Here is a 57,671-nt window from a genome sequence, read left to right as displayed (position 1 = left end):
TACACGCCGTGCCCTACTACGGCATGGTCACCAAGGATATCGGCTACATCAAGCTCGCCACCTTTAGCGACAAGACCACGAGCGATGTCGAAAACGCCCTCAAGATTCTACAGAAGAGGGGCATGAAGAAGATTATTCTCGACATGCGCTACAACCCGGGCGGGCTCTTGAACCAGGCTATCGAAATCAGCGAATTGTTCCTGAAACAGGGCAACCTGATCGTGAGCACCCGTGGCCGCACCCAAAAGACCGAAAGCCACGCCCGCAAAAACGGCATCGTGAAGCCTGAAGTGCCGATGGTTGTTCTTTTGAACCAGGGTTCCGCAAGTGCTGCCGAAATTGTCTCTGGTGCTCTGCAGGACTGGGACCGAGCTCTGATTATCGGCAAGACATCCTTCGGCAAGGGATCTGTGCAGACGATTTTCCCGCTCGACAACCAGGGTAACGCACTGAAGCTTACGACCGCCTTCTACTACCTGCCCTTCGGACGATGCATCAACAAGCCCGAAAATGGCATCAAGGGCTTGAAGATCCTTGAAGAAGAATACGCCGACGAAGGTGAAGGCATGGCTGATTCGACCAAGAAAGACACCGCTAAAGTCGACACCTTCTACACGCACAACGGCCGCATGATGTTCGGCAGCGGTGGCATCACCCCCGACGTAGAAGTGGAACTTTCCCCCATGCCCTGGGTGGTGCAGGTACAGGAACGCATGGCTATGTACTTCAAGTTTGCCGTCAAGATCCGTCCGGACTTGGAAAAGAACAACGTGAAAATTGACGCCAACTGGGAAGTTCCCGACAGCCTGTTTACGCAGTTCCGCGACTTCTGCATGAAGGATACAAACTTCACGAAGATCAAGAGCAACGCACTGGTAGGCGTGGACCAGCTCGAAAAGAGCATTATCCGCGAACAGAACTACATGGGCGATAGTGCCAAGGTCGTGAGCGACACCGCTCTTGCCAAGCGCATAGCCGACATGCGCAAGGCTCTTGAAAACAACCGCAACGCCCAGTTTGACGAAAACAAGCAGTACATCAAGGACGGCATCAAGCGTGAACTCCTGACAGCGTTCATCAACGACTCTGTCAGCACCGCCTTCTCCCTGAAGCAGGACAAGCAGTTGAACGAAGCGATCAAGTACCTGAGCGACATGAACCTTTACAAAAAGGCAATCAGCGCTCCGTCCAAGAAAGCATCCAAGAAGAAGTAGGAATCCTTGATTACCGTCATGAACAGAATTGCAGAAAGTCTGGGTAAGTTTATCCGGAAGTTTCTGCATACGGTATTAAGCTACCTGCACTTTGTGTGGCAGCTTTTCAAGAACATTCCTGGTGCATTCAGCAACCTCCACACGACCGTGGAACAAATGCAACACGTGGGCATCACCAGCATTCCCGTGGTGGTGGCCGCCTCCCTTGCCACAGGTGCCATTATGGCCTGGCAGCTCGCCTACCAGTTTGCAGACATCATACCCCTGATGTTTGTGGGAATGGCCGTGGGTAAGTCCGTGATGGTAGAGCTCTGTCCGATTCTTACTGCAATGGTACTTGCAGGCCGAATTGGAGCATCCATGTGTTCGGAACTGGGCACCATGGCTGTCACCGAGCAGCTCGATGCATACAAAGTATTAGGACTTAGTCCCTACAAGTTTTTGCTTGCACCGCGCCTGATCGCAACCATCATCATGCTTCCGACCCTTACGATTATCAGCATCTTTATCGGTATCGTAGGCGGTTACGAAGTGGCGCACCTTTACAAGGACGTGTCATTCGCCGTATTCTTCTACGGTGTACGCATGTTCTACCAGAACTGGGACTTGGTCGTGGGCCTGATCAAGGCAACCCTTTACGGCTACTTTATTGCAAGCTACGCCTGCTTCTTTGGCTTTACCACCCATAGCGGCGCCGAAGGCGTAGGCAAGAGCACCAAGGCCACTGTGGTTGCCGGCATGACGAGTATTTTGATTGGCGGTTTTGTCCTTTCGAAACTGCTGTTGCTCTAATGGACAATTCCTATCGCATTAAGCGCAAAAAACCGGTCTGCGGGAAAGATCCCGAAGACATTAGCGTGCTGCTGCAAATGGTTCTAGACAAGGCCCACATCACCGATGAAATGGCACTTGAAAAGCTGTCCGAAGGCCTTGAAACTATCGTGGGTCCACTCATAAAACCGCACGTTCAAATCGTCAAATTCGAACGCAATATTTTGACGCTAAAGTGCGGTAGTTCCGCATGGAAACAAGAACTTTTTTTGCAAAAAAAAGCTATTATTGACAAGTGTAATTTATTGCTTGGAAAGCCCTCTGTTAAGAACATTCTTTTCGTTTAAAAGCATGTTAAAAAGGCCCACGAGCATCAAGAATTTAGAAGAAGAAAACAAGGTAAAAAATGGCAGAAGAATCTGAAGAAATGAAAAAGGCCGAAGAAGATTACAGCGGCTCTAGCATTACCGTTTTGGAAGGCCTCGAAGCCGTGCGTGTACGCCCGGCTATGTACATTGGCTCGACAGACATCCGTGGTCTCCACCACCTGGTTTGGGAAGTGGTCGATAACTCCGTGGACGAAGCTTTAGCCGGATTCTGCACTCACATTGAAATTGCCATTTTGCCGGGTAACGGCATCCGCGTGACCGATAACGGTCGTGGCATTCCGACCGACATTCACCCCAAGGAAAAGGTGGGCACCATCCAGGTCGTGATGACTAAACTCCACGCCGGTGGCAAGTTCAACAATAGCTCTTACAAGGTCTCTGCCGGTTTGCACGGCGTGGGCGTGAGCTGCGTGAACGCTCTTTCTAACAAGCTCGTTGTTACCGTGCGCCGCAACGGCCGCGTGGTTCAGCAGGAATTTTCTAGAGGCGTTCCGTGCGGTCCGCAGGTGGACCTCGGCGAAAGCGACGGCACGACCGGTACTTCCGTTGAATTCTACCCAGACGATACGATTTTCAGCGAAACCGTTTACGTGTATGACACGCTCGCTACGCGTTTCCGCGAACTCGCCTTCCTCATGAGCGGTCTTCGCCTGACGCTTACCGACGAACGCGATCCCGAAAACAAGAAGACTGATACATTCTGCTATCCGGGTGGCGTGTCTGAATTCGTGCGTTACGTGGACGAACACCGCACCAAGCTGTTCCAGGACCCGATTCATCTGGTGCTCCCCGAAGGCCAGTATCCTTTGGAAGTCGCCATGTGGTACAACGACGGCTACCAGGAAAACTTCTTTAGCTTTGTGAACAACGTGAACACCTACGATGGCGGTACGCACGTGACAGGCTTCAAGACCGCCCTCACCCGCGTCATCAGCAAGTTCGCACAAGAAATGCCCAAGGGCAAGAAAGACATTCAGATTACCGCAGACGACATTCGCGAAGGCTTGACTGCCGTGATCGCCATCAAGGTCTCGCAGCCGCAGTTCGAAGGTCAGACCAAGCGCAAACTCGGCAACTCCGAAATCGCAGGCTACGTTGCCTCCGCTTTCGGTGCAAAACTTGAAGAATACTTCCAGGAAAATCCGGCGGCAGTCAAGATTATTTTGGACAAGGTTTACAACGCCGCCGTGGCCCGCGAAGCGGCCCACAAGGCACGCACGCTCGCCCGCCGCAAGAACGTTCTCGAAAGCGGCGGCCTGCCGGGCAAGCTCGCCGACTGTTCCAGCCGCGACCCCAAGGAATGCGAACTGTTCATCGTGGAAGGTGACTCTGCAGGTGGTTCTGCAAAGATGGGCCGTAACCGCGAGTTCCAGGCCATTCTCCCGTTGCGCGGTAAGATTTTGAACGTGGAAAAGGCAAGCCTCCACCGCGTGCTCGACACCGAAGAAATCCAGAACCTGGTGAACGCCATCGGTTGCGGTCTCGGTACAGAATGCAAACTCGAAAAGCTCCGCTACAACAAGATCATCATCATGACCGATGCTGATGTGGACGGTTCTCATATTCAGACTCTGCTCCTCACGTTCTTCTTCCGCTACATGCGCCCGCTCATTGACGAAGGTCACGTGTTCCTCGCCATGCCGCCTCTGTTCAAGCTCAAGGTCGGCACCAAGGAAACGTACTTGTTTGACGAAAACGACAAGGACGAAGCCATGGCCAAGCTCGAAGACAAGAAGAACGTGACGGTTAGCCGATTCAAAGGTCTTGGTGAAATGTCGCCGGAACAGCTTTCCGAAACGACCATGGATCCGACCAAGCGATTCCTCAAACAATGCTACGTGGAAGACGCTGTGGCGGCCGACCAGATTTTCAGCATGCTTATGGGCGAAGATGTGGAACCGCGTCGCAAGTTTATCGAAACGAACGCCTACAAGGTCTTGAACGACTTGGATGTGTAAGGTAATGGCTCCGACTAAGGCAGATTTTCAGACCGTGCTGACTCAAGCACGCACACTTGTCCAAGAACAATTGAAACTTACCGAAAATGTCATTTTCGGTGTTGCTAAGAATGCTCCTGCTGGAATAAGCGAGCGATTAGAATCCTTGTTCCAACGTAAAGGCAAGCGAATTCGATCAACACTTCTCTGCCTGCTTGCACAAAGTGGTTCTCAAAAGCCCGATCCTCTGCGCGTGGCACATGCTTGCGCTGGCATTGAACTGCTGCACTTGGCAAGCCTTGTGCACGACGACATTATCGATGGCACCGATATTCGCCGTGGACAGAAAACAGCACACAAGGAATGGGGCACGCAGGTGGCGGTGCTCATTGGCGACTATGTTCTTTCGCAGGCCATGCAGTGCGTGATTGATGAAGAATCGCACGACATTCCGACCGTACTTTCCAAGGCCGCAGACAAATTAATCGCCGGCGAAATCTTGGAGCTGGATCAGTCCGGTAACATGCGTCTTTCGTTCGAAGAATACGACCGCATCATTGACGGGAAGACAGCCTCCCTGATTGCGGCGGCAGCACGCATCGGAGCAATCCTTGCCGGATTCGACAAAGAAAACACCGACAAGTGCGCCCAAATGGGTAGCCATTTCGGAATTGCATTCCAGATTGTCGACGACCTTTTGGACTACGGTTTTGGCAGCAAGAATCTGGACAAGGCCAAGTTCACCGATTTAGGCAATGGACTGATTACTCTTCCGCTGCTGTACTATTTTGAAAGTTGCAACGCACAGGAACGCTCCGACATGGAATCGCTCATCGCAAAGGCGGACCAGCCCGACATTCCCGAAAAGATCATCGAGAAATTGAACGAAAAGGACGCATTCAAAAAGGCAAAAGCTTGCGCCCAAGATCATCTTGAAAAGGCTCTTGTAATTGCACAAGGTCTGCCGAACTCGACGTTCACAGATGAAATCATCCAGATGTTTTCGTCAATGGACAACCGTGGCAATTAGCTCTTGACAACGTCGGCGGCTAATTCTATATTTCCGCCCAAACCTGGGGATATAGCTCAGTTGGTAGAGCGACAGGTTCGCAATCTGTAGGTCATGGGTTCGACTCCCACTATCTCCATAAAAAAGCAGGATTTAGTCCTGCTTTTTTTTCGTTTTTAAAATTCCCACTTGAAGCCAACTTTCAGTTCTGAAAGAATACTGTTTTCCGGATAGACTCCCTTATAATATTTGGGCAAGCTGTAATGCTTGTAGAATTGTTCTACGCCCAAATAGAGAGTCAACGCATTCGGCTTCCAGTAAAGCATGGTTCCCCAGACACCGCTGAATTTACACATTTTTTTGTAATCGCTATCAGGACCATCCAGGACAATACCATAAAACAGATTGAGCCTAGCCTCAAGCGTTATATTGCGTTTGAATTTGTAAGACACTTGCGAACGGAGGGTTGGTCCAAACCATTTGGCGAAATACTTGGGAATAGCCACACTAACAGATGACGTCGTATCCTTAAAATCATTCATCTGCGCCCAATACATGGAATCCAGCTTTCCGATATTCCAGTTATAACATTCCGGTCCGTAGGTTTCCAGACAAACCTGCATCGGGTTTTGCCATTCCCCGTACATAGGATAATATTCCCACTGATTCGGATACTCCCGATTCCATTCATCTTCTTGTTCCTTTTCATCAATCGCATTCTTATACGACTCGATATAGCTCACAAGATCAACTGCGGAATCCGCTTCGAACCGGGCACCAGCATAAACGGACCAATTCAATCCATAGGGAACGGTCCTGTGCCAGGAACCATACAACGCAAACGAAAGCGGCCCATCGGGATCATAGTAGCCCCAGACCGCCGCCCCAACACGCTGCTTTTCAAACCGATAAAAATCGCGTTCCACCCATGCATAAAAATTTGGCGAAACGTAAGCCCCCTCGACAACCTTTATATCCGCCCCCACATCGACCATCAAGGATTTTCCGACCAAGGAATATTCAAGCCCCACCGAAATATTCCAGTCATTCGTATCAAGCACGGGCATGTCATCGTTCGCCACAAACCAGTCGCCCGAAAAACCTACCCCAAAGGAATGTATCCAATCGCCAGCCGAATAATCAACAAAAGGAGTCAGAGAAAAGAAGATATCTCCACCGGTTTCACTGACTTTCTCTACACCGCCATATTCGTTATAATGCAAACCGTAAAAACCGATATCACCCAAAAAACGTAGCGACCACGGATTCTTTTTTTTCTCAGTCGTGTCAAGGGCTTTATAGTATTCATCGATAATTTCACGAATTTCTTCTGTATAGGGGCCAGGAATCTGAACCGCTTCTTCGAAGGCTGCTAGGGCGGCCGACACATCACCGGCTTCTTCAGCCTTCATTGCACGGAAGTACACAGATTCTTGCGTCTCGGCAAAAAGCAGAGACGTAAGCAACAGGAGCACTACTGCAACGAAGCGCATCTAGGGATGTGGATGATACATCGGCTTCATTGGATACATGGGATTCATTGGAGCCGGCCCCGGACCATGGGGCATTTCTCGCATCGGGTTCATTTGATGAGACTCTGGGTGCTCATAAAAAGGACGACGTTCGCGAGATTGATTTTTCGGGATTTCCCCCTCAAAGCGAGGCTTTTCGTCCCGTTTTTTCGAGACTTCCTGGCGGATATTTTTCTTTTCGGCGGAGGAACTGTTGCGCAAGTCCCTAAGAATTTGCTCTCGGGCAGCACGACGTTCTGCGCGCAATTTTTGCCAATCTGCGCTTTCCTTTGCACCGAGATTGGGCATTTCTCGCGAAATTTCCATTTTCTCGGCGGGGGTCGGGACAGAAGACTCCGGACGCGCAGAAGACGGAACAGCGTAGCTAAGCGCTGCAGCCATCATAATTGTCGTTATGAGAGTAGTCTTTTTCATACTCAATCTCTTGCAAATTCCGTGCCAACCATCTTTTAGGCTATAATAAATATATAAAACTATTTCTTATAGTCTTCCTTTTTCATACCCAATCTTTCCATAATTTCGCGCAGAACCTTGCGGTCGATGCCCAAAATCGTCGCTGCGAGCGTCAGATTCGCATTACTGTCGGAAAGAGCCCTGCCAATTACTTCGCGTTCCACGATTTCGCGGGCTTCTTTAAGCGTACGCGGCGACTCCTTGGCCTGCGCCTGGACATCGCCCAGGCCCAAATCGGCAGGCTGGACTACTCCATGCACCGCCTGAACCAAAGCCTTCTGGACCTTGTTTTCGAGTTCGCGCACGTTACCCGGCCAGTGGTAGCTGAGCATCGCCTTTTCGGCGTTGCGGCTCAAGTGGAATTTTCCACGACCGTATTCCGCCCCATAGCGGGTCAAGAATTCTTCGGCCAGGAGCACAACGTCTTGTCCGCGGTCTCTCAAGGGCGGCATTTCTACCGGCATCACCTGAATGCGGAAATACAGGTCTTCCCTGAAACGCTTCGCCTTGACCGCTTCTTCCAAGTCTACATGCGTTGCACTAATGATGCGCACGTTCACCGGAATTTCGCGGTTGTCGCCCACGCGGGTAATGTGCTTTTCTTGCAACACGCGCAAGAGCTTCACCTGCATGTTCATGGGCAGTTCCCCGATTTCGTCAAGAAAAATCGTTCCGCCATCGGCTTCCTCAAAGAATCCCTTGCGGGTTTCAATAGCGCCCGTAAACGAACCCTTGGCATGTCCGAACAAAAGAGATTCCATCAAGTGTTCCGGAATGGCGCCACAGTTGACAGCGACAAAGGGTTTGTCTGCACGGGGGCTATGCCTGTGGATATAGCGGGCAATGACTTCTTTACCGGTTCCCGTTTCGCCACGGATAATTACCGGCATCGGAAGTTCCGCTAATTTATCTGCAAGCGCAATCAAGGAGGCCATCGCCTTGCTCGAATACACAATGCCGTCTTTGCGAATGACATTACGCAAGACATTCAAGGATTCCTTGTCGCGCAAGCGATCGAAGGCGGCAAAGGCAAACTTCTCGCACACCATCACGAACGAATCGAACAAGGCACTGTCGTCTTCAGTAAACGGTTCTTCGCGGGCGGCTCGCTGCAAGTACAGGTAACCGGCTTCGCTTTCGGGCGTGCGGAACGGCGACACCATAATGCTTGTCAGCTGGTTCTGCACAATAGACTTCGAAAGGTCGGCGGTATCGTCATCGAGTTGATTCCACACCACAGCCTTCTTTTCGAGCTTGGCCTGCTTTACTGCAGAAATAGAAATCGCAACTTGTTCGGGATTGCTCAAGTGGATTGCATTTTCGCCACCGGTATCGAGAACGGCGGCGTCGGCATGCAACACATCCTTGGCCACTTCAAGAATTTTCACAAAAAGCGATTCCGGCTGGACTTCGTCCAACAGGATTCTTACGACATCGAGCATTTTTTCTGTAGCTAGCATCGATTCTGACTTCATGCGAAACCTCTTTCTTAACTATTCCGATACAGGTGTCGGCAAATCCCTCAGTACCGCAGGCGGAAGCGTATCAGGGGCAGATTTTTCGCGATTTTCCAAGCCCGACTCAACCGATTCCAAACTTCTGGATTTCTGAAGCAACAAATTTCCCGTTTCGTCGATATCGGGACCTTTTGTCCCAATCAAGACGAAAAACACCACTGCAATTAATATAAGTCCAAAAAGGGCTAAAACCGCAATTTTTAAGGTGTTTTTTTTGTTTCCGTTATCGTTTTGGCTGTACGGGAAAGCGCTTTTTCGCTCCGTCGGGAATTTTTTTCCCATTTTTTCGGGCAAGGCTTCGACGGCATATTTTTGCAAAGCAGTCTGGACGGTTACCTCCCCCACGCCGATTGAATCGAGAGCGATTTCCAGAAGTTCATCAAGTTCGTCAAAATCCTCGGCGCGGTTTTCCAGGGATTCGCGCAGCAAGGCCTTCCACAACGGCTCCAGCGCCGAAAGTTCCTGCGGCTTGCAGCACTCCAAGTCATAAAGCCGCGAAGAAATATCCACGCCTTCGATAGCCTGGGCCTGGGCCGCAAGTTCATTGTAAACATTCGATTCAAGCAAGGGGGCACCTGCAATCCAGCGGAACAAAAGCATCCCCAGGCTGTAAAGATCACTCTGCATACTGGCAGGCCTGCCCTGAAAGCGTTCCGGCGCCGCATAGGCCAAGGCGCCCGGGCCCACAATGCCACAGTCAATCATATATGTCTGCAAGCTATTGCCGGACTTGCAAAGCAAAACATTCGAGGGATTGATATCGCCGTGATGGATATTTTCTTTATTCAGGGCATCCAACGTCTGCACGACTCCACGCAACAGCTTCAACGCCACCGCTACCGGCATCGCCGGAACGTCTGCCGAACTCACGCCGTCAATAAAATCATAAATCAAGTACGGCGTATTGTCGCGAACGCCCGATTCACGGACTCGGTAAAGCCCGGGAATGTTCAAGTGTTTAAGGCGGTCAGCAACAGAATCCTCAAAACGGCAACCGGAATGGTACCACTTTAAGGCATAAAAGTCTTCGCCACAGGCAAGTTCGTAAACATCGGCTTCGCCACCTTGGTGCAACAAGGCGCAGTCACACGCCTTGTCCAGAATGCTCGCCGTAGACTTTTCGCTTTTTACGCTCATAGTCTACCCGAAAGTACCATCGACTTCAAGGAATCTTCGGCAACCTGCGTCCAGTAAATCAGGGAGCTGTTCGTGGGCGCCTTCTGCAAGCCCGCAGACCAAGTATCCCAGGCCGATTCCACATCGCCTTCTTCCCAGTAGATATTTCCGAGGTTAATGTATGCCGAAATGAATCCGGGTTCACGGGTCACGATATGGATGAATATGTTCTTTGCGCTATTCAGATTACCAGGAGCACTGCTCCGGGCAAGAATCAAGCCCTTCAAGTTATAGCTAAAATAGTTCAAACTATCCAGTTGTATAGATTTATCCAATAAGGGCAACACATTTGCAGACGCATCTTGATTCAACGTAGCGCGGGCCAAGTAGAACAAGCAAGTCGAATAATTGGCATCGATGCTTCCGCTGCTATCAAGGCCGTAAAGGATCTTGAATTCGCGGGCGGCGCGACTCCAACGAACAAACGAGGAATCGTTGAAACGGTCCGCTTGTTCCGCTTCGGCATAGAACGAAAGCGCAAGCCCGTAACGGGCATCGCGGTTGGCCGGTTCAACATCCAAGGCTTTCGAGAAATTCGTAATAGCGCGTTCATAGTCGCCAATACGCAAGGCGTCGTTTCCACGTTTGATGTCGTCATTGACGCAAGACATCAAAGACAAGGTGAACAACAGCACCCCTATGTAGCACACACGCCTAAGCATAGCCTAAATATATAATAAAATCAATAAAAAAAGAACCTTGGCATAAACCAAGGTCCTTGAAAATCAATCAAGTAAGAAATTACTTGTCGAGTTCACGCTGAGCGACAACGTTACCTTCGGCGTCGATGGCGCGGATAACGTTTTCATCGCGCTGGAGGGTCAGGACGGCCTTTTCGCCAGCAGCGGTGGTGATTTCAGCAGTCATAGAACCGTCAGCGTTCTTGACAGCAGCAATGGTGTTGCCCTGAGCGTCCTTTTCATAGTAGGAGTCGCCAGCAGCGAGCGGGTTGGAGCCAGTCCAGAATTCGACAGTGTTCAGGACGAGGAAGTCCACGAACGTAGCGATACCGTAAACCGGGATCACCCACATAGCGAAGTGAACGATGGAGTTGAGCCACTTGTTACCAAGAGAGCCGTTCCAAGAGAGCAGCTTGTTGAAGCATGCGTACTTGCCATAGCAGCCGGAAAGAACAATCATGCCGGCGCAGAGAAGGGTAATGATACCTTTTTTCATTTTATTAACTCCTTAAGGGTTGTTTATCGTTTTCTTACGATGACAGAAATATAACTAAAAAATGATTCTTTGGTGATAAACATCATAAAAAAACTCATTTTTTGATTTTTATCACACTCCCGTTTTGTTTACTTTTGTTTACAAGAATTCTCCTTTTTCCTTTTTTTATTCCATTTTGGACTATCTTTGCGACCGTCATTTCCGTGATTTTTTTCACTTTTCTCTTTTTTTTGTTATTTTAATGTTCAAGTATTCATGACGATAGGTAAGAAAGGAGAGTTGTTCATGGGTTTGATGACGAATAGAATTATGCATTCCATTCTCGCAGTGGCTATTGCATCTACCGCAGCGATAGCAGCTAAAGCGAAGCCGCTTACTGTGTGGATTATGCCCAACGGTGCCTCTCCGCAAGAAATTCTCGAAAAAAGACTTGAAATCTACTCCAAGAAGACCGGTATTCCGACCAAGGTCGAAGTGCTTGACTGGGGTGAAGCCTGGACCCGTATTTCGCAGGCCCTTGCCGGCCAGCAGCCCGCACCGGATGTCCTGCAGCTCGGAACCACCTGGATTCCGTATTTCGCATCGCGTAAAGAAATCAAGCCCCTGAATGAAAACCTCTCGACAATTCAGCCCGAAAGATTCGTTCCTGTCAGCTGGAACACGACGCATATCGACGAAGACACGACCATTTACTCCGTCCCATGGTTCATCGACATTCGCCCGGTCCTTGCCAACAAGAGGATTCTCGCCGAACACGGCATCACTCGCGATTCCGTCAGGACATACGAAGGTTTCAAGAACGCTATCCGCAAAATCAACAGCAAAGATGAAGTTCTTGACGATGGCGCCCACGTAAAGGGTTTCGCCTTCCCCGGCAAGAGCGACTGGAACATTCCGCACAATTTTGCCCCCTGGATTTGGAGCAACGGCGGTTCATTCATCAAGAAAGATGAAAACGGCAAGTGGCATGCCAATATTCTTTCCAGGGAAACCCTTCTCGGCATTTCCAGTTATCTCCACTTTATCATGGATACACTGGTCAATCCCGAAGCCTTGCAGACCAACACGGCCCAGATTGCCCAGCAGTTCAACAACGGCGAACTCGCCTTTATCGTAAGCACTTCAGAAATCGTCATGCAGACTCGTTTCCACGGAAGCATGGGAGGCCTTTCAAACGCCCGTATCGGTAGCGACAGTATCATGGTACTTCCCATTCCCAAGGGCAAAGTTGGAAGCGTAAGCTTTATCGGCGGTTCGAACCTAGCCATTCCGGCAAGCAACAAGCGTAAAGAAGCTTTCGATCTCTTGCTTTTCTTGACCGAAGACGAAAACCTGGACGCCTATACCAAGCAGATTGGCTTTTTGCCGCCATCTAGAAAGGTTCTGCAGGAATGGGCCAAGGATGAAGACTACAACATTCTTGTTCGCGCCCTTGAAACCGGTCGCGCCTACATGGCCATTCCGGAATGGGGTGAATTGGAACAGTTGCTCGTCGCCATGTTCAGCGCCATCTGGGAACAGATGGAAATACCGTCGCTCTATTCCGAAGACAAGCTGTACGAGACTTTCCAGCAGTACACCGCAGAAATCAACAAGAAGTTGAACTACCCGACAAACAGCATGATGACCGCTGCCGAATTCAAGGCCGCCTGGAACAAGATCAACGAAGAGCAAACGCCTGTGGTTGAAGTCGCCAAGGATTCCACGAACGGAGTCGTCGACGACAACATGAAGACAGCCCCCTTCGTATTCGCCGTCATGCTTATCCTCGGGTTCCTGTTCGCCTTCCTCCGCAAGCGCAAGAAATAACCAGCCTTATGAAGTAACGTTTTATGCCTACACACACGATATCAGGTTTTTCGCGAAGCATCGTCTTCAAGGTGCTTATCGTTTTGATTTTCTCCATGACTCTCGTGGTCACGGGGAGCATCTTCATATTCACCTCGAAACAGACACACCTGATGTTGGAGTGGAGCTTCAACAACAACGAATCGATGCTCACGCAGATTGGCAACATGGCGTCAAGCGAAATGAAGCAGTTCGGCGACCGCCTAACGCTTCTTTCCAAGACTTCTGAAATCCAGAGCCTAGACCCCAATACCGCCGCAAGCTACCTCAAGAGCTATAGCATTTCGTCGCTGTTCATTTCGGGCGAAACAGTTACTTTGTACGACAGAGAAAACTCGTTTATTTGCGACAATTCCATGGTCGGCATTCCAACAGAAAGCCCCTACCCCATTGATTTTTCGCGCATTACTCCGCACCGCCCTTACTTGACGCCCTGGTTTAGGGAAGCAAAGGATGCACCCCCGAAGCGTCTGTTCGGCATTAGCATTACAAACAAGTCTAGTTCCAGCGGATACCTGCTTGCAGAATTCTCACTTCGCAGACTTTGGACGAACTTCCCTAACTATAAAATTGGTAGAAACGGATTCCTGGTCGCCATTAACGGTCAAGGAGAAATTCTGTACCACCCCGACTTAAAGCGTTGGCTTACAGATACACACAAGATCAACGAACTTGGATTTACAGAAATTGATCCTCGCAACTATGATGTCAAGAAAGCTCAGTTCCAGAAGCTTTACGACAACGAGCAGTATCTTGTTAACTACTACTTTGATTCTAACACCGATTTTGGTCTCTTTGCCTTCCAGCCGAAAAGCGAAATTGACGACCTGATTTCTTCGGCAACGCAGGCAAGCATCGCCATTCTCGTGATTTCAATTCTGATAATCTTCCTTGTCGCCGCATGGATGTTCTATACGCTTGGACTTCCGCTGAACCGCATGACCAGGCACATCCGCCAGATTAGTGAAGGGAACCTCGATGTCGACGAAATCAACATGGGCAACCGCACAGACGAACTGGGTCAATTGAGCAACGCGTTCAATTCCATGCACGACACCATCAAGCGCCAGATTAAAGAACTGAATGCCCATAGAGAAATCTTGGAACAGGAAGTCAAGGAACGTACCAAGGATTTGGAACAGGCCAACAAGAAACTGGAACTGATTTCGAAGACCGACGAACTGACGGGACTTCCGAACCGCCGCGAAATGAACGAAACCATCGCAAACGAAATGGGTCGTTCTGCCCGCACGCATAAGCCGTTCTGCTTCATCTTTATTGACATCGACCACTTCAAGAATATCAATGACACCTACGGGCATGCTTGTGGCGACATTATCCTGAAGTCGGTTGCCCAGACGATTCGCGGTCTTTTGCGCAAATACGACGTATTCGCCCGCTATGGCGGAGAAGAATTCTTGACTCTGTTACCCGAAACGGACCTCGAAGGGGCTAGAGTAGTCGCCGAACGTTTCCGCAAGCAGATCGAAAAGATGACCGTTCGCTACGCGGACTTCACCATCAAGATTACGATTACGCTCGGTGTAGCCAGATTTGACGACCGCCTAGGCGCAGACCGTAGTATCCAAATGGCAGACAAGGCGCTTTACCAGGGCAAGGAAGGAGGCCGTAACCGCGTGATTGTGTGGAGGCCCGAATGGGTGACCGAAGCCGACTACGAGGCTGCCGCCATTGAACTTGCCGCCTTGAAAAAGGATGCCGAAAAGCCCAAGGGCGAAAACTTCCAGCTGAGTCTCGACTATATCGAAGACCATCCGCTCAAGCAGGCCGCAGAAGCAGCAGAAGCTGCGGAACGCGAAGAAGGCGAGGATGATCGCAATGAAGAAAATCCTCCCGAAAAGGAAGAAAAGCAGGGCTAGCATTCGCCACAATTACCGGCGCCAACTTCTAAACATAAAAACACCGCCTTAAAAGCGGTGTTTTTTATCGGGATGACTGAATTCGAATCAGCGACCTCTTGAACCCCATTCAAGCGCTCTACCAGGCTGAGCTACATCCCGTTGGTTCATTGGTGGGTCAAAATTAGATAAAAGTGGGCTTTTTTGCAAGGCTAAAGCCCCAAAAAAGCCGTTTTTTTACTTCCAGAAGCCCACAATCAACACGTCAGGCGTAGCCTTCGGGTACTTTTTGCTCTTGAACGAAACAATCTTCCGGATACTCTGTTGCTTGAGTTCCCAGCCTTCGCGGGAAAGGCCCTTGGTCGAAAGCGTCACCTTAAGTCCAGGAACCTTGCCGCCCTCTGTAATCTTGTCAAATTTATCGACATTCAGCATCACTGGTTTGGCGGACACGGAAAACTGCTTGGCAGATTCAGCTTCCAGAGCGATATCAGGACGAGCCTTCTTGTCGGTTTCCCAAATATAGAACGACCATTCACGTTTTTCGCCCTTGGCATAATAGCCGGCATCAAAGAGCTTTTCACTAAAGACAAACGGAACCTTCACGATGCCATCCATGTTGGCAAGATAAGGCTTGCCGGTTGTATCGACAAGCACGACCACCGGATTGATTTGGCCTTCCATTTCAGAAGAGTTGAAATCAAATTCGATTTTGACGGTACCCTTGGCAGGAATCTTGTTCGGGTACTTGAAGTTCGACATGCCGTTACCCTGGCCGAACACATTTTCAAGAACGATTTCTTTGTCCGTAATATTAGCACCCTGCAAAACGATATGCTTGGTATCGCCTTGGTTCAACATGCCGATGGGGTATTTTTCGGGAACAAAGCGGATTGCCTCGTCGGCAAAAGCAGCCGTCGAAAAAGCCAAAGCCGCTGCCAAAACTGTAGGAATGATTTTGAAAGTCATGGTATGAATATAGAAAAAAATACTAGCTAGAGATTCTTGCAAGCAACTGGCACATTTCCGCATAGCTTTCAACCGTATTTTCGGGCTTAAGCGGGAGCAGGTTCACCGGCTTTCCGAACCCGCAGAACAGCGTAATGCAGTCGACTCCGGCGTTGCGGGCGGCCAGAATGTCGGGCTGGTCGTCACCCACCATCACCGTTTCGGCGGGAGAAACCCCTGCGGATTCCATGATTTTCAACAGGCCCGCGGGGCTGGGTTTGCGTTCGGGCGTGGTGTCGCCGCAGAGCACGAATTCAAAGCGGTCGCGAAGGTGGAAATGTTCCAGCAACTTGAATGTCGGGCGCTCCGGCTTGTTGGTAAGCATGGCCACGCGGGCAGTCGTATTGCGCAGGAATTCGACAACGCCCGGATTCGGGAGCGTGCGCTCGGTGCAGTGTTCCCAGTAAAAATCCGAATAGACCTCGTGAACCATTTCGACTGTAACGCCCGTGCGGGCAATGATTTCCGGGAGGGCCGCCTCCCCCATACTCCGCTCGATCAGCTTCATGGAGCCGTTCCCGATAAAGGTCCGCACCCGCTGTTCGTCATGTTCCGGCAGGCCGAAATGGCGCAGCGCAAAGTTCACCGCCACGGCAAGGTCGCCGAGGGTATTGAACAGCGTGCCGTCCAGGTCAAAAACGATGAGGGATTTCTTTTGGAGCATAGCGCGCCCAAATGTAGAAATTTACCGCAAGAATTCCATTTCAACCAAGAAACGGTAAAAGCAAAGCGCCGACACGCCCAAAATGAACACCAGCACGATTACAAACTGCACCGGGTGCTCCCGGAAACTGTAATCCGCCTTGCCGTAGGAGAACTGCCCACGGACAATCGCGCTTATGAAAAGCGCAAGGAATATTAATGCTAGCAGAAGGGACATGAAATTTCGCGTTATCGGGATTTCAATAGTAGCTTATTATTCCCTTGGAGGCCGTCGTTGTCGAAGCGGACGGTGGGATTCTCGCCGTTCTTGAAGGCATCTTCACTTTCGTAGAGGGAAAGTGCCACGGAAACGCCCGGCTGGGTTACAACATTCGCCACACCAGGTGTCTTAAAGAAGAAAATCTGCGAACTACCGTCCTTGAAGGTCCCCTTGGGAATGAGGAGGGGCACGCCAATTTGTGCGAGGGCCTTGCCCGTACTATCGACAAATTCCGCCACCATGTAGACATCGAAGAAGCAAGGCGCTACGCCCGTATTCTTGACGGTAATGTTCAACGTACTCGTGGTATCCTTGGCACCTGCGACAGTCACCAGTTCCGCTTGCGTCACGGTAAAGTTGTACCCGATGACCTTGCTCATGGAATCGGCCAGCGCCTTGTTGTCCTTGTAGAAATAGTAACCGCAGTCGTTATCCTGGTCCAGAACGTAGTAAGTCAGGTGCGCCGTAGTAATCGCATCCACCCAGCGTTCCGCAGTCCACTTCTGGGTGCCTCCGGGAATCAGGTCGTCATTGGCCAGCATCGTCCTGTAACCGGCGATGTTTTCGGCGATGGTCGGGAGGTTCGCATTGTAAGCCCGCAGCAAGGTATCCGGCCTGCCGGGAATGCCAATGAACCCGTCGTCGCGCTTGGTAATGCCGAGGTCGAGCGCATGCGTATAGACATCGCCAAAACCGTTGGAGGGCAGCACCAGCTGGGTCTTCTTGAACACGGACGCATAATAGTCCAGCATGTCCTTCAGCACCGAGTCGGCGGGCATCACGCTCCCCAACATGTGCGAGGTGTGCCATTCGCCCCATTCGCCAAAGGTGCGGACATCGATGTATTCGATACGCGGGTCGCCGTCGTATTTTTCGGCCAGGGCCTTCGCGAAATCCTTCGCCGCTTGCAAATAAATCGGGTCATCCCAGACGGGAGCATACGCATGGAAATCCGTCCCCCGCAAGTCAATCTGGATTTTTTTCGCGCCCATCTCATAGACAAAGGGCGGAGTCCAGTCGTAATCCTCTTGGGGCGGGAAGTCGCTCTTGATAAACGAAGGCGTGTACGGCAGCACGCGCAGGGCGTAAGTCATATTGTGCTCGGCAAGTGCGTTCAGCAGTTTTTCCAGTTCCGTCCAGTCATAAACGCCCTTTGCGGGGTTCAGCTTGTTCCACTGCTGGTAGCCGGAACCATACGAGACCAGGTCCCACGCCCTGTTGTTCAGGGAACCGTAAGGACCGTATTCAAATTCCGGGACAAAAGTCCACGCGCCACCCGTCGGCACCGTGAAGCCCTTGTGCGGGTTAGAAAGCGGCCCAGCGAAAGGCCTGAGCGCGTAGGTGATTTTGGTAGTGTCTGCAGAAGGAACCGAGAATGTGTCTTTCTCGTCATTGCGAGAACTCGAAGAGTTCGTGGCAATCCATGACGAACTACTTGAAAAAATGTCTGCCGACGAACTCGACTCTTCAACGGCGCTGCTTTCTGTATTCTCGGGTCCGGAGCCGCTCGAATCATCGCCACAGGCGACAAACAGTGCCACTGCAGCCATCAGAGCAATTTTTCCAAGGTATTTGCTGAAGGGTTTCGCCATATTTTAAGTATAATAAAAAAAAGTCAATTTTTTTAATAATTTTTATTGGAAAAGGTAAATTTTTTGATTATTTTTTATAGAAAAAGGTAACAAATGCTATACCGTAAGAATGAAATTTTGATTAAAAATTGGCTAAAAAGCGATAAAAAAGCCATTTTACTGACGGGAGCCCGCCAGACGGGGAAAACATTCCTTATAAGGCATGTTCTTGAGTCAAATAGTCAAAATTTCGTCGAAATCAACTTCTTGAAGAGTCCCGAACTGCTGGGGGTACTCGAATCCGCCAAGAACAAGGATTTTTCGGCATTCTTTACACGACTCCAGTTTGCCACGCGGAAGGAACTCGCCAAGGGGAATACAATCATCTTTCTGGACGAGGTGCAAGAATACAAGGAAATCCTGACCGCCATAAAATTTCTTGTGGAGGATGGCTCGTTCCGGTATGTCCTCAGCGGCTCGCTCCTGGGCGTAGAACTATCAGACCTTCGTTCGGCTCCGGTGGGCTACTTGCCAATCGTCGAGATGTGCCCGATGGATTTCGAGGAATTCCTTATTGCACAGAAGATTCCTGCTGACGCTTTGGCTCGGCTGCGAGAAAACTTTACCGCCAAGACCCCAGTTGATGAATTTGTCCACAACAAATTTTTAGACGCCTTCTATACCTACCTGATTGTCGGGGGTATGCCAGCCGCCGTGCAGAAGTTCGTTGATTCGAACGACCTGAACGCAGTCACGCGAATCCACAAGGACATTCTCAAACAGTACAAGTGGGATTTTTCAAAATACGAGAAGGAACGCAAACTTCACCTGATAAACACTTACGACTTGATTCCTTCCGAATTGAACTCCAAGAACAAGCGTTACATGTTCGCCGACCTGGGAGCCAAGCAGAAGTTCGGCCGTTACGAGAACAGTTTCAACTGGCTCATTGACGCGGGCGTCGCAATACCGACTTTCAATACGACAGAACCCGTAGTCCCTTTAAAGATCAACAAGCAGAACAATTTGTTCAAGCTGTTCCTTTCGGATGTGGGGCTATTGACAACAAGCTACGGGCGGGCTTCGCAGATGCAGCTGCTACAGGGCGGACACGATATGAACTGCGGTGCCATTTTCGAAAATGCGGTCGCCCAGGAACTGCACACCCATGGTTACGACGGCTATTATTTCAACAGCAAGAAACTCGGTGAACTCGACTTTATCATCGAATACGAGGGCAAGTGCCTCCCCATCGAAGTCAAGAGCGGCAAGGACTACACCAAGCATTCCGCCTTGAATAACGTGCTGCAAATAAAAAATTACGACATTCCTCAGGCTTTCGTATTCGCAAACACAAACGTCTCTGTCCGGGGAAACATCACCTATTTCCCCATCTACATGATTATGTTCTTAAACGAAACCGCCACGCCATTGCCGACAATGCCGCGACTGGACTTGTCAGATTTGTAAAACTAGAAGGCTCATGCCGAAGGCCGAGCCCTTGTTCGCGTGCGGTGCAGGCAGAGCCGTGGCTGAAGCGACCTTTGGACACTTGGCCTTTAGGCCTTAGTGTACATTCCCCCCTTTAGGTGGTGCGGGACCCCTCCCCCTTCAGTTATCAATAAAATCGACCCTATTTTTGTAAAAATAAGAAACCCCTTGCGTTTCTTAAAAATTTTTATTATATAAAAAAGAGATTTTTGATTAACGGTGGAGGTTTCTTGAAAGTTGAGTTTAGAGATAAGGATTTGGAACTTTGCGCAATGGATGAGGCTTATGCAATACGGCGAATGGGCAAAAAACGGGCTAAATGCTACAGGAATCGAATCTTCTCCTTGCACTTAGCTAAAAATTTTGCCGCTCTGCCTTCGCTTCCAGGACATTTTCATGAATTGGTCGGAAACCGAAAAGGACAATGGGCACGCGACCTTGATCAACCATACCGATTGATTATTTGGGGCGCAGAACCGAACAAGGCTGTTATTTGGGCGGAAGTTACCGAAGCCGAAGTCGTAGAAATTGTAGATTATCATAAATAGAGAGGAATAACATGGCAGAAGAAAAAGAACTCCTTTTGTGGGGAGCAACTTCCCCTGGAGAAATTCTTGAAGAAAAACTTCAAGAAATGAATGTGGATGTTAACGATTTCGCCGCCCGAATCGGCTACACACCCAAGACGGTGAACGAATTGCTCAGAGCTAAGTGCAGGGTGACGCCAGAAATGGCCTACAGCCTTGAATTTGGGACAGGAATTCCCCAGTATTGTTGGCTAGAAGCACAAAAGTTGTACGAACGGGATCTCTGGCGAGAAAAAATCAAGAAATCCCTCAAGAAAAGTGTTGTTTGGCGCAAGCTCTTCCCCATCGGAGAACTCAATCCGCGCACATGGATCAAGGACTTCAACAACAAGGAAGACGGCGTGTCGCCCATCCTCAAGTTCTTCGGGGTAGCAAGCCCCAAGGCATGGGAAAATTACTACTACAAGAACCGCCTGAAGGTGGCCTTCCGCATCTCGCTGGCCGAAACCGAAGACCCGTACGCGGCCTCCGTGTGGATGCGCCGCGGCGAAATCCTCGCCGACGAAATCAAGATGGAAAAGCAGAACGACAAGAAGGTGCGTTCCGCCATCAAGAAGGCGATGCCGCAATTCGTGGAACTGGCCAAAAACGACGTTGCCGCGTGGGAAGATTTACGCCGCAAGAAGGCATTGCCCAAGCCGAAGGTGGGCGAAGATTTCATTGACGACGGCATGCACAAGTTGCAGGAACTGGGCGCAAAGCTCGGAATCAAGGTGCTCTACGCGCAGAACTTCAAGTCGGCGCCGATTCATGGCATGGCCCGCTGGTACAAGGACATCCCCGTCATCCAGCTGCACGACCGTTTCAAGGACCGCAACGCGTTCTGGTTCACGTTCTTCCATGAGCTCGGCCACATCGTGCTCCACGGCAAGAAGGACATCTTCATCAAGAACGTCTATTACGGCAACAAGAACCAGCAGAAGGACGACGAGGCAAACGCATTCGCGCAAAAATACATGGTGCAGGCAGGGCTAGAAGTCTAGGGGGAAAGGCTCTTTTTCAAAAGTCCTATGAAAAATGTAATTTCTGCTGCAAAAGTCCTATGACTTTTGTACACGAACTCAGCGATTTGGAAACGATGGAAAACGTTTGACTAGGAAGGAACTCGGACATTTACGAATGTTCTTTTAACGAGAAATCCCTTTCCCTATATCGGCTACAATTTTTTTGAGGACATCTTTTTCTACACTTGAAAACTTGCCGATAGACAGGACTCTTGTTTTCCAATGTTCAAAGTGTTGTTGTGGGAGTTCCTTTTTATTGAATGCTTTGGCAATATCAGCTTTCCATTCGTTAATTTTGCCTATTACCTGCGGAACGTTCACTCCATTTACGACCGTGCGACCGCCAGCGGAAAAATTATCGCGGAATGATGGACAAACAACGCCTTTCCTCTGCAACAACCATTGACAAGCGTATTCATAATCGCCCTCCAAAACACTCGGAGAGGCGATAAGCATTTCAATTTTTATCTCTTGTTTTTCATCTGCCGAAAGCTTATTCCAAAATTTCACCTTATTGTTAACAAGTGAACTTGCGAATTTTTCTTCCGCCAAATCAAGTTTTGAAAATTCATCAATATTTGGGCTAAACCACCATAAGTCTTCTCCATCACTTGTTGCGTTACGCTTCATTTTAGAATCGACCATATAGGTTCTGAACGCATCAAAAGGATTTTTCATATGACGAATTTCATCATATGATTTACCCAATCTCTTAAAAAGAGACTTTTCTCTTGAAACATTCATATCCAACATGTAGCGAGGACTATGCGTAACGGCAACGTCTTCCACACAATCTTCAAACGAACGATATTTAATTTCAAAAGGGTTTTGCTTGCCGCAAAATACATGGATTCTGCTGACATCAGGGATCCTTGTTGATTCCATAATGCTGCCGCCCATTACTTTCCATGAATCATTTCGTGTACTAAGAGTTTTGACCTCTATGCCCAAAGCTTGATTCTTATTGATTCTTGCGACAATATCAGGAAATTTATGACCGCCAATATATTCAATATTCCAATCGGGAACCCCAACAAAATCTTTTGACTTGTCTAGAGCTTTGCATACCTCACCTTCAAAAATCTTCCAAAAATCACCGCTAGCAAATCGAGACGAATCCCTCTGCAATCGTTCTTTCGCACACGAGAGCAGATTATTGAAGTTCTCCAACGTCCTTGGATCACAAATTAATTTTTCGCCAACGGAAATAGACATGTTTATTCCCCGAATAAATCATTCCAAAGAGATTCAAGTCTTTTCCCAATTGAGTAACCAAGCAAAGGTGGGACCGCATTCCCGATAACTTTATAGGCATCAGATGAATTGACTTTATTGGTTCCGTCGTTAAAGATGAATTCATAATCATCGGGAAAAGTTTGAATCCTTGCGCATTCACGAACACTCAAACGACGTTCCTGCAATCCTTTGTTCAATTCAGACAAAATCTTTCCGCCATGTTCTTCGCTCAACCTGCGATATTCAATATTGCCATGATGTTCGCTTCGGATTGTCGGACCGATACCGTCCATATCGATTTCGGAGCTGCCCTGCATTTTACCATAGTATTTCGCTTTTGAGTAAGCCATCTGTGCGGCATCTGAGCTTTCGTCAGGCTCTTTCAATCCAACGAAGGCATCCTTGCAGGTGACGATTTTTTGAAGACCTTCTCCATGCGTCTTTATCGGGTACGGATAATATGGCGATTTCTCGGAGTTCTTTTCTATGTCGGCAAGAATTTTGGGATTGGCATATTTTCTTGAAATGCCAATAAAAACAACACGCTCGCGACTTTGTGGAACGCCATATTCCCAGGCCTTCAAGACCTGAGCATCAACAACGCAATACCCTTTATCGATGTTGCGAAAGTCGGTTTCAATAATCTTCTTGGCGTCGCCTAATGAAACGAGACCTTTTACGTTTTCAGCGATAAAAACTTTTGGCTTGACGATTTCGATGACCTGTTTCATCCAAAGATACAGGGTTCCTCTAGATTCATTTTCAGCGTGTTCTTCGTTTACACCATTGTGACTTTTGGCTGAATCAAACCCAAGACGTTTTCCTGCAACCGAGAAATCCTGACAAGGGAAACCGCCTGTGACAACATCTATATTTTTAGGGAATTGGAATTCACCCGACTTACTCTTCTTGACTAGATCTACAATGGATTCTACTCTGTATATCCCGTCGATTTTCTTTCTATTGCCGAAGAAGTGGTTCCACGCCTTTTGCGCACAGGGCAGGATGTCATTTGCGAAAACGGTCTGAAAACGATTCTTATTCAAGCGAACGAAATTTCGGTTGATATTTTCTTCTATCCAATCCGGATGGATTTTTTCGTTGACAGATTTCTTGAGAGTGGTAAAGCCACCCTCAAGCCCAAGGTCGAGTCCTCCGCAGCCGGAGAACAGAGAAAGCACACGAAGTGCATTCTTGCCAGAAGCCATAACGCCTCGATGTTCCTACGGAACAGGTGAAATGTTCTGTTTTCACTTCTGTTCACGAAACATCGACATGCTTCGACAAGAGAATGCCCAAATAGAACTCACCCCAATGAGGTGAGTCCCATTTGTCCAATTCCTGCTGCGTTAAAAATTTGGTCGTATTTTAAGGACGCAAGAACGGGAGCAAAAACGTTTGTCTTCGTTCCTACCCTCAATATTCGATAAAACAAAAAAGCGTGGTATCGAATACTTTTCCGTCCTTAGGCAACGACCAAGAAGCCCTGCGCAGAAAAAGCAAACGACCCACGCCCAATTCTGGGTGTGCGTTGTAAGCTCTATTCTTCTGCACAAAAACTTTGGTCGTGTTTTAAGGACGCGAGAATAAGAGCAAAAAACTCTAAAACCGGTCGCCCTTCACCTTGCGGTTCAGGGCTATGTCAATGAAAAATATACATAATTAGGAATGAAAAAGGAGATGCCGGGTCATGCCCGGCATGACAATTCGCACAAGCACGAATGGCGATTTTCACCTGAAAACGCCCACTTTTTCAAAACTCCCTTGAAAAAGTGTATTCAAACGCACAAAAGTGGGTCGAAAAAGTGCATTCGGGGGTGTTAGGGGGCGGAGCCACCTAGGCGTGGGGGTGACGGAAGACTTGCCCTAGATCCTGCTCCTACGAACCTAACTCAACTAAGGCTACAAGTAGCCAAGTTTCGTATATCGACTTCGCCCTACGGGCTTCGCTCAGGATGACACGCTCGTGGCTCAGGGTAACAGAAGGGCAAGGCTGCAGGCAGGGGGACACTTCCCCCTCCTTAGCACTCTTGCTTTTTTGAAGCAATCTTTCGTCTTTCGTCTTTCGTCTCTCGTCTAAAAAGTTATCTTTACCCGCATGAAAAAATACCACTTGGCCACTTACGGCTGCCAGATGAACGAGTATGACTCGGCGATGATTGCCCAGGAGCTCGACATGTGCGGTTGCGTCGAGACGAGCAACCAGGAAGATGCCGACTTTATCATCGTGAACACCTGCAGCGTGCGCGAGAAGGCCGAGGAAACCGCCATCGTCAACATCAGCAAGCTCAAGTACTTGCGCAAAAAGAATCCCGATGTGAAAGTCGTGGTATGCGGCTGCATGGCGAAGAATCGCGGGCCGGAACTTTTGAAGAGGCTACCGAACGTGAGCTACATCGTGGGGCCGGACCAGTACAAGAAAATTCCGGAGCTGTTGCTGGGCGATGCCAAAAGTCCGCTGCACCAGACGCACCACAAGATGTTTATCGACGAGGACCTGAGCGAGAACTACCTGGGCGAATACGCGAAACTCCAGAACGACTTCACCACCTTCGTCGCCATCCAGCGCGGTTGCAACAAGCGCTGTAGTTACTGTATTGTGCCGTACCTGCGCGGGCCGGAAAAATACCGCGATATGGAAGACGTTCTTGCCGAAGTGCGCAAGGCGGCCGACAAGGGCATTACCGAGGTGACGCTCCTTGGCCAGACGGTGAACGCCTACAAGACGGAAGGCGGCAATTTTGCCGACCTGCTCACGAAGGTTTCTGAAATCGGGGGCATCCGCCGCATCCGCTTTACAAGCCCGCACCCGAGGCATTACACGAACGAGCTCATCGACGTGCTGCTGAACAACCCGAAGGTCTGCCATTACGCGCACATTCCTATCCAGAGCGGCTCCGACGCCATGCTCAAGAAGATGCGCCGCCAGCACAACATGGAGCAGTACCTCTCGATTATCGAGCAGCTGCGTAGCAAGGACCCGTTCTACGGGATTTCGACGGACGTGATTTGCGGTTTCGTGGGCGAAACGGAAGAAGATTTCGAGCAGACGATCAAGGCTTTTGAAACGTGCCAGTTCGACTCTGCCTTCATGTTCATCTACAGCCCGCGCAAGGGAACGGAATCGTACAAGGAAGCGGAGACGCTCACCGAGGCCGAAAAGAACGAGCGCCACACACGCCTGGTGGAACTGCAGAACGCCATCACGCTCAAGAGGAACCAGATGATGCTCGGCCGTACCGAGGAACTGCTGGTAGAAAAGAACTCCGTGCGCGACGAGACGGAACTGCGGGGCCGCACAGACAACTTCAAGAAGGTGGTGTTCAAGCCAGAAGTTGGCCAAATCGTGAAGCCAGGCGACTACGTGAAGGTGAAGCTGGACGACATCCGCGGATGGACAATCCGCGGGACGCTAGTGTAAGATGTGGGGTGTGAGGTGTGGGGTCGCGCCTTCGGCGCTTTGAGGTGTGAGGTGTAAGATGTGGGGTGTGAGATGTGGAATGTGGAATGAAAGGTTTAAGGTAATGAAGATGAAGTTTTGGAATGTTCGCGGGATTGCGTTTGCATTGCTTTCTGTTTTTGCAGCAAGTGCATTTGCGCAGACGATGGCAGATGCACAGAAGGCATACGTTGCCGGCAACTGGAAAGAAGCTGCCGCCGCATACGAAGCCGCATGCCCCAAGGAACCGGATTCCCTGCGCGCCGAATGCTACCTGTGGAACGTTCTCGCCCTTTCGCAAACGGGAAGCGCCCAGTCGTTCAAGATTGCAGGCAAGCGCCTCGACAGCCTCATCCAGACGACCAATCCGCAACGCGCCATCTACGCCGACCTCATGATGACGAGCGCCCAGTTCAGGCTCTACCTTGGCAAATACGACAAGGCCGCCGAAGACTTGATCCAGGCAATTGAAACATCTCACCCGCACCAAGCTATTGTACTGCAAAAGGTTTGCAAGGCCGTTAAGGCAAAGGTGAAATCGGAAGACTTGAACGACCGCTGCAACCTGCTGAACAATCCAGATTCCTTGAAGGCCATACTAACTGCATCGCAGGCAAAAGCCACCGCGGCCACCGAACCTGCAAAGGTTGCCGCGCCGGAACCTAAGCCCGTTGTTGCCGAACCGGCACCTGCAGTCGAACAACCTAAAACAGCCGCCCCTGTCGCAGCTCCCGCAGCACCTGCCGCTACCGCACCGATTGAATACTGGACTTTACAATTGGGTGCATTTGGAACAAAATCTAATGCGGACTTGCTTGTTTCGAATCTGAAAAAGCAAAAGATTTCTTGCACAATTATTGAACAGCCGAGAGGCGAAAAAACGCTTTATTTGGTGCAAACGGGCAAATTTGATACCAAGGACCAGGCCATCGACTTCGCGGCAAACAAGCTTGCGCCCCTAAAAATCGAATATCAGCCCCTTTTGAAAAGGTAAATTTGCACAAAAAAACGCTTTTTTCGAGCTTTCCCCTGCAAAAAAAACATAAATTGTTCTATATTTGAGCAAACCCCGAGCCGGGGTGGTGAAATTGGTAGACGCGCCGGACTCAAAATCCGGTACTCGCGAGAGTGTGAGGGTTCGATTCCCTCCCCCGGCATTATTTTTTGAAGGAAGAAACTGATGGCGAATTGGTGCAAGATTCTCACAACGGTGCTTTTGTGCGGCTCCATTGCGTTCGCACAGTTTGACGACGACGAATCTTCCGAAGATTCCTATTCTTACGGGGCCTCCGAGGAAACAACAGACGACGGCTTTGCAGACGAAAACAGCAACGAAGAAGCCGAAGAAACCTCCAGCGCAAGCGTTGGCGAAGCAACTGCAACGGCCGACGAATGGCAGGGATTCAACTACGAAGAAATGGGTCTGACCCAGTGGGAATTCCAGCAGGCCAAGCAGGAAGGCATCACAAGAGCCAAGTTGACACACCTTGTTGAAATGGGTGTCCGTCCCTCCGAATATCTGCAGAAACCGTGGGAAAAACTCGGCGTCTCTGAAGAAGAATGGCTCGCTCAGCGTTCTGGCGGTCTCGAAGACGCCGACATCGACCGTTCTTACCGCAACCGTTCTGGCGACCAGGGCTATGCCTACCTTTCTCTCCTTGTTCCGTCGCTTTATCAGTGGCACAAGCAAGAATCGATGAAGGCCATCTGGATTGACGCTCTTTGGGGCGTAAGCGTCGGTGCAACAGTTTACCTTGCAGTCGACGGCAACACCGCTTGGTGGTATGGTTTGATTTTTGTAGCTGGCGCACACATTTGGTCCTTTGCTGATGCATTCTTCAGCACCCAGTGGGACAGCAACCCGGACGCAAACCGCTTCAGCTACGGCATTCTCCCGACCCCGGAAAAGGGTGTGGCGGGATTCTTCAATGTCAAGTTCTAAGCGCATCATGCAGCTAGAATTACTCAAAAGCAAAATTCATCGCGCAACTGTAACCGACGCAAACCTCAATTACGAGGGATCGATTACAATTGCTCGCGACTTGATGGACGCAGCCAATATTCTTCCCTTCGAAAAAGTAGGCGTTCTTGACGTGAATAACGGCAATCGCCTGGATACTTACGTCATTGAAGGACCTGCCGGTTCCGGCGTGATTTGCCTGAATGGCGCAGCCGCACGACTTGTCCAGCCCGGCGACCTCGTGATTATTGTTGCCTATGCAACCATGAGCGAAGAAGAAGCGAAAACGTGGAAACCCACAGTTATCCACGTGAACGCCAAGAACGAAATCGTTTAACACCTTCGGTGTAGTGTGTAATGACGAATGAGGAATGTGGAATTATCTATATTCCTAGCATGCGATTTTTGCTGCTGACAATAGTATTCGTAGCATTTGCTTTTGCTGAAAACCCCATAAAGGCAGACTCAGCTATTGTTTCTAATACCCAAAAAGACTCTACCCTTGCAAAAAACGCCCCCAAAGACACAATTGTCGACACCATCTACGTGGTTCCAGACGACGGTATTCCCTGGAACCGCGAGCATTTTGACCCCGAGCGCCTTGTGCGCCACGAAACCTTTGACCCGGCTTTAAAAGTCGCCTACACCTATTCCGTGAGTTTTATGGGCGGCACCTTCGGAAGCTTCGCCCAGCAGAGCTACATGGCACACCTCGCCTACGAATTCACACCGGAGCTTCATTTATACGCAAATGTAGGACTCTGGATGCCGCTATATTCCAGCTTCCGTTTCGGAACACCCATTGCAAAAGAAGATGTACGACAGGGTAATGTAGATGTTGTGCTCCCCGACATTGCACTGGAATACAAGCCTAATGACAACATGAGTTTCAGGCTGATGTTCGTGAACGAACGCGATGCCTTCAAGGCTTACGGCCCGCACCGCTACCTGTATGGCGAATGCCCTTGGCGCAATCCGTATTATTGTAGATAGTAGAAAGCCTCGCCTGACTTGAACAAGCAAGACAATCAAGGAACATTTTTTCTAAATTTCAACTAGAAAATGTCCTTGATGTACACCAAAACATTTCGCTTTTCTTTCGCCGCAACAGCCTTGATGGCTGCATTGCTTTTTACAGGTTGCGAAGAAGAAAAGAAACCTCAGGTAGTAAAGGTCAAGCGTACCTACAAAGGTGATGTCGAAGTGTTGAACAGTTGTGGCATGCAAGGAGCGGCAGCCAAGATGCGCTCCTACTTGCGCAACAACGGCTTTGACATTGTGAGTTCTAGAAACGATCGCCTGCAGAATTACGACGAAACCATTCTTGTGCTTAGAAATCCCGAATGGGAAGGCGCGAAAGCGCTTGCCCAAGCGCTCAAGACCGACAATGTGCTGATAGTCCATAGCAGCCGCGCCGTTGTCGATGCCGCCGTGTACATCGGAAAAGACTTTAATCAAATCATAGAACCCGAACAGGGAGAAGAAAAATGACAACAAAAATCAAAGACCTGCCAGAGTCCGTAAATATCGGCGCCAGCATTCTTTTTGAATTGCGCGCCCAGGACGTCCAGTTGATAGACCTTCGCGGCATCAAGGACGTGACCGACTTTTTCCTCGTCGCCACTTGCGAAAGTGAAGCCCAGATGCAGGCCATTTTGAACGAACTCCGCAAGGAATTCAAGGCCAACAAGCTCCCGTCTGTTGGCGTGGAATACAAGGAAGGCGTGCGTTGGGCCGTGTTCGACGCAGGTCTCGACCTGATGGTTCACCTGTTCGAAGAAGAAAAACGCAACGAGATTTCGCTCGACCGCCTGTACGCCGACGGCACCGTTGAAACCCTCGACGAAAATGACTTTGTGAAGAAGACCTCCAAGAAGAAGAGCAGTGAAGATGAACTCGTTTGAGCAAGAAATCGCAGAAGCGCTCGCCGCCACAGGATCCTTCGAGAAGGAAGCCGCCCTCAAGCTTATCTCCGTGCCGCCTGACACCAGCCACGGCAATTTCACCATTCCGTGTTTCTCGCTCGCGAAGGTGATGCGCAAGGCCCCGAAGATGATTGCCGAAGACCTCGCCGCACAGGTGAAGCTCCCCGCAGGCCTTTCGAAGGTCGAAGCCGTGAACGGCTACCTGAACTTCTTCATTGACCGCGGATTCCTCGCGAAGTCGACTCTCGAAGAAATCGCCGCCAAGGGTTTGGAATACGGTCATGCAGCCCCGAACGGCAAGGTTGTTTGCATCGACTTCAGTTCCCCGAACATCGGCAAGGAACTCGCCTTCCACCACCTGCGCTCCACGATGATCGGAAACTCGCTTTCCCGCATCTACAAGGCAGCGGGCTACAAGGTAGAACGCATTAACCACCTGGGTGACTGGGGTACCGCATTCGGCAAGCTTATCGTGATGTACCTGCGCGAAAACCGCCCCACCGACGACGCCACGCTCGATAGCCTCACCGTGAAGGAACTGAACATCCTTTATGCAGCCTTCTCCAAGGCCAGCAAGGAAGAGCCTGGTCTCGAAGACGAAGCTCGCGCCGCATTCACCAAGCTGGAACAGGGCGACGAATTCTACCGCAAGCTCTGGACCGCCTTCCGCGCCGCGACGCTGAAGGAACTCATGCGCATCTACGACATGATGGGCGTGAGCTTTGACCACTACACCGGCGAATCCTTCTTCGAAGACAAGATTCCGGCCATTCTCGACGAGCTCCGTGAAAAGAACCTGATGGTCAAGAGCCAGGATTTGGACGTGGTGATGCTCGACGAATTCGACCTGAACCCTTGCCTGATCCGCAAGAGCGACGGTTCTACGCTGTACGCCACCCGCGACCTCGCCGCCGCTTGCTACCGCAAGAAGGAATACAACTTCGACAAGTGCCTCTACGTGGTGGACCTCGGACAGGCGCTCCACTTCAAGCAGGTGTTCCACGTGCTTAAGAAGATGGGCCGTGAATGGTACAAGGACATGTACCACATTCCGTTCGGCGTGATTCTGCAGCTGGTAGACGGCAAGTGGGAAAAGGGCAAGACCCGCACGGGGACTGCAAGCCTGTTGCGCGACGTAATCGAAGCCGCCCAGAAGAAGATTCTCGAATTCATCGACGAGAAGAATCCGAATCTTGAAAACAAGGAACTCATCGCCCGCCAGATCGGTATTTCTGCACTCACCTTCAACGACCTCAAGAACAGCCGCCTGAAGGACGTACGCTTTGACTGGGACGCCGTGATGAGCTTCGAAGGCGATACCGGTCCGTATGTGCAGAACGCCCACGTGCGCCTCTGCAGCATTATGCGCAAGGCCGGCATTGAACGCGCGGACCTCGCCTCCGCAATCAAGGACGTGAACTTCGCTGAACTCAGCGACGATGCGGCCTACAGCCTCATCAACATTCTGTCGAAAAAGGGCAAGAAGATTCTGGATGCCGTCGCCGGTGACGAACCGAGCGTGCTCGCCCAGTACGCCCTCGAAATCGCAGAAGCTGCGCACAAGTTCATTCACGAAGACCGCGTGCTCGGGAGTGCCGAAGAAAAGTCCCGTCTGTTCTTGGTGCAAGCCACACAGATTGTGCTCGAGAACGTGCTCGACCTGCTCGGACTCTTCCCGATTCGCCAGATGTAAAAAAACGCAAGCCCTACGGGCTTGTGTTTTTTTCAATTGAGAATTGATGATTGACAATTGATAATTATCAATTATACATTATCAATCATCAATCAATTTCCGTTGATGCAGCGGACGGAATAGGCGTTGGTCTTGCTCGGCACGAGCTGGCGGACCATCTGGTCGCTCATGCGGCCCATTGCCCAAATCCAGATGGTTTCGTTACGACCGTTCTGTGCAGACCAGAAGCCGGCGTATTCACCCATATCTTCGTAGCGGACGATAGACTTGCCCACCATCTTGCGGTAGCCCGAAGAGAAGATAGAGAAGCCGTATTCGTCGGTGCCGCCACCGCCTTGCCAACCAGTGGTAGCCTTCATCTTGTTGGCAAACTTTTCGCACTTGTCCACGCCGTCGTAGCAATGAGTCAGGCCAACAAGCAGATCCATCCATTCGCGGTCTCGCGGCAGGTGCCAGCCTTCGGGGCATGCCTTGCGGGCGCCTTCCAGGTCATACAGACGACCACCGCGGGCGCAGTAGTTTTCCTTGTCTTCGTAGCACCAGGAGTGACCTTCAACATTGTAGTTCACGTTCTGGGCGAACCATTCACGGCCTTCCACCTTGATGGTGCGGTACACTTGACCGTCGCGCGGGTCCTTGACCATACCCGACACGTCACGGAGAGAAGCGCGGTGTTCCTGTTCGGCACGGCGGTATTCCACGACCTTTTCACGTTTGTACTTTTCGCGGGCTTCCAAGTTTGTCGCCCATGCTTCTTGAGCCTTGGGGTTCGTGAACTTGATTCTCAGATCACCCACGGCAAAGAGTTCGTCGCCACAGGCGAGGTCCACGCCAGCAATATTGATGACAAGCTGTTCGCCACCGAAATCGCGCGGCTTATTAAAGAACGAAATCCAGGCTTCCATGGTTTCGTTACACTTGTTGTAGAAGCCTTCTTTTTCGATCTTGTCGGCAGGAACGGTCATGTTACCGGCGACAGAGAACGCAAACAGGCTGTCGGCAACCTTGAAAGAAACCGGCTGGACTTCCTTATAGTGCGTGTACTTACCGAAACGGATTTTACCTTCGATCTTAGCTGCAGAATAATCACCTTCGCCTTCGGCATTGTAAATAGCATCCCAGGACTTCTGCGGAACAGCAACAGCCTGGACAACAGCCATACCGAGTACAACAGCAATCATAGACTTGAAAGAGATTTTACGACTCATTTTTCCTTCTCGTATAAAGTTTTCGTTTTAAAGTTAGAATATTTTAGTTTTTCGGGAGGAGGACAAAGACTTAATCCCTGCGATTTTATAATTTTGGGCTATGGCTATTACACGTTACATTTTGCAGATTCATTGCCCTGACCAAAAGGGACTTATTGCCGGAACCACCCAGGTTCTCGCCAAAGCGGGCGCCAACATTGTCGATTTACAGCAACATACGGCAAAAGATATCGAAACTTTCTTTTTACGTGCCGTTTTTGAAGCGGATTCCGAAAATATCGAAGAAGTCCGCAAGCATCTGGAGACCCTGGAAGGTCACCTCCACCTAAACTGGAAGTTGTTCGACACCACCAAAATTGAGCGCGTAGCCATCTTCGTCTCGAAGACGGACCACTGCCTTTACGACCTTTTGCTCAAGAGACGCGATGGAGACCTCCCCTGCGAGTTCAGTTGCATTGTAGGCAATCACCCCGACCTCGGCCCCGTGGGCGGCACCTTCGGTGTACCATTCTACTATGTGCCGTCGAACCCGGACAAGAGCATTCCCGAAAACCGTTTCCGCGAAATTATCGCCGAAACCAATACTGATACGGTGGTTCTCGCCCGTTATATGCAGATTTTGAGCGAAGCATTCACTGAAGAATTCAAGTACCGCATTATCAACATTCACCATGGCTTCTTGCCGGCCTTCAAGGGAGCAAAGCCGTACCACCAAGCTTGGCACAAGGGCGTGAAGATTATCGGTGCAACCGCCCACTTTGCCACCGAAGACCTGGACCAGGGGCCGATCATTTGCCAAGACATTCAGCGAGTGCCCGAAACGGCAAGTATTGACGAACTCGTGGAACTGGGTAAGGATATCGAAAAGCGCACGCTTTCGGCAGCCCTCAAACTGTGGCTGGAACACCGCGTATTCGTTTATGCAGGCCGCACCTTTATCCTCTAGAATTTTACAGGAGACAACATGTCTGAAGAACTGAATGAAAAAGAAACCACAGCCGAAGCCCCCGCTGAAGTCGCTCCGGTTGTCGAGACAGAAACTGCTCCGGCACCTGAAGCCGAAACCGTTCCGCAGGAAGGCGCTGTAGAAGAAGCCGTTGCAACGCCGACCCAGCCCCAGGTGATTGTCCAGCGCGAACGCGGCTTTTCGCATTACGTCGGATTCGCCCTCTTGAGCGTCCTGTGCATTTGCTTCTATTTTATGCCGGGTATCGCAATCACTTTCGCCATCAGCTTGATTCCGGGCATTTCGCTCGGCGCCGTCGCCGCATGGACGTTCAGTGCCATCTTCAGCGTAATTGCATGGGCAATTTTCAAGATGAAGATCAAGGGCTTCAAGAAGTCGTTCTATTTCTACATCGGACTTTGCGTACTCATTTCAATCCTCTTGGTAGTCATTGAAATCCTTACAGAAGAAACGAACGTGTTCGCAAAGATCGTAAGCCTTCTGTGCGGAGCCGCATAAAGGCCGCTACGCGGCAGTTCTGAGTTCGAAGTTCCGAGTTACTAGTGTTGCAGGATTCAAGAAGCTTCTTGATATTCGGAAACCTAATAACTAGCCCGTAGGGCGTAACTTGGAACTACTAACCACCAACCACTATTTACTAACCACTGTTTACTATGAACAACACTGATTCCTTTGTACATTTTCTCGTTGAAGCCGGCGCTCTCAAGTTCGGCGATTTCGTGACCAAGAGCGGCCGCAACACGCCGTATTTCATCAATACCGGAGAATTCCGTACCGGTCGCACCCTTTCCAAGCTCGCCGAATTCTACGCTGCCGCATTCATGAAGTACTTTGACGGCAAGGCACAGAACCTTTACGGACCGGCCTACAAGGGTATTCCCCTGTGCGCCGCCACCGCCATGAAACTTTCTGACGTGTACAGCTCTGACCTTACCTTTACCTACAACCGCAAGGAAGCAAAGGACCACGGTGAAGGCGGCATGCTCGTCGGTTACAAGTACGCCGAAAAGACGAACGTCGTGATCATTGAAGACGTGATTACGGCTGGCACCAGCGTGAACGAAACGATGCAGGCACTTTCGAAGATCGAAAACGCAAACGTCATCGGCCTCCTGATTTCGGTGGACCGCAAGGAAAAGCTTGAAAACGGAAAGTCCGCACTCCAGACCGTGCAAGATGAATACGGCATCGAAGCCCATTCCATCGTGAACATCAACGACATCATCGCATTCCTCGAAAGCGAAGAAAACCGCAAGAAAATCAACGCTCCCGAAGGAATTCTCGACAAGGTGTACGCCTACCGCGAAAAGTGGGGCGCACAGTAACTTACAGGGATTGATGGCACGCCTTTGGGGAACATTGTTTGTGATGGCGGCGCTACTCTTCACGGGTTGCGCCGATTCTTACCAATGGTCCGCAAAGCACCCCGCCTACAAGCAAGCCCCCTATGGAGAGCTTACGATAACGGGGCTTCAGAAGGCGTTCGTCATCACCCGAACCAAGTGGTTTGCAAACCGCCTGGACTTTGGCGACAGCACGCAAATCAAGGCGACCGAATTCTGCGCCAAAGCCATGGAACATGAATTCCGCGGCGGATACAGCAAACTTAACGTGTTGCCGGATTCGCTTTTGGCAAACTTCCCCGAAGAAAGCCAGAAACTGGACGACAGAATCTTTATGAAGGGCAAACTTCCGGAGCAAGGGGTAACAGTCAAAGCACCCGACGGAACCATTCCCCCACAGATTCTCTTGATTCACGAAGTCATTATCGGCACCGACCTGAAGCGTGAAAACTTCTTCGATTACGCCCTAATTCATAACGAGCTCGAAGACAAGCGCGATGTCAAGAATATCAGCGCAATCGTTTCGTATACATTGTGGGACAATATAAAACAGCGTCCATTGTTTAGCGCCGTCGACGAGATCCAGCACCCGGTTATCAAGCTGACTCTGAATGACCTTGAACAGCTGATGCGCTTGACCGTCCAGCAGATCCGCAAGAACATGTACACGGGGGCAGGCAAATGAAACACCTCTCCCTAGTCGCATTTGTCGCCGCCATTTTGACGCAGGCATTTTTGGCCGGAACAGCACACGCCAAGGACGTATTCTTCGATTCCCACTGGACTCTTTGGCAGAACGCCGAGATTTTGATTTGGACTCCCGATAAAGAACCGGCAATTGACCCCAAGGAATTCTGCCTGTCGTTACGCCGCAACAACTCTGGCATTGGCGAACCCAAATGCAGACTTTTCGGCGAATGGGAACGCGATACGGTCGCCATGCGTTACGCCACCTGGCTTTCGAACAATATCGAGCCAGGACTGAATGCACACCTTTTAAAAGCCCGCCACCCCGCCATGATGGCAAAGCTCCAAGCCCTCGAAGACAAAATCGTCTTGTTCATCGCCGACAAGGGCGACAAGCTACAAATCGCCATTTTTGACGAAACGACGCTTGAACCGCGAAGCGCCGGCACCGTCCAGAAGAAAAACGACAAGATTGCATTGGGCGACGACATCGCAAGCGCCTTCTTCGGTCGCAACACCAAGCGCCGCCTAACAAAAGAAGAACGCCTCAAAATGGAAACGGAACCTGACGACCTTTACAAGGAAACTCCGACGTTCCGTTCATGGGCGGGCATTTCGGCCGGCTACGCGCAGGCCCATATTCCGCTCACGCCCTACAACTGGTACAAGCGCAAAATCAGGAGCCGCGTTTCTAACTACCGCGCCACCCGCGACTCCGTAAGCCTCTGGAATTTCATGGACGATTCCACCCCGCTGTTCACTTTGTATGCCGGCGGAATCTGGTTTGGCTTTATCGGTGGCGAAATCTTTTACCGCTATTCAAACCACGACGTCAAAATCGACGAACGCGACGAAGTCTACGAGGAACTGGACCACTGGAATTTCACCCAACATGAAATCGGCCTGAACGTGATGTTTGCAAGAACGTACGATCCCTTCAAATGGCTGGACTTGCACCTGTTCGCCTTCCTCGGATTCCAATACAGTTTCTATTCCGAAGATATTGACGTCAAGGATTCCAAGAAAAAGCCCTCCAGGGAATACCAGACCCGCTTCAGGACAGAAGACCCCTACAAGGGCGCTCTCTTTGGCTTCGGCACACAATGCGTATTCTTGCAACACTACGGTTTAAGCGTGCGTACAGGCATTTCGAGCCGCGGCAAGGACGTTTACGTGGAGCCTTCGCCCGATGCTGCCGCCGAGCCCACCACCATCGGCGCCACCACTGTTGACTGGTTTGTAAGCGTCGGCTTGGAGTACCATTGGACACCGTTTAAGTAATTTTCTACATTTGCGCTCACTATGAGTGAAGAAGTAAAAGAAGAAAAGAAAGAAGAAAAAGTAAATCCGTTCCTGACTCCCGTTAAGATTATCGAGCCCGAACACAAACTCCCCGACTACACTTTTGACATGCTGCCCGAAGAACAGAAGGCCGTTCTCGCACAGCACGGCTGGACCGACTTGATGCCGGTGCAGCGCAAGACGATTCCTTACATGCTGGCAGCCCGCGATATGCTGGTGCAGTCCAAGACCGGTTCGGGAAAGACCGGCGCCTACGTGCTCCCGCTTTTGCAGGTGATTGTACGCGACCATATTTTCCCGCAGGCTCTGATCTTGGTGCCGACTCGCGAACTCTGCTTGCAAGTTCAAGACGAAATTGAAAAGCTCTCTGCCGGCACGGGCATCCGTTCCGTTGCGATTTTCGGGGGCGTGAGTTACGAACCGCAGCTGAAGGCTCTCAAGAACGGCGTGCATATCATTGTAGCAACACCGGGCCGTTTGATGGACCACGTGCAGCGCGGCAATGTAGACTTCCTCGACATCCGCGACTTGATTCTGGACGAAGCCGACGAAATGCTCTCGATGGGATTCTACCCCGACATGCAGAAGATTCGCCGCTACCTGCCCAAGCAGATTGCCTGTACCATGTTCAGCGCCACCATTCCGCAGACGGTGAAGAGCCTCGCCCGCGAATTCCAGCGTCCGAGCGCAGAGTTCCTTTCGCTCAGCTACGACAAGGTCATCGCGAACAACCTGGAACATCGCTGGTACCCCTGCGACGTGATGGACAAGGATTCCATGACCATCAAGGTGCTGGAATACTACAATCCTGAAAGCTGCATGATTTTCTGCAACAAGAAGAGCGACGTGAGCTACCTGGAACAGGTGCTTTCGGGCTACGGATTCAACGTAGGTGCCCTGAGTGGCGATGTCGCCCAGAACATGCGCGAAAAGACCTTGAACGCCTTCCGCGACAAGAAGCTCCGCATTTTGATTTGCACCGATGTGGCGGCCCGCGGTATTGACGTGGACCACGTGACGCACGTGATTGTGTACGACCACCCCGACGACCACGAAGTTTATGTGCACCGTAGCGGACGTACCGCCCGTGCGGGCCGCAGCGGACTTTGCATTTCGCTGATTACGCCGGTCGAAGAAATCGACATGAAGCAGACCGCCGCCGACTTCGGCATCAACTTCATCAAGATGGAAGTTCCGACAAACGAAGAAATCGCGAAGAAAGTAAGCGAACGCGTGCGCGCGAAACTCGAACAGGAAAAGAACCACTTCGGTGGCCAGAAGGCTCGCGAACGTATCAGCCGCGTGATTCCGCTGGTGAAGGAACTCGCTAACGGCACCGAAGAAGACCAGATGCTGCTCGCCTACCTTGTTGATCGCTACGCGTGGAAGAAATAGGACAACATAATAATGGCTAAGATTAAGATTAAATCCGCAAAAGAAATCGAACTGATCCGCGACGCAGGCGCTCTCGCTGCCGAAACGCTGATCCGCGCGGGCGAAATGTGCAAACCCGGCGTCTCCACACTCGAAATTGACGAATTCATCGGTGACTATACCCGCAAGCACAAGGGTATTTCCGCTTGCATGGGCTACCACGGTTACCCGCGCTACGCCTGCATCAGTATCAACGAGGTCGTGTGCCACGGCATCCCGAGTGCAAACACCATCCTGAAAGACGGCGATATCGTGAACATCGACATCACCACGATTCTTTCGGGCTACCACGGCGATACATCCGCCATGTTCTGCGTTGGCCGCGTGAGCAACCTCGCCCAGGAACTCGTGGACACTGCCAAGTTCTGCATGGAAGAAGGTATCCGCGCCGCTGGCGAACAGGGTGCACGCTACTACGACATCGGTAACGCCATCCAGGACATCGCCGACGAACACGGATTCAGCGTGGTCGAAGACTACTGCGGTCACGGTATCGGTCGCGGTTTCCACGAAGAACCGACCCTGTACCACTTCCGCAACAACGTGCTCAAGCAGTTCATCGAAGTCGGCAACGTGTTTACCGTGGAACCCATGATCAACGTGGGTCGCCCGGGCACCAAGACTCTCAGCGACGGCTGGACCGCCGTGACCCGCGACGGCTCCTTGAGCGCCCAATGGGAACACACCGTGGCCCGCACGAAGAACGGAATTGAAATTTTAACGCTCCCTCGCTAATATAATTCGGACTTCGGAATTCGAATTTCGGAGTTAAATTTCAACTTAATATTAACTCTGAATTCTGAAATCCGAACTCATAATTGATTATGTCGCTGCTAGGTAACTTACGCAACAAGGCGGTTGAAGCCTTCGTCAAGAATCACGAACTGGTCAAGCGCTTCGGCGATGTCCAATCCATTTCTATTGATTCGGACAACGGCACCGCCGACGTGAGCGTTCTTTTGCATGGCGAAATTTTCCCGATCAAGTTCCGCGGCTACTACTTTTTCGACGATACCGACACAGGCACCGATATTGTGGTCCGCAAAATCACCTGCGAACGCGAGTGGATTGACCAGGCGCTTTCGTACTGGCTCGAAGGCAAGACTCTGCGCTATAACCTGCCCGGACTTGCCGGCGGCCTCGCAAAGATTATATTCTAGGCTATGAATCGTGAGGCTAGACACCTCAAAGGCACAAAGTGCCGACCTCATAGCTCATAGCGAACTTGCGAGCGACCTCATACCTCATAATAATGTATATTAGTCTCATAAGGAGTTTCTTATGAGCGAATGCACTGACGAAAAAATGGAAAAATTCAAGGAAAAACTGAGTTCCTTGCTTTTTGAACTGATTACGGACATTCCGGAATCCCTGCACACCCCTACGGAAAATTCCGACGAGAAAATCAAGAAACTGATTCGCCAAGCCGCAGTCAAGGCCTCCCTGGTGAGTGCAACGCTTTCAGTGCCCGCCGGTGTTACGGGCGTTTTGACTTCCATCCCCGACATTGCCGCCATCTGGCGTATTCAGGCACAACTGGTGTCCGATATCGCAGCGACTTACGGTAAATTCGCCCAACTGAGCCGCGAAGCCATGGTTTGGTGCCTATTCCGCCACAGTGCCGCCCAACTGGTCCGCGACATAGCGGTTCGCACCGGCAGCCGCATTGTTGTTCAAAAGGTCTCTTTTGCAGTCCTAGAAACACTCCTCAAGAAAATCGGGCTCAAGGTCTCTACCAAGTTCCTGGGCAGGGCCGCCCTAAGAGCCATTCCGGCTATTGGCGCCCTCGGAAACGGGGCCTACTCCTTCTATGACACCACCGAAGTCGGAAAAACGGCCGCGAGCTATTTCAAGGCCCTGGCAGACAATCCGGAGGATCCTCTTGCCGAAGAAGCGGACGTAATCATCGAAAATGCCGAAAATCAGGTTTAAAAGCCAATCTCAAGCCTATTCCCATAATCAAGCCCTTGAAAGGGGGCTTTTTTTTTCTATCTTTGGGCGCAACTCAAACAAACATCAACTCCATTTGTGGAATAAAATATGAAAAACATTGAAAAGCACAGAAATATTGGTATTTCTGCCCACATCGACTCCGGTAAGACCACCCTTACCGAACGTATCCTCTACTTCACAAAGCGTATCCACGCTATCCACGAAGTTCGTGGTAAAGACGGCGTCGGTGCCACGATGGACTCCATGGAACTTGAACGCGAACGCGGCATCACGATTCAGTCTGCAGCCACGTTTGCAAACTGGACCCACACCAAGAGCGGTGAACAGGACTCCATCAACATCATCGATACCCCGGGGCACGTGGACTTCACGATCGAAGTGGAACGTTCCCTCCGCGTGTTGGACGGTGCTATCCTCGTGCTCACCGGTGTGGAAGGCGTCCAGTCCCAGTCTATTACCGTTGACCGCCAGATGAAGCGCTACCATGTGCCGCGCGTCGTGTTCGTGAACAAGTGCGACCGCTCCGGTGCAAACCCGCTCCGCGTAGCTGTCATGCTCAAGGAAAAGCTCAACCACAAGCCCTGCGTCATGCAGATTCCTATCGGTCTCGAAGACCAACTGAAGGGCGTGGTCGACCTCGTCGAAATGAAGGCCTACTACTTCGAAGGCGCTAACGGCGACGACATGATCGAAAAGGATATCCCGGCCGAACTCGTTGACCAGGCTAACGAATACCGTGAAAAGCTGATCGACTGCTGCGCAGACTACAGCGACGAAATCATGGAAAAGGCTATGGAAGGCCAGTATGGTGTGGACCAGATCGATAAGGCCCTCATCAAGAAGACCATCCGCGAAGCAACCATCCGTCTCGACATCACTCCGGTGTTCATGGGTTCTGCTCACAAGAACGTCGGTGTCCAGAAGCTCCTCGACGGCGTTATCGACTACCTCCCGTGCCCGACCGACGTCGAAAACAAGGCTCTCGACCTCGACAACAACGAAGCCGAAGTCGTGCTGAAGTCCGAAGACAACGCACCGCTCGTCTGCTACGCATTCAAGCTCGTGAACGACCGCTACGGCCAGCTCACCTACATCCGCGTTTACCAGGGTACCCTCAAGAAGGGCGACATGATTACCAACATGGCCACCGGCAAGAAGGTGTCCGTGGGCCGTCTCGTGCGTATGCACGCCGACGAAATGGTGGACATCACCGAAGCCGGTGCAGGCGACATCGTTGCCCTGTTCGGTATTGACTGCGCCTCCGGTACGACCTTTACCGATGGCAAGAACCACTACAACATGACTTCTATGCACGTGCCGAATCCGGTGATCGAACTCGTGATCGAAGCCAAGAACCGCGACGACCTGGACAACATGTCCAAGGCTCTGAACCGCTTCACCAAGGAAGACCCGACGTTCCAGGTGGAAGTCGACAAGGAATCCGGCCAGACCATCATCAAGGGCATGGGCGAACTTCACCTCGACGTTTACATCGAACGTATGCGCCGCGAATACAAGTGCGACGTGACGACCGGTGCTCCGCAGGTGGCTTACCGCGAAACCATTACCCGTCCGGCCAAGTTCGACTACACTCACAAGAAGCAGACCGGTGGTTCTGGTCAGTACGCTAAGGTTGTCGGCGAAATGCGTCCAATGGCTGTCGAAGGCGACCAGGAAAAGGTCTACAACTTCGTGAACTCCGTCGTGGGTGGCCGTATTCCGAAGGAATACATCCCGTCTTGCGACAAGGGTTTCCAGAGCTGCATGGAAGCAGGTTCCTTGATCGGCTTCCCGGTCGTGGGTATCGAAATGGAAGTCCAGGATGGTGCATACCACCCGGTCGACTCCTCTGATATGGCGTTCCAGGTTGCTGCCCGTATGGCCTTCCGCGAAGCTTTCGAAAAGGCTGGCGCTCAGATTCTCGAACCGATCATGAAGGTCGAAATCCAGACTCCGACCGAATTCCAGGGTTCTGTTGTTGGTAACGTTTCTCAGCGTCGTGGTACCATCACTGGTACGAACGAAGAACTCGGCATGACCACCATCACCGCCGAAGTCCCGCTGTCCGAAATGTTCGGCTACGCTACTGACCTGCGTTCTATGACCCAGGGTAAGGCAGAATTCACCATGGAATTCTGCAAGTACCTGCCGGTTCCGAAGAACATCCAGGACGAACTCATCAAGAAGTACGGCGACAAGGCCAAGGCTCGCGCCTAAGATGACCGAAACGGCTAGATTTAAGTAGTTATTTACTCAACAGCCGTTTCTCTCGCAACCGCCCCCGGTTCACACCCGGGGGCTTTGTTGCTCACGGAGACCGCTCGGCTCTATCGCATTCATAAAAATGTGATATCGCCTTGCTCTCGCCACCACGACTCGTTAAATAAACCTAAGCCGAATACAGCAGAAACAAGCTTGCTTGTTTATATTGTTGAGGCGCCGGTTTATGCGATATTATCGCAATACAAGTCGCTTGTGGCTCACAAAAAAGCTAAAGCCAAACTTCTTAGAAGTTTAAAATCCTCACTGCTCTGCAGTGGGGATTTTGCTTTATATCACATTTAAAAACGCACCTTGAGATTTTACTTGACAATGTTTACGTTTTTTTACATTTCGGAATAAAACCAAGGAGTTTCATTATGAAAAGCGCTCTTACTCAAGCACTATTTTTCGGAGCATGCGCAACAACAGCCATCGGTCTTTTGGCCTGCGGCGAAGACAGCAGCACGAGCCCCAGTGGCTCGGGAGCAAATAGCGCCGGAGAAAGCATTTCGTCTTCGTACCAACTGCTCATTGATGAAAACTCCCAGACCATGAAACTCTCGGGCCAGGGCGATTTCGAAAACAGGTGCCTTGTCAACAACGGAGTGCCGCAATGGGGATCTGTCAAGATAAGATCCGGAGAACAGCTCGTTCAATACAAATTTGTTGGAGACACGCTTGTACTATCGTGGTGGGACGATGAAGATGATGAATTCAACAATCTTGCAAAAATGTACGTAGGCGGGAAAGCAGGCAGCATTTATAGCACCTGGACATCCATCCCCTGCACATACAAATTGTCTTCGGAACGAACAAACTGCGATGACGATGATATCGAAGCTACCGAAATCGTTTCTATTACTAGCAACTCCTTCAGCAAGACAGTTACAGCTCAATATATTGAAGAAACTAACCGCAAATTCAATTATGCAACTAGTGACTATAGATATAAACTATTTGCCTACTTGGTGACCGGGAATGCATCCTATATTCCTTTACCTGACTATATATTCGGAAAAGCTGTAACAATTGGAGATGAGTATGTAAAACAAAACGGGAACCTCGTGAGTTACGCCGAGCTCTATGCAAACTATCCTTTGAGTGAACGAATCAGTATGGGTTTGCATTCTACCGAGGAACTTGCCACCTTCGGCGGCATTGTTTCTACAGACTTGTCGGCAACGGGAGAAACGTTCACATACGGAGGTGTCTCGTATACGGTGTCTGTTCTAAAGGCTATCGATACAGACGAACATACATCTATAACCGTAACAATCGCTACCAACGGAATCACCTGCACCAATATTGACGAATCAAACCGCCATATAACGCAAGACCTCTGCAAGAGCGAAAATATGGAATACCTTAAAACTGACGACGACACCGATGTCAACGGAAACAAATACTACTACGGTTACAAATACTCGCAGAATAACTTTAGCGATTTCAAAGCCTGCTTAAACACTATTTTAGTACCACAACCCGTGGTCCAATAAATCATAGTAGATATCATTTTAAATCCTCACTGCTCTGCAGTGGGGATTTTTTCTTTGGCCGCTTTCACAAAAAGTCCCGCAGAAGGGAGACCTCTGCGGGACAAGTGGAATTAGAAGAAAACAAGCGTGCTTCCGGTCTATTCTACCCCGTGATTTGCTCCAGCATCCCTTCGCTAAACCAGAATGGACTGGAAGCACATTACTTAATATACCATCGGGATATGGAATGCGAAAATAATTTTTCAACTTTCGTATTCCAAAGTGGAATGTTCCTAATTAGAGTCCAATGGATTGCCGCGCTACGCTCGCAATGACGTTTTTTTAGCTTGTTTCCACATTTCTTGCAGGCCTTCGAGGCCAACGTCTTTCATTTCTTTGCCCTGATCGCGGGCCATCTGTTCTACCACGCGGAAGCGGCGTTCGAACTTGGAGTTTGCGCGTTCAAGTGCAAGGGCCGCATTGAAGCCACAGTGGCGCGCCACATTCACAAGACTGAACATGATGTCGCCGAATTCATCTTCCATGCGCTCTACGTTACGATTTTCAGGAGAGGCCGCTTGCATTTCGGCGCGGAATTCGCTAAATTCTTCTACGGCCTTGTCAAAGACAGGTTCAGCCTCGGTCCAGTCAAAGCTTACTTTGGCGGCGCGGCGCTGAAGTTCCTGGGCACGGGCAAGTGTCGGCAAGCTTTTGCTTACTTTGTCCATAGCGGACTTGCCTTGCATTTTTAGATTGTTTTTTTCTTGCGCCTTGATGCGTTCCCATTGGCGGACAACGCCGTTCGAATCATCGACCTTCGCATCCCCAAAGACATGCGGATGGCGCCGGATCATTTTTTCGCAGATTCCCTGCACCACGTCGTCGATAGAAAAATCGCCGTTTTCTTTGGCGACTTGCGAATGGAACACCACCTGGAACAGCACATCGCCTAGTTCTTCGGCCATGTGAGCCTTGTCGTTTGCCTGGGCGGCATCGATGTATTCATGGGATTCTTCGACCAAATAAGGGAGCAACGACTGGTGCGTCTGTTGCTTGTCCCAAGGGCAGCCTTCCGGGGAGCGGAGGGTCGCCATAATTTTCACCAAGTCTTCAAAGGAATATTTCATGACAGACAAAGATAGAAAGTACGAAACACTTGAACCGAAACAATTCCCGCTTTCGCTTAAGGAATCTCCGTTAGCGCCACCGTTACTGTACGTTCGCGGCAAACTGCCCGCAAGCGATTGCATTGGAATTGCCATGGTAGGTACGCGGCGTCCAAGCAGTTCCGCCCGCGAGCTGTGCAGACGGCTCGTCAAATCACTGAAAGGTACGCGGGCCGTCGTCGTTTCCGGGCTTGCGCAAGGTATTGATTATTATTGCCACGAAGCCGCGCTCGATTTCGGGATTCCGACGATTGCCGTGATTGCACAGGGAATCAATGTCCCGATTCCTGGAGACCGTGCAACGCTCGCCCGCCGCATTATCGATGCCGGCGGTTGCATCATGACCGAATACGAAGAAGACTTTCCCTCTTTCAAAGGGAACTTTCCTGCCCGCAACAGGATTATCAGCGGTCTCAGTCGCGCCACGGTTTTAGTACAAAGTAAAACCAAAGGCGGAGCCCTCATCACGGCCGACTACTGCCTGCAAGAAAACAAGCTTTTGCTCGCCGTTCCGGGGGACTTCGATAGCGAAACCTCTGCAGGACCCAATCAATACCTGGACCAAGGGAAGGCCATGCCAGTCTTTATGCCCGAAAGCCTGCGCACTGTTGCCGGGCTCCCCAAAATCAAGACGGATTCGGATGCGCCGGCCGCAGTCAGCCTCTCTCAAATTGAAGCAACCGGTTGCAATCTTTCTCACGACGCCCTAGCCTTATTTATGCAATTCAACGGCTTCAAGAAGACTTTTCAGGAACTGCAGAACGAATGTAACTTTAAGCCCAACAATATTTTAGCTATATTAACAGAGTTAGAACTTTCGGGTCTAGTCCATTCACCGGACAACTTCCAGTTCTACTTTAATGGAGCAACTTGACGTGAAAAAGCGTTTTTTCTGGATTATCCTGTTTACGATTGTCGCAACAATTGCGATAGTCATTTCGCAGTTGATGTTCGGGAAAAACAGCTTGAAGCAGCAGCAAAAAATCACGCAGGACATCGCCAGGTTCGAAGCGCAAATCGATTCCCTGCAGCACGCCATTGATTCTTGCAATATCGAGATTGAACGACTCAAGAACGATTCCCTGTACAAGGAAAACCTGTTACGCTCCCGCTACGGCATGAGCCGCAAAGGCGAGCGCGTATTCCAGATGGTGAAATAATCTCACGCCATCTTGGAGGCGTCGGTGCTCTTCATGGCATCCATCGAAGCCTTGCCCGCAAAGAAGCTGTAAGCCGCCGGCACAATAAAGAGCGTCATGAAAGTCGCAAACGTAAGACCGCCTGCAATAGCGACACCCATCGCGATACGGCTCGGGGTGCCCGTGAGAATCAAGGGCACGGCGCCCAATACCGTGGACATGCTCGTCATGAGGATTGGGCGGAAGCGGCGTTCCGCCGCCATCCGAGCCGCCTCAAGCTTGTTACAGCCGGTATTCGCCGCAATCTGGTTTGCAAATTCCACAATCAAGATACCGTTCTTCGTCACCAGGGCAATCAAAAGAATCAGAGCAATTTCGCTAAAGATGTTGAGCGTCTGACCCGTAATGAACAGGAATGCAAGGGCGCCCGCGAGTGCCAGCGGCACCGTAAAGAAGATGACGAACGGAGCGCGGAAACTTTCGAACTGGCCTGCAAGCACCAAGAACACCAGCGCAAGCGCCAAAAGGAACACAATGTAAAGGCCGCTGGAGCTTTCTTCAAATTCCTTGGAAGAACCGCTCAAAGCCGTACTCACGTTCGGGTAATCCTTCAGCAAGTGCTTTGCAATGCGGCGCATTTCTTCGACACCGTCGCCAATCGTCTTGCCCGGCACAAGGCCCGCCTGAATAGTCGCTGCGCTAAAGCGGTTAAATCGCGGCAGCGACGGCGACGCGGACTGTTCACTGAATGTGATAAAATTATCGAGGCTTACAAGTTCACCCTTACCGTTTTTGACGGTCAGCATCGAGATGTTCTCGGGCATGCTGCGGTACTGGTAACCAACCGCACCGATAATGTCATACTGGCGGCCATCCTTATAGAATTCGCCATAGCTTTGGTCACTAATGGCCAGCTGCACCGCCTGGGCAATGTCATTCACCGACACGCCTTCTTCGTTGGCCTTGTCACGCATAATCTCGATATGCAGTTCAGGCTTAGTGAAACGGAGGTTCGTATTCACCACGCTGAACACAGGGCTCTTGCTCGCTTCTTCTTCGAACTTGGGCACAAGTGTACGCAGGATTTCGATATTCGGGGCCTGCAACACGAACTGCACCGGAAGGCCACCGCGCTGTGTACTGATGCTCTGTGGTTCAAACACCATTACGCGCAAGTCCGGATATTCGTTCCCGAGCAGCTGGATTTCACGGGCGATTACACTCTGCGGGCGACGCGCCTTCTTGTTGTCGTTCAAAGTCAAGCGCATTCTCGAATTGCCCGCATTCCACGCACCCGCTTGAAATTCGGTATATTCGTTGCTATCTAACAGGGCTATCACTTCTTCGGCAAAAGCATCGGCCATGCGCTTCGTGCGCGTGAGCGTCACACCTTCGGGCATATTCAAGTTCACCATGACCGCGTTGGAGTCTTCGGTCGGAGCCATTTCACTACTCATGTTATTGAAGCAGAAATAGGCCGCCGCCAAAAGGCCCGCCACTATCGGGAACAAGAGCAAGCGCATTTTGAGGAAGCCGCCAAGCAGCACCGAATAAATGCGGTTCATTCCATCAAAGAACGGTTCGGTAACACGGAAGAACCACCCCTGTTTCTGCTTTTTCAAGAACCTGGAGCAAAGCATGGGCGAAAGCGTCAAAGCGCACAACGTAGAAAGGAACACCGTACCAATCATCACCGCCACGAATTCACGGAACAAAAGCCCCGTCGTACCACCCAACGCAAGCACCGGCACAAACACGGCCATCAACACCACAGAGGTTGCAATCACGGCAAAAAAGATTTCGTTTGTGCCCGCGACTGCCGCCTGCTTGGGCGTCATGCCACGTTCAATCTTGTGATAGATATTTTCCACAATCACAATGGCATCGTCCACCACAAGGCCAATGGCAAGCACCATGGCAAGCAAGGTCAGCACGTTAATGGAGAATCCGCAAAGGTAAAGCACAAAGAAACTACCGATTACCGACACCGGCACCACCACCATCGGAATCAGCGTCGTACGCCCTTCGCGGAGGAACGCGAAGATAATGGCAATCACCAACAGAAACGCAATAAAGATCGTCTCCACCACTTCTTTAATGGAGGCACGGATATTGATAGAAGTATCGCGACCGTAAAGAACATCGACTCCTTCAGGAATTTCGCGGCGGATGTCTTCGACGCGCTTGTAGAATTCATTGGCGATTTCAACGTGGTTTGAGCCGGGCTGCGCCATCAATGCAAGCGTAATGGAATTCTTGCCGTTGCGCCTAAATCCCGTGCGGGTATCCTTCGGTTCGTAGTGAATGTCCGCTACATCCGAAATGCGAATGACAGTGCCATCTTCAGCAACCTTGATCGCGATATTTTCAAAAGCCTTCGGATCGAGAATACGTCCCAACGTACGGATAGAAAGCGTAGTCTCGCTACCTTCGATAGAGCCGGAAGGCAGTTCCAGGTTACCCTTCTTGAGTGCCGCCGACATCTCGGCACCGGAGACACCGAGCGCCTGCAAGCGCACCGGATCAATCCACAGGCGAACGGTCGGGCGTTTTTCGCCCCAAATGGCAATTTCAGAAACGCCATTGATTGTCTGCAGGCGTTCCTTGACAAAGTTGTTCGCGAGTTCCGAAACTTCCATCGGATCGAGCTTGTCGCTCACGAGGCTCACCATGAGAATCGGATCGTTGTCGCTATCGGACTTGTACACCGTCGGTTCATCCACATCGTCCGGCAGGCGGCGACGCACGCGGCTCACGCGGTCGCGGATTTCGTTGGCGGCTGCTTCCAGGTCCATGCCCGTTTCGAATTCAATGTTGATAAACGAGAAACCATCACGGCTGGTAGAGGTCAGCGCCTTAATGCCAGATGCACTATTGATGGAAGCTTCCAATATTTCGGTAACTTCGGCTTCGACCACGGCTGCGTTTGCGCCCGGGTAAGAGGTACGCACCTGAATGAGCGGATAGTCCACGTTGGGGTATTCACGCACGCCCAAGTTCGAGGCCCCGAAGGCGCCAAGCAAAATAATCACGAGCGCCATCACGGTCATGAGCACCGGGCGACGTACGGAAAGGTTCGCGACACTCATCGGTTACCTACTCCACTTCGTAATCGGTGTTATGACGGATTTCGCGGATACGTACAGAAGCCCCTTCGCGTAGGCTAATCAAGCCAGAGGTAATGACCGTATCGCCTTCATCGAGGCCACCCGTGACATCGACTGCGATCGGCGTGCGGAGGCCCGTTTCGACATGCTTGATTTTGGCCTTGCCTCCAGTCGCCACAAATACGTAGGCGCCATCTTTATCGAGTGTGAAAGCTTCGGCCGGAATCGGAATGCTTTTCGCCATTCCCGCCTGCATCGTAACATTCACCTTAGCATATGAGCCTGCCAAAAGTTCATTACCGGCGTTATCGACTTCGACAAGCACCTGACGAGTGCGGCTGCTTTCAGAAAGTGCGGCTTCCAAAGCCTTTACCTTGCCCGACTTGGAGACGTTGCGTTCCTCATCTTTGACATCTACGGCGTCGCCCACTTTAAGCGCAGAGGCGTAGCGCTGCGGGAGCGAGAACTTGGCCTTCAATTTCTTGACTTCGCTAAGCGAAGCTATCGACGTACCGGTCGTAAGCCAGGCGCCCACGGACACATTCACAAACCCGAGCTTGCCTGCAAACGGAGCGCGAACCTCGGTCTTTGCGATTTGAGCCTTGATAAGTTCTACGGATGCTTCGGCAGACTTAAGCGTTGCTTCGGCGGCTTCCATGTCGGCCTTGGTAGCGCCATCTTTTTCGAAAAGCGTCTTGACGCGGTCAAATTTTTGCTGGGCAAGTTGCTGGTTCGATTCGGCCTGCTTGAGTTGGGCGCGAAGTTCAGAATCGTCAATTTTTGCGAGGAGCGCTCCCTTTTGAACTTGGGCACCGTCTTTAGCGTAAAGATTCGTGAGTCTGCCCGAAGTCGCCGCCGTCAGCTGTACATTGTTCAGCGGTTCGAGCGTCGCCATGGCGGTAAAAGTCTTGCCCGCTTCATGGGCTTCGGCAATATAGCCCTCTACAGCAATTTCGCGAGCGGGTCTACCACCTTTGCCACCAGGGCCTCCCTTACCGGCAGCACCTTTGCCAGGCGCACCTGCACCGGGAGCAGAATCACCACCGCAAGCAATCAACAGCAACGCGACAGATAACAATGCAAAATTTTTCATAAACTTTAGATGATTAAACTGTATAAGGCGTTGCAAATTATTTGTCATTTCCAATTCCGAATTCTGAATTCCGAAATCTGAAATTTCTCTAGAATTTCACGTTCATCAAGATGCCGCTGCCATCCTCGTAGAATTCAGGCACAAATTCCATTCGTTCCGTAAAACTCTTGGAAGAGGTCGCCCGGTAAACCCTGATCGTATTGAGGACTGAAACCACGCGATTCAGAAGAAGGGCGCCAACCGACACCTGGAAGACAATCCGGCTCACACGGTAATGACGCATGCGGCTCTTGAATTCATCGATATGTTCCGTCGTTTCGGGATTGTCGCTAGACCCCCAGTCCCACTGGATGTCTGCAGACAGATCTTCGTCAATTTCTTTGCCGGCACGGATCATCGCCTGATTGTAGTCTTCGTCCATGTCGGGCGAAGAATTCTGGCCATCGACACCGCTGCGGCTACGGTAGTCGCCCACCGTATTGAGCATAGAAACATTCCTGCTGCTGGAATTGAGGCCCGCGTGGCGCACGGCATAGTTATGGGCAGACGAAATATAGCGTTCGCCAATCACGTAAGACCCGATAGCCGTAAACCAGAGGGCAATGTCAGTCCAAACAAACGGGCGCACAAACTGCGGCTCGCCAAGATAGCGTTCCCCCATACCAGGCAACACCGCCGAGGCGCCCATCGCCAAGAGCCAACTCTTGTCGGAGTTCTTGCTCACATTCTCGTCAACGGAAATCACCGTCTGCGAAAAAGCAGACACCGCCGCGAGCAACAGGACCAGGAGCAGTTTCATTTAAAAGCCCCAGCTTGCCTGCACGTTAAAACCAAAGCCGTCTATAAAGGACAAGCCGCTATCGAAATGCAAGTGGTCGTACCAAGAAAGTTCTTCTTCGTACAGAGCCTTATTGTGCGAATTAGCCGTAATGGCAGCGTCGACAGCCGAAATGATATGGTTCAGAATGAGACCGCCAAAGAACCAAGCCTGCATGTCGGCGTAATCGTTGGCCTTGCCACGCATACTGCGGTACTCTTTCTGGTGATCCGATTCAGTCTTTGCCAGCGGCTCTGTAGCGCTGTTCGGGTCTTCAAGAGCAAGCGACGTTGCCACGGCGACATCTTCATCGCCAATGTCGTCCCAACCGAGAATATAGGCGTCGTCAGCAATCAGCTGATAAACTTCGGACGGGGATTCGAACTTGACCTTCTTCATTTCTTCCTTCAGACTCTTCGGATTCTTCACGAAATCGTTCACGTATTCGGCATCGCCAGAATAAAGCTTGTCGCGATCGTAGCAGCGGTGCGTTGTCGCCGTACCGAAGATACCTTCGCAGAACGTTTCGCGCGTTCCCAGGTAGCGACGGCGGAATTCAGATTCGTAGTTCACGGCGTCGGCGTTATACAGGCCGCGCATGCGCTTTTCGTACTGGCCAATGGAATAATGCGTCTGGGCATACTTCTTATACCTGTCGACCTGCTTGTCGTACTTGTTCACGGAGTAATAATACCAGCCGCCCCAAAGACCCGCTTCCAAAGCAAGGTAAATGCCGCCGCGGACGTAAGTGAAATTGGATCCGCCCACATACATCTGACCGGAGCCCGGCACAACCAAGGACATGAACAAAGCCTTGCGCGGGCTCTTGTAACGGCCCTTCATTTCATCGATACCGTTCACCTTGGACACCTTGACAGGGCCCAGCAGTTCGCGACGGTTCATGCTGCTAGAGGACGGCACTTCGGCAGAAGAAGAGGAACCCGCCATCGCGAGAGAATCGCGGATGCGGTTTTCTTCGTTATGCCTTCTCATTTCGGCAGCGTAGGCTTCTTCTGGAGTCATTTCCCTGACAGAATCGCCTGCGAGAGTATCAGCGAGAGCGGAATCCGCTTCGGCCGGAGCTTCGGCGACAGCCGCGGCAGAATCCACCGGAGCGGGAACTTCACTACTGGAAGAAACAGCGACAGAGCTAGAAGATGGAGCTACGCTAGAACTAGATGCAACCACGCTACTAGAGGACTGCTTGACACTGCTGGAAGAGGCAACCGAGCTAGACGAGGCCTTGACGCTGCTGCTCGATGCAGGAGCCTTTACTGCAGGAGATTTCTCTGCAGGAGCGGGCGCAGCCGCAACACTACTGGAACTCGGAGCAGCTTGGACAGCCGCACTGGACTGGGCAGCCTCGGCTTCGGCCTCGAACTCCGCAAAAAGGTCACGGGGCTGGGCAAAAGACTGGGCAACAAAAACACTAGCCACACAGGCGATCAATGAATAGGCAAACTTGCGCATATAACGCTAAAATAGCAAAAAACGGGTATTTAGACGCATAAAAAGCCACTAGTTATTGGCTATTCGTATTTGTTTTTTAACTAAAAAGAGAAATTATCCGACAAAGCCGGTAAACGAGCTTAAATCGGCGTTTTTATATAAACACAAAGAACCACCTAGCGAGGGATTACCCCGTTAGGCGGCGAATCTTGGCAAACCTTAGAAAATCTAGATTAGATGCCGAGTTCAGCAGCAACAGCCTGGATACCAAGCTTGTTGATCGTGCGAAGCCCTGCAGCGCTAACGCGGAGGGTCACCCAGCGGTCTTCTTCAGGAATGTAGAAACGCTTCTTCTGAAGGTTCGGCAGCTGCTTCATCAACTTCTTGCGGTTAGAGTGGGAAACCATGTTGCCCACGAGGCCGGCCTTGCCGGTAACTTCACAAATGCGGCTCATAATAAACTCCGTTGTTTTATAACGGACGCAATTTTAGAAAAAAAGCGTCCGTTCGTCAAGGTTAAATTATCAATCTTGCAATGCCTTTGGCAGGTTAAATTTGGTTGATTCGACCAATTTTACGAAATTTTCGATTTCTACGGGGGCAAATTTCTCTTTTATCCAGTCCACCACCCCCTGGACGAGCACCTCAGGAGCACTTGCACCGCTCGAAATACCCACCGATTCGATATTTTCGAACCATTCCGGCTTCAAATCGTCTACCGAGGCAATCAAATAGCTGGGAATGCCTTGTTCAAGCCCAAGTTCCATCAGACGGCTGGAATTGGAAGAATTCTTGGCACCCACCACCAAAAGCATATCCACCTTGGAGCAGAGATCGAGGACCGCCGCCTGACGATTGCCCGTCGCATAACAAAGGTCTCCCGCATCGGGACCGATAATGTTGGGGAATCGTTCCTTGAGCGCTTCGATAATTTTGCGGGTTTCAGCCACCGAAAGTGTGGTCTGCGTAATGTAGGCCAGTTCCTTGTCAGCGGGGACTTCCACCATCCGTGCGTCGGTTTCGTTCTTGATCAGCGTGATGGCTCCCGGCGGAAGCTGGCCCAGAGTGCCCTCCACTTCGGCATGGCCTGCATGCCCAATCAGAATGATATGGCGGCCGGCAGCATAATGACGCTTGGCACTGAAATGAACCTTGAGCACCAGCGGACAACTAGCATCCAGCACCTGCAGTCCGCGTTTTTCGGCGTCGGCATAAATTTCTTCGGCGACCCCGTGGGCAGAGAAAATCACTACCGAGCCCGACGGGACTTCGTCCAGTTCATCGACAAAGACAACGCCCTTGGACTTGAGAGTATCAACCACGAACTTATTATGCACGATTTCATGGCGCACGTAAATAGGGGTTCCGAATTTTTCAATAGCGCGTTCCACCACATGAATGGCTCGATCCACGCCCGCACAAAAACCGCGGGGAGTCGCAAGAATCACCTTTTTCATAAAATCCCTTTTATAAAATTCAACAACAACTTATAAGAATTCAAAACCTTCATTCGCTCGGCCATCAAAAACGTCCGCACTGCATCGGGCGAAGGGTGACGGCGACGCAAGAAATCCGCCGGAGTAAAAATCCGGGCGACCACATGTGCGTCGACCAGTTTAGCTACCACATCGTCATGCCCCATGGCGTAAGGACCGACACACGTGGATACGCCCATCTGCAAAGGTTCCCAGAAATCATGGATTCCTAAACGACGGTCAAACGAGCCGCCCACGACTGCACTCCTAGATTTCAGAAGAATCTCGCGGGAAAGCCCAAAGCGGGTCACCAAGGAGACAGAGCCCTTCTCGACAGAAGGGTAATCTACCACAGGCAGTTCAGACTCTTTCAAAAGTCTTCGGAATAAATTCAGTTCCGAAAGTTTGCGCGGCATGAGCACTACCGATTCGCCCTTGTCCACGGAATCCTTCGCCATGGACACAAGCGCTTCGGCTTCTTCTTGATGGAACGACAGGAACACCACGTCGACAGTCGGCTTTTCAGGTTCACAGACCAGGCCTCCATCACGGGCCCAGTTTAAAAGTTTCCAGTCGCCACCCATGGTGCACGGAACAAAGCCCTTGCTCGCATACGTGAAACGGCCAAGGTCCGCAGCCGTCTGCATGCAGGCATAACCCATCCCCGAAAAATTGATGAACGGGAACGACTTGCGGTAACGTCCTGAAACAAGCGCAATGTTTCGGCGGGTCGAAAGTTTGGACATGGTCGAAAGGTAACCCGGCCAAAGTTCGTTTTCGGCTAAGACTAGCCCCAGGGGCTGCACCGCACTTGCAAACAAGTGCAATGCCGACGGTACATCGGCCGGAGCAATAGCCACCTCGGCGACGCCTGCGCAGGAATCCTTCAGGAACGAGACCACTTCGACTTTCTGCGAAGTAATCAGAATCTTCGGACAATTCGGCAAGTCCTCTCGGAGTGCATGCGCAAGTCCAAGAAGCATGCGGCATTCGCCGAGACTTGCCCCATGAAGCCAAAGATACGGACCGTCGCTTGGCCACGGGCCAGACAAACGTTCTTCAATATGATATTCGCGATCGAGGCGAGGCAACTTGCTAGCGGCACGCGCCACCGTCTTAATGGCAGTCCCTACAGCAAGGCGTCCTAAGTTCTTTACGTTTAAGTCCATAGCATGAACGCAATCTTACGGACAACAATCAGCAAAAGGATCATGATCATCCAGAGCCATGTAAAATGGTCTGCAAGGAACGCCTCTTTTGCAGAACGCATCGGTCCAGAGCGGTGGAATTCGCGCGGGAAAAAGGCAGGGGTCTGCTGCGCCCAGATTTTCCACTCGTCACCGAACTTTTTCTCCAGGAAGCGGTCATCGAGTTTACCCAAATAGACTTCAAACGCGACAAGAACCACGATGAACGGAATGACGCGCAGGCTTAGACCCAAGTGCAAGATAATCAGCGAAATCCCAAACGCCGCGTTAGACACGTACAACGGATGCCGCAACCTAGCGTAGGCGCCCCAAGTCACCAACTCGTCGGCATCCTGGATGTCTCCACGCGTATGGTCGCCAATGACGCGGCGAGCCTTGACGCGCAAGAAAAACGCCAAGATGAACACATTGACAAAGACAAGGAACATGACAATTTCGAGGTCAGCCGGTTCAAATACCAGCATGATTAACGAAAGGACACCCAAGACCCACCCGCGGTAACGGAAAAGGAACTCGCGCTTAGGTTCTTCTTCGGGAAGCTGAGCCGTTTCAACAGACGAATCGTCGCTCTGTTTGACCGTATTTTCAACCGGATTTATCTGCTCATTCTGACTTTCAACAGGTTCGTCCATATCACCTCCGCTAAAGCTTTGCAACATTAAATATACATTCAACTTCGGGAGCAAGCACATCATGACTCACAATAATTGTCCATTTATCCAAAGCGTGAGCTGCATCAAGGTAGGATTTCAGCAGCTTTTCGCGGTCGGCCAGCGCCACGGACGCAAAAGGTTCATCCAGAAGGATCGTGCGGGAGTCCGAGGCGAGCGCCCAAAGGAGCGCCACGCGGGCACGTTCGCCGCCTGAAAGGCCTGATTTTTGAAGGAGGGGGGCGGCACCCGAAGACTGCATAAAGGACTTGAGGATCGAAGACAATTCGGAATCGTAGCGTTTTTCGAGAAGGCGGGAAAGCATCCACCTAGGCGGAAGTTCCAGGTCTTGTGCGACAAAGAACACATCGCGGGGGGTATTCGCATCGGCAGAATTCCAGCGTTCAAGCCCCGAAAGCAGACGCAATAGCGTGGACTTGCCCACCCCATTTTTACCGCGGACAAGAACCGGTTTTTCGCGGGACCACTGGAGCGCAAGGTCCGTGAATACAGGAGTTTCGGAGCCTTCATAAGTGAATTGTCCCTTGTGAATGGACACCGCACCGGACGCAGCAATATCTTTGCCAGCGGATTTTCCGGCCAATTCAAGCTTTTCAAATTCTTCGAGGACATTGATTGCCGAAACTGCCGAGCGGAACTGCGGCATGACGCGGGCGCATTCCTTGACAGGCTTGTAGCAGAGGAGCACCGCCGAGGTAAACAGCACCAGGCCAGACGCGTCCATGTAGCCGCGGGCCATCAAAAGCGCACAGAACGCAAGCACCAAGACCATTGCAAGCACCGAAACCGTCTCGGTCAAAAGCGAAAGGCCGGATTTTTTGATAGCGGCGGAGAAACCTGCATCACGGAGGCCACGGACTTCTTTCAGCAAGCCATCCGAGATATCCTTGCGCTCGTCGCGGCCGCTCCACTGCCTAAAAAGCCTACGGGCAAGCGACAGGTTTCCGCGGAAATCGGAACGGGACCGCAACAAGGATTCTTCGGCGGGCCCTAGCTTGTGGAGTTTTCGCTGGAGGACCGCCACCAGCGGCACAATCACCACGAAAAGGAATGCGGTAAGCGGCCAGGAAATGTAAAAGAGCACCGGTAAAAAGACAATCAGTTGAAGAATCGCCTGAACCGCCTGAAAAAAAACGCCGCCGTTATTCTGGAGCACGACGGTCGCCTCGTAAGTGGATTCGACCATGCGTTCGCCCTT

General features: G+C 51.0%; 54 protein-coding genes and 3 tRNA genes (2 of these 57 cut by a window edge). 33 read left to right on the top strand and 24 right to left on the bottom strand.

Features of this window, described 5'->3' with window-relative positions; translation table 11 throughout:
• The 6 genes from B7988_RS02715 to B7988_RS02690 form a co-directional block, all read left to right on the top strand.
• Positions 1-1,214, top strand: partial view of a S41 family peptidase gene (locus B7988_RS02715; protein WP_249268812.1) — the 3' portion only. Its footprint begins 550 nt before the window's first position; 1,214 of the gene's 1,764 nt are visible here — the last part of the coding sequence; its start codon lies beyond the left edge, outside the window; it ends in the stop codon at positions 1,212-1,214.
• A gap of 18 nt (positions 1,215-1,232) precedes the next feature.
• Positions 1,233-2,006: an ABC transporter permease gene (locus B7988_RS02710; protein WP_249268811.1), complete on the top strand. Its 774-nt coding sequence runs from the start codon at positions 1,233-1,235 to the stop codon at positions 2,004-2,006.
• Positions 2,006-2,332 carry a DUF721 domain-containing protein gene (locus B7988_RS02705; RefSeq protein WP_073321047.1) on the top strand — a complete coding sequence of 109 codons (327 nt, stop codon included), beginning with the start codon at positions 2,006-2,008 and terminating at the stop codon, positions 2,330-2,332. Before B7988_RS02710 ends, B7988_RS02705 begins: the two co-directional genes overlap by 1 nt.
• Positions 2,333-2,391: 59 nt before the next feature.
• Positions 2,392-4,332, top strand: coding sequence for a DNA topoisomerase (ATP-hydrolyzing) subunit B (gyrB, locus tag B7988_RS02700; RefSeq protein ID WP_088656734.1), 1,941 nt, complete (start codon positions 2,392-2,394; stop codon positions 4,330-4,332).
• Between the two features lie 4 nt (positions 4,333-4,336).
• The gene (locus tag B7988_RS02695; RefSeq protein ID WP_088656804.1) at positions 4,337-5,341 is read left to right on the top strand and encodes a polyprenyl synthetase family protein; all 1,005 of its coding nucleotides are present in this window, start codon (positions 4,337-4,339) and stop codon (positions 5,339-5,341) included.
• A 45-nt stretch (positions 5,342-5,386) separates the two neighbouring features.
• Positions 5,387-5,459: transfer RNA gene (locus tag B7988_RS02690), tRNA-Ala, on the top strand.
• A gap of 37 nt (positions 5,460-5,496) precedes the next feature.
• Here B7988_RS02690 and B7988_RS02685 read toward each other — a convergent pair.
• The 6 genes from B7988_RS02685 to B7988_RS02660 all read right to left on the bottom strand — a co-directional run bounded on the left by B7988_RS02685 (position 5,497) and on the right by B7988_RS02660 (position 11,174).
• Positions 5,497-6,813, bottom strand: a complete 1,317-nt coding sequence (locus tag B7988_RS02685) for a hypothetical protein (protein WP_088656733.1) — start codon at positions 6,811-6,813, stop codon at positions 5,497-5,499.
• Positions 6,814-7,266, bottom strand: coding sequence for a hypothetical protein (locus tag B7988_RS02680; RefSeq protein WP_088656732.1), 453 nt, complete (start codon positions 7,264-7,266; stop codon positions 6,814-6,816). It lies immediately after the preceding gene.
• 59 nt (positions 7,267-7,325) lie between these two features.
• Positions 7,326-8,780 (bottom strand): sigma-54 dependent transcriptional regulator, encoded by a 1,455-nt coding sequence (locus B7988_RS02675; protein WP_073321039.1) that lies wholly within the window; start codon positions 8,778-8,780, stop codon positions 7,326-7,328.
• An 18-nt stretch (positions 8,781-8,798) separates the two neighbouring features.
• Complete coding sequence (locus tag B7988_RS02670) at positions 8,799-9,959, bottom strand: serine/threonine protein kinase (protein WP_088656731.1); 1,161 nt, start codon at positions 9,957-9,959, stop codon at positions 8,799-8,801.
• Entirely contained in the window at positions 9,956-10,660 is a 705-nt protein-coding gene (locus tag B7988_RS02665; protein WP_088656730.1) for a tetratricopeptide repeat protein, read from the bottom strand. The genes B7988_RS02670 and B7988_RS02665 overlap by 4 nt, the downstream gene beginning before the upstream one ends.
• 79 nt (positions 10,661-10,739) lie before the next feature.
• The gene (locus B7988_RS02660) at positions 10,740-11,174 is read right to left on the bottom strand and encodes a DUF3332 family protein (RefSeq protein WP_088656729.1); all 435 of its coding nucleotides are present in this window, start codon (positions 11,172-11,174) and stop codon (positions 10,740-10,742) included.
• Between the two features lie 285 nt (positions 11,175-11,459).
• Between B7988_RS02660 and B7988_RS02655 the strand changes: the two genes are divergently transcribed.
• Complete coding sequence (locus B7988_RS02655; RefSeq protein ID WP_073321030.1) at positions 11,460-12,983, top strand: extracellular solute-binding protein; 1,524 nt, start codon at positions 11,460-11,462, stop codon at positions 12,981-12,983.
• A 23-nt stretch (positions 12,984-13,006) separates the two neighbouring features.
• The gene (locus tag B7988_RS02650; protein WP_088656728.1) at positions 13,007-14,902 is read left to right on the top strand and encodes a sensor domain-containing diguanylate cyclase; all 1,896 of its coding nucleotides are present in this window, start codon (positions 13,007-13,009) and stop codon (positions 14,900-14,902) included.
• Between the two features lie 67 nt (positions 14,903-14,969).
• Here B7988_RS02650 and B7988_RS02645 read toward each other — a convergent pair.
• The 5 genes from B7988_RS02645 to B7988_RS02625 form a co-directional block, all read right to left on the bottom strand.
• A tRNA-Pro gene (locus tag B7988_RS02645) sits at positions 14,970-15,043 on the bottom strand.
• Positions 15,044-15,118: 75 nt separating this feature from the next.
• Entirely contained in the window at positions 15,119-15,850 is a 732-nt protein-coding gene (locus B7988_RS02640; protein WP_073321023.1) for a hypothetical protein, read from the bottom strand.
• A 22-nt stretch (positions 15,851-15,872) separates the two neighbouring features.
• Complete coding sequence (locus B7988_RS02635) at positions 15,873-16,553, bottom strand: HAD-IA family hydrolase (protein WP_088656726.1); 681 nt, start codon at positions 16,551-16,553, stop codon at positions 15,873-15,875.
• A gap of 21 nt (positions 16,554-16,574) precedes the next feature.
• Positions 16,575-16,769: a hypothetical protein gene (locus tag B7988_RS02630; RefSeq protein ID WP_073056062.1), complete on the bottom strand. Its 195-nt coding sequence runs from the start codon at positions 16,767-16,769 to the stop codon at positions 16,575-16,577.
• Between the two features lie 11 nt (positions 16,770-16,780).
• Positions 16,781-18,403 (bottom strand): beta-galactosidase, encoded by a 1,623-nt coding sequence (locus tag B7988_RS02625; protein ID WP_088656725.1) that lies wholly within the window; start codon positions 18,401-18,403, stop codon positions 16,781-16,783.
• Between the two features lie 93 nt (positions 18,404-18,496).
• Here B7988_RS02625 and B7988_RS02620 point away from each other — a divergent pair, with 93 nt between their 5' ends.
• From B7988_RS02620 to B7988_RS02610, 3 genes are all read left to right on the top strand, one after another.
• Complete coding sequence (locus B7988_RS02620; RefSeq protein ID WP_088656724.1) at positions 18,497-19,852, top strand: AAA family ATPase; 1,356 nt, start codon at positions 18,497-18,499, stop codon at positions 19,850-19,852.
• Positions 19,853-20,103: 251 nt separating this feature from the next.
• Positions 20,104-20,421 (top strand): killer suppression protein HigA, encoded by a 318-nt coding sequence (locus B7988_RS02615; RefSeq protein WP_088656803.1) that lies wholly within the window; start codon positions 20,104-20,106, stop codon positions 20,419-20,421.
• A gap of 11 nt (positions 20,422-20,432) precedes the next feature.
• Positions 20,433-21,443 carry an ImmA/IrrE family metallo-endopeptidase gene (locus B7988_RS02610; RefSeq protein ID WP_088656723.1) on the top strand — a complete coding sequence of 337 codons (1,011 nt, stop codon included), beginning with the start codon at positions 20,433-20,435 and terminating at the stop codon, positions 21,441-21,443.
• A 144-nt stretch (positions 21,444-21,587) separates the two neighbouring features.
• Here the strand turns inward: B7988_RS02610 and B7988_RS02605 are convergent, their stop codons facing one another.
• Both B7988_RS02605 and dcm read right to left on the bottom strand, forming a co-directional pair.
• The gene (locus B7988_RS02605; RefSeq protein WP_088656722.1) at positions 21,588-22,679 is read right to left on the bottom strand and encodes a hypothetical protein; all 1,092 of its coding nucleotides are present in this window, start codon (positions 22,677-22,679) and stop codon (positions 21,588-21,590) included.
• 2 nt (positions 22,680-22,681) lie between these two features.
• On the bottom strand, positions 22,682-23,908 hold the full coding sequence (gene dcm, locus B7988_RS02600) for a DNA (cytosine-5-)-methyltransferase (RefSeq protein ID WP_088656721.1): 1,227 nt from the start codon (positions 23,906-23,908) through the stop codon (positions 22,682-22,684).
• An 890-nt stretch (positions 23,909-24,798) separates the two neighbouring features.
• Here dcm and miaB point away from each other — a divergent pair.
• The 9 genes from miaB (at position 24,799) to argS (ending at position 31,717) form a co-directional block, all read left to right on the top strand.
• On the top strand, positions 24,799-26,121 hold the full coding sequence (miaB, locus tag B7988_RS02595; RefSeq protein ID WP_088656720.1) for a tRNA (N6-isopentenyl adenosine(37)-C2)-methylthiotransferase MiaB: 1,323 nt from the start codon (positions 24,799-24,801) through the stop codon (positions 26,119-26,121).
• A 103-nt stretch (positions 26,122-26,224) separates the two neighbouring features.
• On the top strand, positions 26,225-27,133 hold the full coding sequence (locus B7988_RS02590) for an SPOR domain-containing protein (RefSeq protein WP_088656719.1): 909 nt from the start codon (positions 26,225-26,227) through the stop codon (positions 27,131-27,133).
• Between the two features lie 79 nt (positions 27,134-27,212).
• A tRNA-Leu gene (locus B7988_RS02585) sits at positions 27,213-27,296 on the top strand.
• Positions 27,297-27,319: 23 nt separating this feature from the next.
• The gene (locus B7988_RS02580; RefSeq protein ID WP_073321001.1) at positions 27,320-28,081 is read left to right on the top strand and encodes a hypothetical protein; all 762 of its coding nucleotides are present in this window, start codon (positions 27,320-27,322) and stop codon (positions 28,079-28,081) included.
• Positions 28,082-28,088: 7 nt separating this feature from the next.
• Positions 28,089-28,436, top strand: a complete 348-nt coding sequence (gene panD, locus B7988_RS02575) for an aspartate 1-decarboxylase (RefSeq protein WP_073321213.1) — start codon at positions 28,089-28,091, stop codon at positions 28,434-28,436.
• A 20-nt stretch (positions 28,437-28,456) separates the two neighbouring features.
• Entirely contained in the window at positions 28,457-29,092 is a 636-nt protein-coding gene (locus tag B7988_RS02570; protein WP_249268810.1) for a hypothetical protein, read from the top strand.
• A 123-nt stretch (positions 29,093-29,215) separates the two neighbouring features.
• Positions 29,216-29,590, top strand: coding sequence for a LytR C-terminal domain-containing protein (locus tag B7988_RS02565; RefSeq protein ID WP_249268809.1), 375 nt, complete (start codon positions 29,216-29,218; stop codon positions 29,588-29,590).
• Positions 29,587-30,003, top strand: coding sequence for a ribosome silencing factor (gene rsfS / locus B7988_RS02560; RefSeq protein WP_073320995.1), 417 nt, complete (start codon positions 29,587-29,589; stop codon positions 30,001-30,003). The genes B7988_RS02565 and rsfS overlap by 4 nt, the downstream gene beginning before the upstream one ends.
• Positions 29,990-31,717, top strand: coding sequence for an arginine--tRNA ligase (gene argS, locus B7988_RS02555; RefSeq protein WP_088656718.1), 1,728 nt, complete (start codon positions 29,990-29,992; stop codon positions 31,715-31,717). The genes rsfS and argS overlap by 14 nt, the downstream gene beginning before the upstream one ends.
• Before the next feature lie 92 nt (positions 31,718-31,809).
• Here the strand turns inward: argS and B7988_RS02550 are convergent, their stop codons facing one another.
• Positions 31,810-32,925 (bottom strand): fibrobacter succinogenes major paralogous domain-containing protein, encoded by a 1,116-nt coding sequence (locus B7988_RS02550; protein WP_249268808.1) that lies wholly within the window; start codon positions 32,923-32,925, stop codon positions 31,810-31,812.
• Between the two features lie 100 nt (positions 32,926-33,025).
• On the opposite strand from B7988_RS02550, the gene purU reads away from it, so the two are divergent.
• From purU to B7988_RS02495, 11 genes are all read left to right on the top strand, one after another.
• Entirely contained in the window at positions 33,026-33,871 is an 846-nt protein-coding gene (purU, locus tag B7988_RS02545; protein WP_073320986.1) for a formyltetrahydrofolate deformylase, read from the top strand.
• 18 nt (positions 33,872-33,889) lie between these two features.
• A complete protein-coding gene (locus B7988_RS02540; protein WP_088656716.1) occupies positions 33,890-34,390 on the top strand; it encodes a hypothetical protein in 501 nt (166 codons plus the stop codon).
• A gap of 155 nt (positions 34,391-34,545) precedes the next feature.
• Positions 34,546-35,217 (top strand): orotate phosphoribosyltransferase, encoded by a 672-nt coding sequence (pyrE, locus tag B7988_RS02535; protein ID WP_088656715.1) that lies wholly within the window; start codon positions 34,546-34,548, stop codon positions 35,215-35,217.
• A 13-nt stretch (positions 35,218-35,230) separates the two neighbouring features.
• Entirely contained in the window at positions 35,231-35,920 is a 690-nt protein-coding gene (locus tag B7988_RS02530; protein ID WP_088656714.1) for a hypothetical protein, read from the top strand.
• A complete protein-coding gene (locus B7988_RS02525; RefSeq protein ID WP_073320974.1) occupies positions 35,917-37,203 on the top strand; it encodes a hypothetical protein in 1,287 nt (428 codons plus the stop codon). The genes B7988_RS02530 and B7988_RS02525 overlap by 4 nt, the downstream gene beginning before the upstream one ends.
• Before the next feature lie 21 nt (positions 37,204-37,224).
• The gene (locus B7988_RS02520; RefSeq protein WP_088656713.1) at positions 37,225-38,619 is read left to right on the top strand and encodes a DEAD/DEAH box helicase; all 1,395 of its coding nucleotides are present in this window, start codon (positions 37,225-37,227) and stop codon (positions 38,617-38,619) included.
• 12 nt (positions 38,620-38,631) lie between these two features.
• Positions 38,632-39,393 (top strand): type I methionyl aminopeptidase, encoded by a 762-nt coding sequence (gene map, locus B7988_RS02515; protein ID WP_072976675.1) that lies wholly within the window; start codon positions 38,632-38,634, stop codon positions 39,391-39,393.
• Positions 39,394-39,482: 89 nt separating this feature from the next.
• Entirely contained in the window at positions 39,483-39,818 is a 336-nt protein-coding gene (locus tag B7988_RS02510; protein ID WP_088656712.1) for a hypothetical protein, read from the top strand.
• 121 nt (positions 39,819-39,939) lie between these two features.
• Positions 39,940-40,590, top strand: a complete 651-nt coding sequence (locus tag B7988_RS02505) for an EcsC family protein (RefSeq protein ID WP_073320965.1) — start codon at positions 39,940-39,942, stop codon at positions 40,588-40,590.
• Positions 40,591-40,698: 108 nt separating this feature from the next.
• A complete protein-coding gene (gene fusA / locus B7988_RS02500) occupies positions 40,699-42,828 on the top strand; it encodes an elongation factor G (protein ID WP_088656711.1) in 2,130 nt (709 codons plus the stop codon).
• 422 nt (positions 42,829-43,250) lie between these two features.
• A complete protein-coding gene (locus tag B7988_RS02495; RefSeq protein WP_088656710.1) occupies positions 43,251-44,369 on the top strand; it encodes a hypothetical protein in 1,119 nt (372 codons plus the stop codon).
• A 299-nt stretch (positions 44,370-44,668) separates the two neighbouring features.
• Here the strand turns inward: B7988_RS02495 and mazG are convergent, their stop codons facing one another.
• Positions 44,669-45,475, bottom strand: a complete 807-nt coding sequence (mazG, locus tag B7988_RS02490) for a nucleoside triphosphate pyrophosphohydrolase (protein ID WP_088656709.1) — start codon at positions 45,473-45,475, stop codon at positions 44,669-44,671.
• On the opposite strand from mazG, the gene dprA reads away from it, so the two are divergent.
• Together dprA and B7988_RS02480 are read left to right on the top strand one after the other, a co-directional pair.
• Entirely contained in the window at positions 45,474-46,388 is a 915-nt protein-coding gene (gene dprA, locus B7988_RS02485) for a DNA-processing protein DprA (protein WP_088656708.1), read from the top strand. The genes mazG and dprA overlap by 2 nt on opposite strands.
• Before the next feature lies 1 nt (position 46,389).
• Positions 46,390-46,674: a septum formation initiator family protein gene (locus tag B7988_RS02480; RefSeq protein WP_170930518.1), complete on the top strand. Its 285-nt coding sequence runs from the start codon at positions 46,390-46,392 to the stop codon at positions 46,672-46,674.
• A gap of 2 nt (positions 46,675-46,676) precedes the next feature.
• Here the strand turns inward: B7988_RS02480 and B7988_RS02475 are convergent, their stop codons facing one another.
• The 9 genes from B7988_RS02475 to B7988_RS02435 form a co-directional block, all read right to left on the bottom strand.
• Positions 46,677-49,742 (bottom strand): efflux RND transporter permease subunit, encoded by a 3,066-nt coding sequence (locus tag B7988_RS02475; RefSeq protein WP_088656706.1) that lies wholly within the window; start codon positions 49,740-49,742, stop codon positions 46,677-46,679.
• A 7-nt stretch (positions 49,743-49,749) separates the two neighbouring features.
• Positions 49,750-50,853: an efflux RND transporter periplasmic adaptor subunit gene (locus tag B7988_RS02470; RefSeq protein ID WP_088656705.1), complete on the bottom strand. Its 1,104-nt coding sequence runs from the start codon at positions 50,851-50,853 to the stop codon at positions 49,750-49,752.
• Between the two features lie 88 nt (positions 50,854-50,941).
• Positions 50,942-51,652 carry a hypothetical protein gene (locus B7988_RS02465; protein ID WP_088656704.1) on the bottom strand — a complete coding sequence of 237 codons (711 nt, stop codon included), beginning with the start codon at positions 51,650-51,652 and terminating at the stop codon, positions 50,942-50,944.
• On the bottom strand, positions 51,653-53,140 hold the full coding sequence (locus B7988_RS02460) for a hypothetical protein (protein ID WP_073320944.1): 1,488 nt from the start codon (positions 53,138-53,140) through the stop codon (positions 51,653-51,655).
• Between the two features lie 212 nt (positions 53,141-53,352).
• Positions 53,353-53,574 (bottom strand): 50S ribosomal protein L28, encoded by a 222-nt coding sequence (gene rpmB, locus B7988_RS02455; protein ID WP_073056007.1) that lies wholly within the window; start codon positions 53,572-53,574, stop codon positions 53,353-53,355.
• Between the two features lie 69 nt (positions 53,575-53,643).
• Positions 53,644-54,576 carry a 4-hydroxy-3-methylbut-2-enyl diphosphate reductase gene (ispH, locus tag B7988_RS02450; RefSeq protein ID WP_088656703.1) on the bottom strand — a complete coding sequence of 311 codons (933 nt, stop codon included), beginning with the start codon at positions 54,574-54,576 and terminating at the stop codon, positions 53,644-53,646.
• Positions 54,573-55,763 (bottom strand): glycosyltransferase N-terminal domain-containing protein, encoded by a 1,191-nt coding sequence (locus B7988_RS02445; RefSeq protein WP_088656702.1) that lies wholly within the window; start codon positions 55,761-55,763, stop codon positions 54,573-54,575. Before B7988_RS02445 ends, ispH begins: the two co-directional genes overlap by 4 nt.
• Complete coding sequence (locus B7988_RS02440; RefSeq protein ID WP_088656701.1) at positions 55,754-56,434, bottom strand: isoprenylcysteine carboxylmethyltransferase family protein; 681 nt, start codon at positions 56,432-56,434, stop codon at positions 55,754-55,756. The genes B7988_RS02445 and B7988_RS02440 overlap by 10 nt, the downstream gene beginning before the upstream one ends.
• 10 nt (positions 56,435-56,444) lie before the next feature.
• Positions 56,445-57,671 carry the 3' portion of an ABC transporter ATP-binding protein gene (locus B7988_RS02435; protein ID WP_249268807.1) on the bottom strand. It continues 318 nt past the right edge of the window, so the window shows 1,227 of its 1,545 coding nt (coding positions 319-1,545); its start codon lies off the right edge, out of view — the gene reads right to left on this strand; it ends in the stop codon at positions 56,445-56,447.

Origin of the sequence: Fibrobacter sp. UWB1, assembly GCF_002210325.1 — a bacterium.
Classification (GTDB): domain Bacteria; phylum Fibrobacterota; class Fibrobacteria; order Fibrobacterales; family Fibrobacteraceae; genus Fibrobacter.
The sequence above is the reverse complement of the archived record's forward strand: the minus strand, read 5'-3'. Positions and strand labels throughout refer to the sequence as shown.

Coding starts and splice junctions, on each gene's coding strand:
- dcm (WP_088656721.1), bottom strand. CDS start 23,908: ATGGCTTCTGGCAAGAATGCACTTCGTGTGCTTTCTCTGTTCTCCGGC.
- B7988_RS02630 (WP_073056062.1), bottom strand. CDS start 16,769: ATGTCCCTTCTGCTAGCATTAATATTCCTTGCGCTTTTCATAAGCGCG.
- B7988_RS02565 (WP_249268809.1), top strand. CDS start 29,216: ATGGCTGCATTGCTTTTTACAGGTTGCGAAGAAGAAAAGAAACCTCAG.
- B7988_RS02635 (WP_088656726.1), bottom strand. CDS start 16,553: ATGCTCCAAAAGAAATCCCTCATCGTTTTTGACCTGGACGGCACGCTG.
- B7988_RS02440 (WP_088656701.1), bottom strand. CDS start 56,434: ATGGACGAACCTGTTGAAAGTCAGAATGAGCAGATAAATCCGGTTGAA.
- B7988_RS02675 (WP_073321039.1), bottom strand. CDS start 8,780: ATGAAGTCAGAATCGATGCTAGCTACAGAAAAAATGCTCGATGTCGTA.
- B7988_RS02460 (WP_073320944.1), bottom strand. CDS start 53,140: ATGCGCAAGTTTGCCTATTCATTGATCGCCTGTGTGGCTAGTGTTTTT.
- B7988_RS02570 (WP_249268810.1), top strand. CDS start 28,457: ATGACGAATGAGGAATGTGGAATTATCTATATTCCTAGCATGCGATTT.
- B7988_RS02660 (WP_088656729.1), bottom strand. CDS start 11,174: ATGAAAAAAGGTATCATTACCCTTCTCTGCGCCGGCATGATTGTTCTT.
- B7988_RS02605 (WP_088656722.1), bottom strand. CDS start 22,679: ATGTCTATTTCCGTTGGCGAAAAATTAATTTGTGATCCAAGGACGTTG.
- B7988_RS02695 (WP_088656804.1), top strand. CDS start 4,337: ATGGCTCCGACTAAGGCAGATTTTCAGACCGTGCTGACTCAAGCACGC.
- B7988_RS02505 (WP_073320965.1), top strand. CDS start 39,940: ATGAGCGAATGCACTGACGAAAAAATGGAAAAATTCAAGGAAAAACTG.
- B7988_RS02680 (WP_088656732.1), bottom strand. CDS start 7,266: ATGAAAAAGACTACTCTCATAACGACAATTATGATGGCTGCAGCGCTT.
- purU (WP_073320986.1), top strand. CDS start 33,026: ATGGCTATTACACGTTACATTTTGCAGATTCATTGCCCTGACCAAAAG.
- B7988_RS02525 (WP_073320974.1), top strand. CDS start 35,917: ATGAAACACCTCTCCCTAGTCGCATTTGTCGCCGCCATTTTGACGCAG.
- B7988_RS02580 (WP_073321001.1), top strand. CDS start 27,320: ATGGCGAATTGGTGCAAGATTCTCACAACGGTGCTTTTGTGCGGCTCC.
- B7988_RS02650 (WP_088656728.1), top strand. CDS start 13,007: ATGCCTACACACACGATATCAGGTTTTTCGCGAAGCATCGTCTTCAAG.
- B7988_RS02520 (WP_088656713.1), top strand. CDS start 37,225: ATGAGTGAAGAAGTAAAAGAAGAAAAGAAAGAAGAAAAAGTAAATCCG.
- B7988_RS02685 (WP_088656733.1), bottom strand. CDS start 6,813: ATGCGCTTCGTTGCAGTAGTGCTCCTGTTGCTTACGTCTCTGCTTTTT.
- B7988_RS02540 (WP_088656716.1), top strand. CDS start 33,890: ATGTCTGAAGAACTGAATGAAAAAGAAACCACAGCCGAAGCCCCCGCT.
- B7988_RS02465 (WP_088656704.1), bottom strand. CDS start 51,652: ATGAAACTGCTCCTGGTCCTGTTGCTCGCGGCGGTGTCTGCTTTTTCG.
- B7988_RS02670 (WP_088656731.1), bottom strand. CDS start 9,959: ATGAGCGTAAAAAGCGAAAAGTCTACGGCGAGCATTCTGGACAAGGCG.
- gyrB (WP_088656734.1), top strand. CDS start 2,392: ATGGCAGAAGAATCTGAAGAAATGAAAAAGGCCGAAGAAGATTACAGC.
- mazG (WP_088656709.1), bottom strand. CDS start 45,475: ATGAAATATTCCTTTGAAGACTTGGTGAAAATTATGGCGACCCTCCGC.
- pyrE (WP_088656715.1), top strand. CDS start 34,546: ATGAACAACACTGATTCCTTTGTACATTTTCTCGTTGAAGCCGGCGCT.
- ispH (WP_088656703.1), bottom strand. CDS start 54,576: ATGAAAAAGGTGATTCTTGCGACTCCCCGCGGTTTTTGTGCGGGCGTG.
- B7988_RS02625 (WP_088656725.1), bottom strand. CDS start 18,403: ATGGCGAAACCCTTCAGCAAATACCTTGGAAAAATTGCTCTGATGGCT.
- B7988_RS02590 (WP_088656719.1), top strand. CDS start 26,225: ATGAAGATGAAGTTTTGGAATGTTCGCGGGATTGCGTTTGCATTGCTT.
- B7988_RS02655 (WP_073321030.1), top strand. CDS start 11,460: ATGGGTTTGATGACGAATAGAATTATGCATTCCATTCTCGCAGTGGCT.
- B7988_RS02640 (WP_073321023.1), bottom strand. CDS start 15,850: ATGACTTTCAAAATCATTCCTACAGTTTTGGCAGCGGCTTTGGCTTTT.
- miaB (WP_088656720.1), top strand. CDS start 24,799: ATGAAAAAATACCACTTGGCCACTTACGGCTGCCAGATGAACGAGTAT.
- rpmB (WP_073056007.1), bottom strand. CDS start 53,574: ATGAGCCGCATTTGTGAAGTTACCGGCAAGGCCGGCCTCGTGGGCAAC.
- B7988_RS02610 (WP_088656723.1), top strand. CDS start 20,433: ATGGCAGAAGAAAAAGAACTCCTTTTGTGGGGAGCAACTTCCCCTGGA.
- argS (WP_088656718.1), top strand. CDS start 29,990: ATGAACTCGTTTGAGCAAGAAATCGCAGAAGCGCTCGCCGCCACAGGA.
- B7988_RS02475 (WP_088656706.1), bottom strand. CDS start 49,742: ATGAGTGTCGCGAACCTTTCCGTACGTCGCCCGGTGCTCATGACCGTG.
- B7988_RS02510 (WP_088656712.1), top strand. CDS start 39,483: ATGTCGCTGCTAGGTAACTTACGCAACAAGGCGGTTGAAGCCTTCGTC.
- rsfS (WP_073320995.1), top strand. CDS start 29,587: ATGACAACAAAAATCAAAGACCTGCCAGAGTCCGTAAATATCGGCGCC.
- B7988_RS02620 (WP_088656724.1), top strand. CDS start 18,497: ATGCTATACCGTAAGAATGAAATTTTGATTAAAAATTGGCTAAAAAGC.
- B7988_RS02470 (WP_088656705.1), bottom strand. CDS start 50,853: ATGAAAAATTTTGCATTGTTATCTGTCGCGTTGCTGTTGATTGCTTGC.
- B7988_RS02530 (WP_088656714.1), top strand. CDS start 35,231: ATGGCACGCCTTTGGGGAACATTGTTTGTGATGGCGGCGCTACTCTTC.
- map (WP_072976675.1), top strand. CDS start 38,632: ATGGCTAAGATTAAGATTAAATCCGCAAAAGAAATCGAACTGATCCGC.
- fusA (WP_088656711.1), top strand. CDS start 40,699: ATGAAAAACATTGAAAAGCACAGAAATATTGGTATTTCTGCCCACATC.
- B7988_RS02665 (WP_088656730.1), bottom strand. CDS start 10,660: ATGCTTAGGCGTGTGTGCTACATAGGGGTGCTGTTGTTCACCTTGTCT.
- B7988_RS02550 (WP_249268808.1), bottom strand. CDS start 32,925: ATGAGTCGTAAAATCTCTTTCAAGTCTATGATTGCTGTTGTACTCGGT.
- dprA (WP_088656708.1), top strand. CDS start 45,474: ATGACAGACAAAGATAGAAAGTACGAAACACTTGAACCGAAACAATTC.
- B7988_RS02710 (WP_249268811.1), top strand. CDS start 1,233: ATGAACAGAATTGCAGAAAGTCTGGGTAAGTTTATCCGGAAGTTTCTG.
- B7988_RS02705 (WP_073321047.1), top strand. CDS start 2,006: ATGGACAATTCCTATCGCATTAAGCGCAAAAAACCGGTCTGCGGGAAA.
- B7988_RS02445 (WP_088656702.1), bottom strand. CDS start 55,763: ATGGACTTAAACGTAAAGAACTTAGGACGCCTTGCTGTAGGGACTGCC.
- B7988_RS02495 (WP_088656710.1), top strand. CDS start 43,251: ATGAAAAGCGCTCTTACTCAAGCACTATTTTTCGGAGCATGCGCAACA.
- panD (WP_073321213.1), top strand. CDS start 28,089: ATGCAGCTAGAATTACTCAAAAGCAAAATTCATCGCGCAACTGTAACC.